We start from the raw sequence: 54,813 nt of genomic DNA on the forward strand, positions 1-54,813 counted from the left end.
GCGGCAATTGGCGGCAGGTTTTTGCCGCTGTGTCGGCAGCCGGTTGCCGCCTTGCGGGCCCTTGCCGGCGCCGCCCTCTCCGCCGCGCAATTGGCCCGGCTCTTGCACCCACACGGGCATGGATATGAATGTGCTTCCCGCGCTCGGGACCTTCCTCGATCCGCTCGCGCTCGCCATTGTCGGCGGGGGCGTGACGGCCGGCGCCGTGCTGCGCACCGCCTCGGGCGACCTCGTTCGCGGCGTCGCTGCGCTCGCCGTGCTGCCGCGCCGCCGCTTCGATGCCGAGCCGCTGCTCGCCCAGGCCGCCGCGCTGACCCGGATTGCGCGCCGTCACGGCGTGATCGCGCTCGATCGCTCGAAGATCGAGGATGTGGACCTTGCCGCCGCGGTCGCCGCGATCGTCGACGGCGCCAACCCCCGCGAAGTCGAGACCCTGCTCGAGCAGCGCCGCTGCACGCGTTTCGAGCGCCACCGCGGCGCCTGGGAGCTGTGGTCCGGCGCCGCCGAGCTCGCGCCGGCGATGGGCATGGTCGGCACGCTGATCGGGCTGGTCGGCATGTTCGCCGCGATGAAGGATCCGCAGGCGATCGGCGGCGCGATGGCCGTCGCGCTGCTCGCTACGCTCTATGGCGCGCTGCTCGCCAACCTCGTGCTGCTGCCGGTCGCCACCCGCCTCAAGCGCCGCGCCCGCCACGAGGCGCAGGAGCGCCTCCGCCTCCAGCCCGCGCTCGCCGCGCTGGCTGCGGTCGAGCCCGGCAATGGCCGCCTCCAGGAGGTCGCGGCGTGACGACATTCGACGAGGACGAACCGGCGCGTCCGGCCTGGCTGGTGACGCTCGCCGACCTGTCGCTGCTGCTCGTCGGCTTCTTCGTTTTCCTCCAGGCGACGCAGGTCGATCCGGGCAAGCTCGCCGCCGGCATCCGCGCGGGCTTCGGCGCCAGCGACGCCGCACCCGCGCCGATGCCGCTCGATCTCGCCACCGCAACCGGCTTCGCCGCCGGCTCGGCGCTGCCCGGCGACACCGCTTCCGCGCTCGAATGGGCGCACAGCGCCGCGCGCGATCCCCGCACGCGGCTGCGCATCACCGGTGAGGTCGATGGCTCCGCGGCGGACGTCGACTCCGCCACCGGCAGCGGCCCGATCCTCGCTGCCGACCGCGCCCGCGCGGTCGCGGCGCTGCTCATCCGCGCACGCGCGATCGATCCGTCTCGTATCGTCCTTTCCACCGGCCGCGGCCAGCGCCGCGCCGTCCTCACCCTCGGCTTCGAAGGAGACCGGCCATGATCCTCGCCCTCGCGCTCAGCCTCGCCGCACAGGACTTCCAGTCCACCCAGGCGCTCGACACCATCGTCGGCCAGTTCACCGGCAAGGAGATCGGCGAGCAGGGCGGGGCGATCGCGCCCGTCGATCGCCGGCTCAAGCTCGCCGCCTGCGCCGCGCCGCAGCTCGACTGGCGCAGCGAGGGGCATGACGCGGTCGTCGTCCGCTGCATGGCGCCGGCCTGGAAGATCTTCGTCCCCGTCGCGGCGGTACCGCGGCCCAGGGCGGCGGTCGAGGCGCCGATGCCCGCCAATGTCGTCGTCCGCCCGCCCGTGCCGGTGAAGGCCGAGCCGGTGATCAAGCGCGGAGACGCGGTCACGGTCGAGGCGGGATCGGACGGATTCTCGATCTCGCGCCAGGGCACGGCGATGAACGATGCGGCGCCTGGCGCCCGGATCAGCGTCAAGATCGACGACAAGGCGCCGCCGATCCAGGCGATCGCGATCGAGCCCGGCCGCGCCCGCCTGCCGGGGTACGGCGAGGGCAACTGAAATTTTCCTGTAAAACTTGCGCGCCGGCGGTCGTTTGAAGGACTGCAGGCACAGCAAGGATTGCAGGCAATGGTGGAATCAATCGGCACGAAGGCAGGCGCGGTCACCGACCGCCGCACTGTGCCCGTTGACGCCGCGGCCAAGGTCGCGGCGGTCCGGCCGGTGGCGAGCGACACGCCGGCGGTGCAGAGCGCCGCGGCGGAGATCGCCTCCACCCAGGCCGCCCAGCCCCCGGTCGATACCGAGCGGGTCGCGCGCATCCGCAAGGCCATCCAGGACAACAAGTTCCCGCTGTCGCCCTCGACGATCGCCGATCGTCTGCTGGCGCTCAAGCTCGATTGGAAGTCCCGTGACGCGTCGTGACGCCCTGATCCAGGTGATCGAATGCCTCCACGCCGAGATCGCGGCGCTCAAGGCGAACGACGTATCGGCGCTCGAGACGGCGACGTGCACCAAGCTCGCCGCGATCGACACGGTCGCGCTCTACGACGGCGAGGCCCCCGGCCCGGAGATCCGCGAGCTCGCCGCCGAGGCGCACAAGCTCAACGAGACCTGCCGCATCTATGTGAACCTGATGGCGGCAAATGTTCGCCGCCGCCTGCAACTTCTTTCCGGTCAGCAGGCGCCGTCGTACAAGCCGGGCGGCTACGCGCTGGCCTGAGTCCCGTGGCTAACGCTCATTAACCAGAACTGGCACGGTCCTTGCTCCGATAGCCCCGAATAAGGGCAATCCGGATCGGGACTAGATGAGCGTCACTTCGGTCAACTCAAAGGCAAGCGTCCAGACGGCGATCGCCGCGGCGAGCCGCAAGACCGGCATCGACTTCAACTATCTGCTCGGCCAGGCACAGGTCGAAAGCGGGTTGAAGGCCGATGCGCGCGCCGGCACCTCGTCGGCCACCGGCCTTTATCAATTCATCGAGCAGAGCTGGCTCGGCGTGCTCAAGCAGCACGGCGCCGAGCATGGCCTGTCCTGGGCCGCCGACAGCATCAAGCAGACCAGCTCGGGCCGCTATGTCGTGAGCGACCCCGCCGCGCGCACCGCGATCCTCGGTCTGCGCAGCGATCCGCAGACCGCCGCGCTGATGGCCGCCGAGCATGCGTCGGACAACAAGGCGTCGCTCGAGAACAGCCTCGGCCGCCCGGCGACCGGCACCGACCTCTACATGGCGCATTTCCTCGGCCTGGGCGGGGCGGACAAGTTCCTGAGCGCAATGGCCGACAGCCCGGACCGCACCGGCGCCGCGATGTTCCCGGCCGCCGCCCGCGCCAATCGCAGCGTGTTCTACGCGTCTAACGGCCAGCCGCGCACGCTTTCGGAAATCTATGGCCGCTTCGCCGGCAAGCTCGACCAGGGCGCCAGCGCCGGCGGCGCCACCGGAATCGCGTCGGACAGCCTCGACGGCAGCTTCGGTGCCACCGCCCCCGCCTGGAGCGACGGCGACAACGAAGTCGTGCTCGGCAATGGCGCGGTCGATAGCGATCGCCACTGGGTGCAGAACACGCTGGCCCAGCTCAACGTCTCGCGCCCCGACGGCGCCGCCGCGACCGATCCGCTCGGCCGCCGCATCGATCCGCTCCGGCCGACGCCGGAAAATGCCCGGCTTGCCTATCTCATGCTCGCGAATCTGGGAGCGTAACCCCTCGTGACCGCAATCTCGCTTCCCGCGGGCACCCTGCCCGCCATCAAGGGGTTCGCGCTGCCCGGCGCCATCCTGCTGCTCGTCGCGCTGATGGTGGTGCCGATCCCGGCCTTCCTGCTCGACGCCTTCTTCATCCTCAACATCATGATCAGCCTCGCGGTGCTGATGGTGGCGCTGAACGCGCAGAAGCCGCTCGACTTCTCCGCCTTCCCCACCGTGCTGCTGTTCGCCACGCTGTTCCGCCTCGGCCTCAACGTCGCCTCGACGCGCGTCGTGCTGGTGCACGGGCATGAGGGCGAGAGCGCCGCCGGCCATGTGATCGAGGCGTTCGGCACCTTCATGATCGGCGGCGACTATGTCGTCGGCCTGGTCGTGTTCGCGGTGATCGTGATCATCAACATGATCGTGGTGACCAAGGGTGCGGGCCGCGTCTCCGAAGTCAGTGCGCGCTTCACCCTCGATGCCTTGCCCGGCAAGCAGATGGCGATCGACGCCGACTTGAACGGCGGCCTGATCACGCCGGACGAGGCGCGCGCCAAGCGCATCGAAGTCTCGACCGAGGCCGATTTCTACGGCGCGATGGACGGTTCGTCCAAGTTCGTGAAGGGCGATGCCGTCGCCGGCCTGCTGATCCTCGCGATCAACGTGGTGGGCGGGCTGATCCTCGGCGTCACCAGCCACAAGATGGCGGTGGGCGAGGCGGCGTCGACCTATGTGCTGCTCGCCATCGGCGACGCGCTGGTCGCGCAGGTGCCGGCGCTGCTGCTCTCGATCGCCGCCGCCGCCATCGTCACCCGGGTCAAGTCGAGCGACGACCTTGCCGGCCAGATCGGCAGCCAGTTCGCCAGCCACAAGACCTGGACCCCGGTCGCGGTCATCCTCGGCCTGCTCGGCGTGTTCCCGGGCATGCCGCACTTCCTGATGCTGCCCGCGGCCGCCGGCGCGGGCTTCGCCGCCTGGCATCTGCGCAAGGCCGCCCGGCGTCCCAAGGTCGTCGCCGCGCCGCCGGCCGAGCCCGCCGATCTCTCGCGGATCAGCTGGGACGAAGTGACCGACAACATGCAGGTGATGCTCGACATCGGCTATGGCCTGGTGCCGCTGGTCGACGAGCGCCGCGGTGGGCCGCTGATGAGCCGCATCACCGGCGTGCGCCGCCAGCTTTCCAAGGAACTGGGCTTCGTCGTGCCGCAGGTGCGCGTGCGCGACGACATCAACCTGGCGCCCTTCACCTATCGGATCGTCATCGGCGGCGTCGTCGTCGCCGAGGACAATGTCTCGCCCGAGGAAATGCTCGCGATCGACACCGGCCAGGCCGCCGGCCGCCTGAACGGCAAGTCGGTCAAGGACCCGACCTTCGGCCTCGACGCGCAGTGGATCGCCCAGGGCGATGCCGATGCCGCGACCGGGCTGGGCTATCTCGTCGTCGATCCGGGCACCGTGGTCGCGACCCATCTCAACCAGTGCCTGATCCAGAATGCGACCGACCTGCTCGGCCCGGACGAGGTCCAGGCGCTGCTCGAGGGGCTCAAGGAGCGCTCGGCCCAGCTGGTCGCCGCGCTCTGCCCGGCGCCGCTGCCGCTCACCACGCTCACCCAGGTTCTGCGCGGCCTGCTCGCGGAGAATATCCCGCTCAAGGAATTCCGCCGCATCGCCGCCGCGATCGCCGTCGCTGCCCAGCGCACGCTCGACGCGGACGAGCTGATCGAGCTGATCCGTCCGGAGCTCGGCCCGCTGATCATCCAGAAGCTGTGCGGTGTGCGCGAGCCGCTGCGCGTGATGACGCTCGAAGGCCAGCTCGAGGCTTTGCTCGGCCAGGCGGTCCGCTCGGATCCGTCGAAGCGCCACACGATCGAGCCCGATCTCGGCCGCCGCATCGCCGATGCGCTGCAGCGCGCCGCCCAGCCGCTGATCGCCGAGGCCAAGCCCTTCGCGCTCGTCGTCCAGCCGTCGATCCGCGTCGCGATCCGCAAGCTGCTCAAGAACGTCCTGCCCGACACGCCGGTGATGAGCTTCTTCGAAGTGCCCGAGGACAAGGCCGTCGAAGTCATCGCCGTGATCGGCGCGCCGGAGGCGCTGCCCGCATGAACGCTTTCACCCCAGGGAAACTCGACGCCATGGCTTCACTGGCTCTCGATCCACCGCTGACCTACACGCCCACGCCGCCGCGGCGCGATCCCGAGGCACTGGTGCGCCGGCACCTGCCGCTGGTCCGGCGCATCGCCTGGCATATCCATGGCTCGATGAGCTCGATCGTCGAGGTCGAGGATCTGGTGCAGATCGGCCTGGTCGCGCTGATCGAGGCGGCGGCGAACTTCGAGGATCGCGGGCAGGTGACGTTCGAGCAATATCTCGCCACGCGGCTGCGCGGCGCGATGATCGACGAGTTGCGCCGCCAGGCGACCACCACTCGCGGCGCGATGCGCCGGCGCAAGGCCTATCAGGAGGCGATATCGGTGCTCACCCATGAACTGGGCCGCGCGCCCGATGACGAGCAGCTTGCCGCGAAGCTCGGCGTCACGGTCGAGAAGCTGCGCGCCGACTATGCCAATGCCGAGGCGGTGCGCTTCGATTCGATCGACGAGGCCTATTCGGACGAGAGCCCCTGGTTCATGTCTGACGAGCCCAACGCCTTCGAGCAGCTTGCCGAGAGCGACCAGCGCGAGGCGCTGATCGCCGCGATCACCGAGCTGCCGGAGCGCGAGCAGCAGGTGATCCAGCTCTATTATGTCGAGGAACTGAACCTCGAGGAGATCGGCCAGGTCCTCGGCGTCGGCGCCGCGCGCATCTGCCAGATCAAGGCGAGCGCGCATGCCCGGCTGAAAAAGGGGCTGGCGCGGCGGCTGGGGTAGGGCTCTTCGCTGTCCTTCCCTTCCGTTCCCGGCGAACGCCGGGGCTCAGGGTTTCTCTGCGGTGTCGCTTGTGATCCTGGGCCCCGGCGTTCGCCGGGGAACAGCACTGGTAATGTAGGATTTCGTCTGCAAGACTCCGCGCATGGCCTTCGCAGCGCCTTCCCCGGAAGCCCTCCCGAACCTGACTTCCCACGCGCGCGGGCGCGCGCACGCGCGTGTATGTAGTGACTTTTGTGACTTTCCGGCCCGCGCTCCGCTTGCGCGGCCCCGGTGCTTGCCCCACACATCGGCCCCGAACCATTTCGGGGGATTTCACGTGACCAAGCATCTCTTCCTGGCCGGCGCGATGGCGTGCGGGCTGCTGGCCTCGCCGGCCTTCGCGCAGGACAAGTGGACCGTCCGCCCCGAATGGGTGCGCGCGCATGAGAGCTTCCTGGCCAGCGATGCGCTGCAGGGCCGCGGCAGCGCGACGCGCGACGAGGCGATCGCTGCGGCATACGTGGCCGCCCAGTTCGAGGGCTTCGGGTTGAAGACCGCGCCGGGCATGCAGGGCTATCTCCAGCCGGCGACGATCGTGCGTGCCACCCTCAAGGGCGCGTCGCTCGTCTCGGGCAGCATCAATGTGCCCCAGATCGGCGTGCTGGTCGGCGCGGCGGAGGGGACGGGCGGCAAGTCGGTGGTCTTCGCCGGCACCGATCCCGCGGCGCTGCCGGCGGGCGAGGTCGTGCTCGCCTCGGGCGATCCCGACATCATGGCGATGTACCGCGCTGCCGGCCGCAAGGGCGTCAAGCTGCTCGTCCTGCGCCAGAGCGCCAAGACCGATGCGATGGTGAAGGCGATGGGTGGCCAGCCACGCATGCCGACCTTCCTCGACGGCGCGCCCAAGGAGCCGCGCACCGTTGTCGCGGTGGTTCCCGCGGCGCAGTTCGATGCGCTGGCGAGGACGCCGGGTGCAGACGTGCAGGTGAGGCTCGACGTCGCGCGCGAGACCAGCATCACCACCAATGCGATCGGCTGGCTGCCCGGCACTGATCCCAAGGCAGGGGTGATCCTGCTCACCGCGCATCTCGATCACCTCGGCGTGCGGTCGGACGGCGTGATCATGCACGGCGCCAATGACGATGCCTCGGGCACCACCGCGGTGCTCGAGCTGGCCCGCGCACTCGCCGCCGGCAAGCCGATGAAGCGCGGCGTGCTGTTCGTCGCGTATGGTGCGGAGGAGATTGGCGGGATGGGCTCGACCTGGTTCGGCATGCACCCGCCGGTGCCGCTCGCCGACATGGTCGCCAATATCGAGTTCGAGATGATCGGCGCGCAGGATCCCAAGCTCCCTGCCGGCCAGATGATGATGACCGGCTTCGAGCGGTCGAACCTGGGCGAGACGCTGAAGAGCCACGGCGCGCTGGTCGGGCCCGATCCCTATCCGGAGCAGCATTTCTTCGAGCGCTCGGACAACTACTCGCTCGCGCTGCAGGGCGTGGTCGCCCACACCATCTCGGGCTGGGCGGTGATCCCGACCTATCATACCCCGCAGGACGATCTCGCCAGCCTCGACATCGCGTTCATGACGCGGGCGATCCAGTCACTGGTCGAGCCGATCCGCTCGCTGGCGAACAGCGCGGACAAGCCGGAATGGAAGCCGGGCGGCAGGCCGGGTAGCCGCTGATATCACGGTGCCGGCCGGCGCCGCACTGAACAAGAACGGAAAAGCCCCGGTGATCACTCGGACCACCGGGGCTCCCCATGCGCCCCCTCCGGCAAGAAGGGGTGACCGGCCTTGGTGCCTGTCAGGGGGGTGACACCCCGACCGGCACGCGCTTACTGGAGAAGCTTGAGCACCGACTGCTGGCTCTGGTTCGCCTGAGCGAGCATCGCCGTCGAAGCCTGGGACAGGATCTGCGCCTTGGCGAGCGCCGCCGTCTCGGTCGAATAGTCGGTGTCCTCGATGCGGCTGCGTGCGTCGCTGAGGTTCGCCACGTTCGACTGGAGGTTGTTCACCACCGATTCGAGCTGGCTCTGGCCGGCGCCGAGGCTGGCGCGGGCGGTGTTCACCGTCTTGAGCGCGTCGTCGATCGTCTGCAGCGCGTCCGAAGCGTCGTCCTTGTCCGAGATATCGATGCCGACGGCGTCGTCGAGGTCGATCTCGCTGAAGTCGAGCGACACGGTGTCGGCCGCGGTCGAGCCGGTCTGGATGGTCACGCTGCCCGAGTCACCTGCCGTGCCGTCGAACAGGGCCACGCCGTTGAAGGTGGTGTTCGACAGGATGTTGGTGATCTGGGTGGTCAGCGCGGTGACTTCGGTCTGCAGGTTGCCGCGGTCGTCGTCTGAGTAGGTGCCCGAAGCCGACTGGACCGACAGCTCGCGGATGCGCTGCAGCATGTTGGTGACTTCCGAGAGCGCGCCTTCAGCGGTCTGCGCCATCGAGATGCCGTCATTGGCGTTGCGAACCGCCTGGTTCATGCCGCGGATCGAAGCGGTCATCGTCGAAGCGATCGCCAGGCCGGCGGCGTCGTCCTTCGCGCTGTTGATGCGCTTGCCGGTCGACAGGCGCTCCATCGAGGTGGCCAGCGCGCTGTTGGCGCCGGTCGAAGCGTTGGCGGCGCGCAGCGCCGCGGTGTTGGTTCCGATAACAGTCATGTTCGTTACTCCATGCTCGTCGGCTTCCCATCTACCCCCCTGAACGGGAGCTCGGAGCCGCCAAGGCAAGGAACGGCCGCTGCCGGCCCGGCTTAAGCAAAAAATTTCGGCGCTACGTGCGCACGCGTAGACGCGCCCGGACCAAGGTGGTGGCGGATTACGTAAATTTACGGTGCGTTAACCAACCTAGCCCCAGAAGGATGGTGTTCAGGGGGTTTACCAATGCGATCCATCGTTCCGTCCGCCGCCGTGCTGCGCCAGAAATACGCACTCGTTTCCTCTCTGCGGGCCCAGGGCTTCGCGGTCGGAACCTGCGAGGATGGCCGCCCGAGCGCGAACGACCTGTTCCTGGTCGCGGAGGGCGAAGTGCCCCCCGCCGCCGCGCGCACGCTGATCCTGGGCGACGAAGGCCGCCAGGCGATCGCGTTCGGTGACGGCAATCCGGCCCGCCTTTCCTACACCCCCGAGGATGCCGCGGTCGGTGCGGGCTTCGCCACCGCGCTGCTGCGTGGGCCGCAGGAGCCGGTTGCCGCGGATCCCGAGAGCCTGGCGCTGCTGGCGCTCGCCGAGCGCGTCGCCGCGTCCGACATCACCGTGCTGATCAACGGCCCGACCGGCACCGGCAAGGAAGTCCTCGCCCGCGCCATCCACAACAATTCCGCCCGCCGCGACGGGCCCTTCGTCGCGATCAACTGCGCCGCGCTGCCCGAGACGATGCTCGAGGCGATGCTGTTCGGCCACCAGAAGGGCGCCTTCACCGGCGCGTCCTCGGGCGGCCAGGGCTTCTTCCGCGCCGCGCATGGCGGCACGCTGCTGCTCGACGAGATCGCCGAGATGCCGCTCAACCTCCAGGCCAAGCTGCTCCGCGTGCTCCAGGAGCGCGAAGTGGTGCCGATCGGCGGCACCATGCCGGAGAAGATCGACGTCCGCGTCGTCGCCTGCGCCAATCGCGACCTGCAGGGCGAAGTCACCGCTGGCCGGTTCCGCGCCGATCTTTACTACCGCCTCTCGGTCTTCCCGCTGATGACCAAGGCGCTGGCCGAGCGTCCCGGCGACATCGCCGCGCTTTCGGCCGCGATGGTGGTCCGCCATGCCGGCGGCCGCGGCGCGATGCCGTGGCTCTCGAACGAGGCGCTCGAAGCGCTGCGCGACCATGACTGGCCGGGCAATGTCCGCGAGCTCGAGAATGTCATCCAGCGCGCGCTGCTGCTCTGCGGCGGCCGCACCATCGATCCCGAGCACCTGATCTTCGACCGCCCGGCCGCGCAGCGTGCCGACGTCGAAGCGTCGGGCACGCTCTCCAACATCGTTCAGATGCACGAGTTCGCCGCGATCCGCGAAGTGCTCGCCGAATGCGGCGGCAGCCGGATCGAGACCGCCAAGCGGCTCGGCATCTCGGAGCGCACGCTGCGCTATCGCCTCGCCAAGGCGCGCGAGCAGGGCGAGCAGATCGATAGCAAGGCGAGGGCTTCGGCATGAGCGGGGTGGACGGGATCGGCGGCGGCGCGATGAGCGTCGACCGGGTCATGGCGCTGCGCGCCCAGATCCTCGAGCGCAACGCCGCGCTCGCCAAGGCCAATGATACGCCCGCCGTCACCGGCACCGAGGGTGCCAAGGGCGCGAACTTCACCGCGTCGATGGAAGACGCCTTCAAGCAGGTCAACGCCGCCCAGAACCAGGCCGGTGCGCTGTCCGAAGCCTATGAGCGCGGCGAGACGGTCGACATCGCCAAGGTGATGCTCGCCCGCCAGCAGGCGTCGGTCGGCTTCGAAGCGACCCTCCAGGTCCGCAACAAACTCCTGTCCGCATACAAGGACATCATGAGCATGCCGGTGTAATCCATGAGCAACGCACTCACCGCCACCGAACCGCAAGGCCTCCCCTCGGGCCGCCTCGCCGGACCGCTCGCCCAGGCCCGCGGACTGCTCGCGCAGCCCGCGGTCAAGCGCGCGATGCCGCTCATCTTCCTGGTCTGCCTGGTCGCCGCCGGCTTCCTCGCCTGGTCGCTGGTCGCGACTTCGCCGCAGCGGATCCTGTTCGCCAACGTGACCGATGCCGACAAGGCCGCGATCAGCTCGGCGCTCGAGGGCGCCAGCATCAAGTCGAGCATCGACAGCTCGGGCTCGATCACGGTTGCCGAGGACGATTACCACAAGGCGCGGATGCTGCTCGCCAGCCAGAACCTGCCCAAGGCGGCACCGGGGGGCTACCAGATCCTCGACCAGCTGCCGATGGGCGTTTCGCGCGCCGTCGAAGGCGAGCGCCTGCGCCAGGCGCGTGAGACCGAGCTCGCCCGCTCGATCGAGGAGATCGATTCGGTCGCCGAGGCGCGCGTCCACCTCGCCACGCCAGAGGCCAGCGTGTTCGTTCGCGACAAGGCGGTGCCCACCGCCTCGGTGATCCTCAAGCTCCAGCCCGGCCGAGCGCTGGGCGAGGCGCAGACCCGCGCGATCGTCAATCTCGTCGCCTCGTCGGTTCCCGGCATGGCGGCCGAGAACGTCACCATCGTCGATCAGATGGGCGCGTTGCTCTCGAAGAAGGGCAACGAGGCCAATTCGGCCGGCGATGCCCGCATCGACTATCAGCGTCGCATCGAGGACAAGTATCGCGAGCAGCTGGTCCAGCTGCTGACCCCGCTCGTCGGCGCCGGCAACTTCACCGCCGAGGTGCAGGCCGATGTCGACCTCGACGAGAACCAGGCGACGCGCGAAAGCTATGACAAGGAAGGCGTGCTCGCCGCCGAGCAGGGCGCCTGGACCGGCAACAAGGACGGCCAGGCCCCGGGTGGTATCCCGGGCGCGCTCTCCAACACGCCGCCGCCGGCCAGCACGATCACCGCGCCCAATGCGCAGCCGACGCCCGGTGCGGCGCCTGCCGCGCCCGGCACCACGGTGGCCGCCGGCGCTGCCCAGGCGACGCCGCAGAAGCAGAGCGACAGCTTCACCCGCACCTATGAGACCGGCAAGCAGGTCTCGGTGACGCGCCAGGCCCCGGGGAGCATCAAGCGCCTGTCGGTTGCGGTGCTGCTGCGCGAGGAAGGCGGCAAGCCGCGCTCGCAGGTCGAGATCCAGCAGATCACCCAGCTCGTCCAGGCGGCGGTCGGCTATAACCAGGGCCGCACCGACCAGGTCACCGTGATCAGCCGCAAGTTCACCACCGCCGCCGATGCCGCCGAAAAGGGCCCGGCCTGGTACGAGGCCGAATGGGTGCCGCTCGCCGCGCGCAACGCCACCGCGCTGGTGATCGCGCTGCTCGTGCTGTTCCTCGGCGTCCGGCCGCTCACCAAGGCGCTGCTCAAGAAGCGCGAGGAGCCGGCCGCGGCCGCGGGCAATCGCCCGGCGCTTGCGATGAGCGGCGCGCCCGGCGAGGACGGCCAGGACCATGGCCATGCGCCGGTCTCGATCGACATGCTCGACAGCGCCGGAAACAGCTATGACGAGCGCGTCGGCCTGGTCCGCGGCTTCACCCGCGACAACCCCGCACGCGCCGCCCTGGCGGTGCGCGACATGATCAAGGCAGACGCCCAGTGAACGCGATCCGCAGCTTCAACGGCGTCGAGCGCGCCGCGGTCCTGATGATGCTCGTCGGCGAGGAGGAGGCCGCGGCCATCCTGCAGAAGCTCGATCCCGATGAAGTCCGCTCGCTCGGCAAGGCGATGTTCAACGTCGCCGATGTCAGCGAAGCTGAAGTCGACATCGTCCTCGACGATTTCGTGTTCAAGGCGCGCGAGCGGACCGGCGTGACCTTCGATCCGGCGCCGCGCATCGAGAGCATCATGAACAAGGCGCTCGGCCCCGAGCGCGCCTCGGGCGTGCTTGCCCGGGTGATGCCGGCCAGCCAGGCCGCCTCGATCGAATGGCTCGACTGGTTCGAGCCCGAGGAGATCGCCGGGATGATCGAGGCGGAGCATCCGCAGATCGCCGCGGTGCTGCTCGCCAATCTCGATCCCGATGTCGCCGCCAAGGTGTTCGAGCATCTGCCCGAAGCCGCGCAGCCGCAGATCCTGCGCCGTATCGCCAAGCTCGGCCCGATCCCGCCCGAGGCGATCGAGACGCTGAAGACCATGCTCCAGGGCCGTGTCGGCACCGGCTCGCGCAAGTCGTCGGGCGGCCTCCAGCTGGGCGGCACCCGCGAGGCGGCGAAGATCCTGTCGGGTGCCCGCAAGGTCACCGAGCAGCGCGTCATGCCCAAGCTCGCCAAGATCGACCGCGACGTGGCGCGCGCGATCGAAGAGGCGATGTTCGTCTTCGACAATCTGCTCGAGCTCGACGACAAGAACCTGTCGACCCTGATCCGCAACATCGACACGACCATCCTGGTCAAGTCGCTGAAGGGCGTCGAGGAAGAAGTTCGCGAGCGTTTCCTCGGCTGCATGTCGAGCCGTGCCGCCGACGGCATCCGCGACGAGATGGAATCGCTCGGACCGATGAAGATGGCCGATGTGCTCGATGCGCAGAAGGCGATGATCGCGATTGCCCGCGGCCTGGTGAAGGACGGCACGCTGCAGATGCCCTCGAAGGGCGGAGACGACGACTATGTCTGATTTCGCGCCGGGCTTTGCCGGGCGGATCAGCGCGGCCGGGACCGTCCTGGCCCGTGCGTTCGGGGACAGTGCGGACTTCGCTCCCTCCGAAGTCGACCGGATCGGCCGCCGGGTGTTCGAGGAAGCGCCGGCCCAGCCGCGCCACTTCGCGCCCGCCAATCCCGATGCCAACCCGACCGAGGGCTGGGATCCCTTTGCCGCCGACAAGCAGCACAATCACGATCACGGCCCGTTCGTCGATCCGATCGCGGCGGCGCATGAGGCGGGGTTCGCCGAAGGCCATGCCGCGGCGACCGTCGAGATCGAGGCGGCGCGGGCCCGCGAGGCGGCGCTGCTCGATCAGGTCTCGACCGCGCTCGCCACCGGCGCGCATTTCGATCGTGACCGCATGGCCGGCCAGCTGCGCCAGACCGTGCTCCACCTCGTCACCAAGCTGGTCGGCGAAGTCGGTGTCGCGCCCGATGTGCTTGCCCAGCGGATCAACGCGGCGGTCGACCTGCTTGCCGACAGCGCCGAATCCGCCCTGTTGCGCCTGCATCCGGAGGATGTCGCCTTCGTCCAGGGCAAGCTGCCCGCCACCGTCTTCCCGGTCGGCGATCCGCATATCGCGCGCGGCGGCTTCGTCATCGAAAGCGCCTCGACGATCATCGAGGACGGCCCCGACCTGTGGCTCGAGCAGCTCGCCCAGGCGATCGACCGCGTGCCGATTCCGCCCGCATGCTGAACCGTTTCCCCGAACATTATCTGGACGGCCTCGACCTGGGCAGTTTCGCGGCCCAGCCGCGGATCTCCGGCCGGCTCGCTTCCTATGACGGGCTGCTGATGGAGGCGGTCGGCCTCCAGCTGCCGGTCGGCACGGTCTGCGCGATCGGCGACGGCGAGAGCCGGGTCGAGGCCGAAGTGATCGGCTTCCGCTCCGGCCGCACGCTGCTCATGAATCTTGGCGGCCCTGCCGCGCTGCTGCCCAACGCGCCTGTCCGCCCGATCGGCCCTCCCGGAGAGGCCGAGGTCGGCGCGGCGATGCTCGGCCGCGTCGTCGATGGCTCGGGCCGCCCGATCGACGGGCTCGGCCCGATCCGCGGCGCGGGCAAATGGCCGCTTGCCGGCAAGCCCGCCTCGCCGCTGGACCGCGGAAGGGTGCTCGAGCCGCTCGACGTCGGCGTGCGCGCGATCAACGGGTTGCTGACGATCGGCCAGGGCCAGCGCGTCGGCATCATGGCCGGATCGGGCGTCGGCAAGTCGGTGCTGCTCGGCATGATGGTCCGCGCGGCGCAGGCCGAAGTGATCGTCATCGGGCTGATCGGCGAGCGCAGCCGCGAAGTCGCAGACTTCCTCGAAACCAAGGTGGCCGGGGAGGCGCGCGCGCGCTCCGTGGTCGTTGCGGTGCCCGCCAACCATTCGCCCGTGCTCCGCATCCGCGGCGCTCTGCGTGCCACCGCGATTGCCGAGGCGTTCCGCGCCGAGGGCAAGAAGGTGCTGCTGATCATGGATTCGCTCACCCGCGTCGCCCATGCCGGCCGCGAGATCGGGCTGGCGCTGGGCGAGCCGGCCTCGGCGCGCGGCTATCCGCCCTCGGCGATCGCGATGCTGCCGAGCCTGATCGAGCGCGCGGGCACCGACGTGCATACCGGCGGCTCGATCACCGCGATCTACACGGTGCTCGCCGATGGCGACGACGGCAACGATCCGGTGGTCGATTCGGCCCGCTCGATCCTCGACGGCCATATCGTGCTGAGCCGCGCGCTCGCCGAGCGGGGCGTCTATCCGGCGATCGATCTCGGCCCGTCGGTCAGCCGCGTGATGACCGACATCGCGCCCAAGGAGCATGTCGCCGCCGCGCGCGTGCTGCGCCGCCACCTCGCCACCTATGAAGAAAATCGCGACCTGGTGCTGATGGGCGCCTATCGCCCCGGCGCCGACCCCGAGATCGACGCGGCGATCGCCTGCCACCCGGCGGTGATGGAATATATCCGCCAGGGCGCCGACGATACCGTCTCGCTTCCCGACGCGGTGACCGAGCTGGTCGGCGTGTTCGGGCATGGCTAGGGATTCGAAGAAGCTCGGGCGCCTGCTGCGCGTCCGCACGCTCCAGCTCGATCTGGTCCGCGCCGACGAGGTTCGCGCGCGCGCCAAGGTCGATCAGGAAGCCAGGCTGCGCGATCGCATCGCCAATCTCGCCGCGAACATCGCGCCGGCGCCGAGCGCGTCGGAATCCGCCTCGAACCTGGCCGCCGCCGCGCATTTCCGCGATCGGCTCCACCAGTCCGCCTTCGCTGCCGACAAGCGCGTCGAAGTCGCCGAGCAGAGCCTTGAGATGGCGCGCGTCGCCACCCGCGAGGCGCGCCGCGACCAGAACGCGATCGAGAAGCTGATCACTCGCGCCGAGGCCGATGCGGCGCTCAAGGCGCTGCGCGAACTGGAGGAGCTTCCTCCCATGGGCAAAAATCGGCACGATATTTGCTGAGATCCCGGTGAACCTAGTGTCACGGGGACCTGAACTTGATCCAGCCTTCCACTGCGCTTCCCACGATGTCCGTGGGGCCCGTCAAGCCGAACGCCGCGATTTCCGCGGGCGCGAGCGGCTTTGCGCTGGCCCTGGGAGCGCTGATGCCCAAGATCGCCGTGCCTTCAGCCGCTCCACAGGGGGAAGCGGCGGGGGCGGCGGTCCTTCTGCCCGGCCGGCAAGAGGGTGCCGAAGCCGGCAAGGAATTGCCGGATGCCGTGCTCGGCCTCGACGGCAAGGGCGAGGATCAGCCGGACGCCGGCACCGATAGCGAGGACGACGACAAGGAGGGCGAAGACGCGCCCGCCTCGCCTTTTGCCTGGTTCGCCACGGCGCAGATGCCGGTCGCCCCGCCTGCCGCCAAGGCCGAGACAATCGATGCGCTGCCGGGCGTGAAGGCGGAAGCAGCCGGCAAGACGCGCGGCCGCCGCGAAGTCCAGCTGCCCGATGCCCCGGTCGCCCAGACGGAAGACGCGCCGGTGGTCGAAGCCGCGCCGGTGGCCCAAGCAGCGACCGTGCCTGTCGCCAAGGTCGCCGCGGCCGTGCCCGGCATTGTCGCGCCCGAGGTGAAGCTGCAGCCGGCGCCGCGCCGCGGCGAGGCGCGCCCGGCAAGGACCGATGCCGCCCCTGCAGCCCCGTCGCGCGCGGCCCTCGTCGATCCCGAGGTCGATGCCGCCGCCGCCCGGGCTGTTGCCAGCGCGACGACCACCGACGCCCCGGTGCCCAAGTCTCCCGCGCTCGCGTCTTCCGCGCCCAAGTCTCCCGCGCCCGCGTCTTTGGCGCCCGTTGCCCAGGCGCCGCACGAGCTGCGCCAGGCGGCTGCCGAGGCGCCCGTCGTGCGGATCGCGCTCGATCGCCCGGCGCCGCCGCGCCAGGTCTCGATCGCCGATGTCACGCAGGGCCAGCGCGAAGCGGTTGCGCCGCTCGGCGAGGCCGCCGCGCCGGCCGCCTTCGAGCTGCCCCAGCCGCGCACCGCCGCCAGCGATCCGCAGGTCGACCTGTCGACTCTCTCGGTGCCGACGACTGGCACCCAGACCGCGACCGCCGTTGCGGCGACCGCGCAGGGCCAGGGCGGCACGCTCGACACGCGCCACCAGGAATGGACCTCGCAGATGATCGACAAGATCGAGGCGCTGCGCGACGCCGCGCCGCTCCGCGAGACCAAGATCAGCCTGATGCCGGAGGGTCTGGGCAAGCTCGATATCGCGATTCGCCAGGACGATGCCGGCATGCACGTCGCGTTCAGCACCGACACCCAGGCCGCGCGGCAGCTGATCAGCGATGCCCAGCCCAAGCTGGCCGAGATCGCGCAGGAGCGCGGCATCCGCATCGTCTCGAGCAGCGTCGAATCGAACGCGACGGGGAACAATGGCGGGAGCGGTACCGGCAGCAGCGGCGCGAGCAATCCGCAGATGCACCAGGGCCAGCGCCAGGACGCCGCGCCCAATCGCCACCAGCCCTCGGCACCGCCCAGCGCGCGCCGCGGGGCCGAGACTTCCACCAACGAGGACGAACGGGTCGCCTGAGACCCCCGGAGATAGATGATGGCCGATACCAAGACCGAGGGCGCCGAAGCGCCGAAGAAAAAGGGCAAGGGCAAGCTTCTGCTGCTCGTGGGCCTGCCGGTGCTGCTGCTCGGCGGCGGCGGTGGCGCGGCATTCTACGGCATGCAGGCGGGCTGGTTCAGCGCCGCCGCGCATGCCGAGGAGAATGACGGGCCCAAGCTCGTCCCCAAGAGCGAGGAAAAGCGCGCCTCGATGAGCGGCGGCGGCGAGGATGGCCATGGCGGCGAGGGCGAGGGCGGCGGTGCGGCCCCCGGCCATGGCGGCATGCCGACCCCCAAGGGCGAGGGCGGCGATAAATATGCCTCCAGCTACTATCCGATGGAGAAGGAGTTCACCTCGAACCTCCAGGACAGCGTCCATTTCGTCCAGGTCGGCATCGCCGTCTCGACACCCTATGACGAGCGCGTCCTCGACAACATCAAGACGCACGAGATCGCGATTCGCTCGGCCGTGCTGATGGCGCTGGGCGAGACCACGGAGGACGAGGTCTTCACCGCAGAGGGCAAGCGCCACATCCAGGATCGCCTGGCCAAGGCAATCAATGGCGTTTTGAAGGAAAAGGAAGGCTTTGGCGGGGTTAGTAACGTCTACTTTACCAATTTCATTGTTCAGTGAACGGGCATGGTTAACAGCCCTTCACTAGACGCAGCCGAACGGCGAGAACGTCCCCGCGCCAACGCAGAGCATGCGCCGGTGCTGGGGACGGCCAATCTCAATCCGTTCGGCGATCTGGTCACGCTGCAGCACCTGAGTGCGCGGCTGGCGAAGTCGTTGAAGGGCGCCTTTGAAGGGCTTCTCCGCAAGGATTTGCGCGCCTGGGCCGAGCCGCTCTCGGTCCAGCGCTTTGCCGATTACAAGGCGGAGCGCGGCGGCGTGCTCTCGGCTTGGCAGCCCATGGCGATGGGCAATGCCCGCGCCCGCGCCCAGTTCGTGCTCGAAGCCGGGCTGGTGTTCGAGATGCTCGACGCGTTCTTCGGCGGCGACGGCGAAGCACCGCATCCGCTGCCCACCGAATTCACGCCGGCCGCCGAGGCGCTGGTCTGCCGGCTCGCGGCATCGGCGACCGGCCTGCTCGACAAGGCCTGGGAGCCGCTGGCGCGCATCGCCTTCCGCGCCGAAGCCACGCCGAACCTCGCCGCCGTTCCGGATCTCGGCAATGACGATCCCGTGGTCGTCACGCGTTTCGGCATCGCGCCGGGCGAGGGCAAGCCGCATTTCTTCGACATTCTCTATCCCGTCGCCGCCCTGAAGCCGCACGGCTCCGCGCTGATGGTCAAGGTGCATGGCAAGCAGGACGAGGTCGAGCCCGAATGGCGCTCGGGCCTCACCCGCGCAGTGATGGCGGTGACCCTGCCCGTGCGCTCGGTGCTCGCCGAGCCGACCCTGCCGCTCGGCCGCCTGCTCGAGCTCAAGGAAGGCGATGTCATCCCGATCGACTTCGGCCCCGAGGTTCCGGTGATGGTGGCCCGCCGCCGCCTCGGCACCGGCCTTGTCGGCACCGCCAACGGCCGCGCCGCGGTCCGCCTCACTTCGCTCGAACCGATCAACGCAGAGGACTTCCAATGAACGACATGACGGCCACCTTCCAGGCCGACACGGCGCTGGCGGCCAATTTCCGGCTGTTGCAGGACGTCGACGTCAAGCTGACCGTCGAGATCGGTTCGACCCGCCTCACTCTGCGCGAGCTGCTCGCGCTCGGCGAGGAGAGCGTGATCGAGCTCGACCGCGAGGCCAATGAGCTGCTCGACGTGTTCGTCAACGGCACGCTGATCGGCCGCGGCGAGGTCGTCACGGTCGGCGAGAAGTTCGGCGTGCGGATGACCGAGCTGGTCAGCCCCGACAAGCGCGCGGTGCGCTGACCCCATGACGATGTACATCATCAAGCTGATCGTGCTGCTGCCGCTCGTCTGCGGCCTGATGGTCGGTTGCCTCTATGCCTGGCGCAAGCTCGAGACGCGGCTGCCCAAGAACCAGACGACCCGGATGGTGCAGCTCAAGGAAACGATGATGCTCGGGCCGGGCCTGCGCCTCGCCGTGATCGAGTTCGAGGGGCAGAAGCTGCTCGTCTCGGTCACCCGCAGCGGCGTCACCCTGGTGGACAAGCCGCAGTGACGCGCGCGATCGTCTCGGCGCCGCGCACGGTGGGCGGCCGCGCCGCGCTGTTCATCGGGCTGCTGGCCTTCTTCGTCCTCTTCGCCATGCCGGCGCTCGCCCAGGCGGCTGCGCCCGCCGTGCCCGCGCCGGTCGCGACGCCGGGCGTGGGCGAAGCCGTGGACCGCGCGCTGGGCGATCTTGGCGGCGGCAACGCCCCGCTCAGCCTGTCGCTCCAGGTCCTCATCATCATGGGCCTGCTCTCGGTGCTGCCGGGCATCCTGCTGATGATGACCAGCTTCACCCGGATCATCATCGTGCTATCGCTGCTCCGCCAGGCGCTGGGCCTCCAGCAGACCCCGCCCAACCAGGTGCTGATCGGGCTGTCGCTGTTCCTCAGCTTCTTCGTGATGGCGCCGACGCTCAACACGATGAACGTCAACGCGATCCAGCCCTATTCGGCCGGCAAGATCGGCGCGAGCGAGATGATCGCCAAGTCGGGCGAGGCGCTGCACGGCTTCATGATCAAGCAGACCCGCACCAAGGACGTCACCCTGTTCGCCGGCCTCGCCAAGAGCGGCCCCTATGCCAAGCCGGAAGACGTGCCCTTCTCGGTGCTGCTCCCCGCCTATGTCACCAGCGAGCTCAAGACCGCCTTCCAGATCGGCTTCCTGATCTTCCTGCCCTTCCTGGTGATCGACATGGTCGTCGCCACGGTGCTGATGGCGCTGGGCATGATGATGCTGTCGCCGACGATCATATCGCTGCCCTTCAAGCTGCTGCTCTTCGTCCTGGTCGACGGATGGGCGCTGACGATGGGTTCGCTCGCCTCCAGCTTTGTGAGCTAGCCCCGATGGACGCCGATTACTTCCTCACCGTCGGCCGCGAGGCGATGTGGGTGCTGGCGCTCGCCGCCACGCCGATCCTGGTGCCGGCGCTGCTTGCCGGCCTGGTGCTCGGCATGGTCCAGGCCGCGACGTCGATCCAGGAGCAGACGCTCACCTTCGTCCCCAAGCTGATCGTGGTCGGGCTGAGCCTGGTCATCTTCGGCTCGATGATCCTCGGCCTGCTCGGCGACTTCATGGTGAGCATCTTCGAGCGCATTCCGGACCTGGTGAAGTAAGCCGATGCTGATGGGCTTCGGCCTCTCGATCGAGCCCCAGCTCTGGGCGCTGCTGTTCGCGATGGTGCGGATCGGCGCGGCGTTCGTCGCGGCGCCGGTGTTCAGCGCGATGGCGATCCCGCTGCCCGCGCGCATCGCGCTCACCGGCGCGATCGGCGTGCTGGTGATCAACGTCGCGCACATCACCCCGCCCGCGCAGATCTTCTCGCTCACCACCTTCCTCGCCGTCGCCGCCGAGGCGCTGACCGGCCTGGCGATGGGCTTCGTGCTCCAGATCGCCTTCGCCGCGCCGATGGTGGCGAGCGAAGTGATCTCGATGTCGATGGGCCTCGGCTTCACCAATGCCGTCGACCCGACCAGCGGCCACTCGACGCCGGCGATCGGCACCTTCCTGTCGCTGATGCTGACGCTGGTCTTCCTCGCGGTCGACGGGCATCTTGTCCTCGTCGACCTCGTCGTGCGCAGCTATGCCGTCATGCCCCCCGGCGCCTGGATCGCGCCCGAGCGCCTGCTCGGCATCGCGATGTTCGGCGGCTACACCTTCCTCGCCGGGCTGCTGCTGTCGCTGCCGATCGGCTTCTTGCTGCTCTGCCTCAACCTGATCGTCGGCATGCTCAGCCGCGCCGCGCCGGCGCTCAACCTGTTCGCGATCGGCCTGCCCGCCAGCCTGCTGTTCGGCGTCGTTGCGCTCACGCTCGCGCTGCCGGCGATGGGCGATTATCTCGTCGTCATCGTGCGTGAATCGCTCACGATGATGCCGCAGCTGGTGCTCGGCTGATGTCGGAGTCCGGCGGCGAAAAGACGGAAGCCCCAACCGCCAAGCGGAAACGCAAGGCGGAAGAAGACGGACAAATACTCAGCTCGAAGGACTTCGGCACGGCGCTGATCGTCCTTCTGGGCTGCGCCTGGATGACGATGCTCGGGCCGTCGCTGATCCGCGCCTGCAAGGAAGTGATGGTCGGCAGCTTCAGCTTCGGCCGTGCGGACATCGAGGATTTCGAGCCCTGGCGCCCGCTCGCCGAGGCGGGATGGAAGCTCGCCATGCCGATGGGAGGCCTGCTGCTCGTCGCGGTGGTCGGCGCGGTGCTCAGCCATGCCGGGCTCGCCGGGCTGCGCTGGAATTCCAAGCTGTTCGCGCCCAAGGCCTCGCGCGTAAATCCGGCGTCGGGCCTCGCCCGGATGTTCGGCCCCAATGGATGGATCGAGCTGGGCAAGGCGCTGCTCAAGGTAGCGCTGCTCGGCAGCATTGGCGCCTGGCTGCTCTGGTCGCTCACCCGGCGCTCGCTCGGGCTGGTCGAGGCCGACCTGCACGGCGCGATCGGCGCGATGGGCAGCGAATTCCTCTATCTGCTCTTCGTCATGGCCGGTGGGCTGCTGCTGATCGCCGGCGTCGACCTGCCGATCCAGATCCTCCGCCACATGAGCCGGCTGCGCATGACCAAGCAGGAAGTGCGCGACGAGCACAAGGAGAGCGAAGGCTCGCCCGAGGCCAAGGCCGCGCAGCGCCAGCGCCAGCGCCAGATTCTCAAGGGCAGCTTCCGCAAGGCCGTGGCGACGGCCAATGTCGTGATTACCAACCCGACCCATTTCGCCGTGGCGCTGCGCTACGAGCAGGGCCGCGACCAGGTGCCGGTGCTCGTCGCCAAGGGCCGCGGTGCGACCGCGCTGGCGATCCGCGAGCTCGCCGGCGAGCTCGACGTGCCGGTCCTCGAGATCCCGCCGCTCGCTCGCGCGGTCTACTATACCAGCAAGGAAAACCAGGAGATCCGCGACGATCTCTACATGGCGGTGGCGACGGTGCTCGCCTTCGTCTTCCAGCTCAGCAAGCGCGCCAATGCGGTCATGCCCGCGGTCAGCGTGCCCGAGACCGCGCTTTTCGACGAAAACGGCCGGAAACAGGCGCGTGCCCACTAAAAAACGCGGGCGCCCGGCCGTTTATCGGGGGGACAGGGGGAAGCAATGGCCGTCGAATCGATCGCAAAGACGCTGGGCACCGGATCCGGGATCGACACCAATGCGCTGGTCGAGTCGCTGGTCGAGAACGCGTTTGCCAACAAGAACCAGCTGATCACCACGCAGAGCGACACGCTCACCACCCAGATCTCGACGGTCAGCACGCTCAAGAGCAACATCAGCGACTTCGCCTCTGCGCTCGCCTCGCTCACCGGCTCGGGCTCGCTCGCCACCCAGCCGACCAGCTCGAACAGCGGCATCCTCACCGTCACGCGGCTCCCGGGCGCCGATCTCGCCGGCCTCAACGCGACGATGGAAGTGCGCCAGCTCGCCCAGGGCCAGGTCACCAGCTCGCAGTCGTTCAGCGGCGGCAGCGCCAGCGTCGTCGGCACCGGCACGTTCACGCTCACCTTCGGCTCCGCGACGGTCGCGAACGGCGCGATGACCGATTTCACCGCGGGGCCGGCCACGCCGATCACGATCGACATCACCTCTTCGAACAACACGCTGAAGGGCATCGCCGACGCGATCAACGCCAAGAAGGCGGGCATCACCGCCTCGATCCTCAGCGACAGCAACGGCGCGCGCCTGGTCCTCAAAAGCTCGACCGGCTCTTCGCAGGCCTTCACGCTCAGCGGCACCGGCGATCTCTCGCAGCTCGATGTCGGCAAGGACGCGGCCAATTCGACGATCAACGCGACCGCGCAGGATGCCCGGGTCGCGCTCGACGGCGTCGAGGCCAAATATCCGACGAACAGCATCTCGGGCATGATCCCGGGCGCGCGGATCGATCTGGTCGCGGCATCGGTGGGCACCAAGGTCGCGATCGGCGCCAGCGCGCCCACCTCGGCGATCAGCGACGCGGTGAGCAACTTCGTCGCGACCTACAACGAAGTGTACAAGGCCGTGCAGGCGGCGGTCGATCCGATCACCGGCCCGCTGCGCACCGATGCCGCCGCCAAGGACCTGCTGCGCCAGCTCAAGAGCCTGACGCTGACCGATCTCGTGCCCGGCGCCTCGAGCGACGTGCCGTCCAAGCTCGCGGACATCGGCGTGAAGACCAATCGCGACGGCTCGCTGAGCGTGGACACCAGTCGCCTCTCGACCGTGCTTTCCACCTATCCCAACGATATCGAGAAGATCTTCGCGAGCGGCGCGGCGCTCTCCAAGGCGCTGTCGACGATCGCGACCAACGCGGCGAGCACCACCACGGGACTCGGTGCCAGCGCCGACAATTATACCAAGCAGCAGAGCAAGCTCGCGGACCAGAAGGACAAGGTCGCCACCGACACCGCGGCGATGAAGGACCGCATGACGCAGCAGTTCGCCGCGATGGATGCCAAGGTCGCCGCCTACAAGTCGACCCAGGCCTTCCTTACGCAGCAGATCGCTGCCTGGAACGCGTCGAGCAACTGATGCGCTACGCCTCGGCGCTCGCCGCCAATCCCGCCAGCACCTATCGCCAGATCGATCTGGTCGGCCGTTCGGCCGGCGGCGATCCGCACGCGCTGGTCGGCCTGCTCTATGACGAGGCGGTCGCTGCGCTGCGCACCGCGGCCTGGGCGGTCGAGCGGGGCAATTATGCGGTTCGCGGCGAGCGCGTCGCGCGCGCCACCGCGGTGCTCTTCGCGCTCGAGGCGGGGCTGGATTTCGACAAGGGCGGCCAGGTCTCGCGCACGCTCGCCACTTTCTATCACGGCCTGCGCGGCGACATCCTCCAGGCCGCGCCGGGCATCGATCCGGCGCCGTTCCGTGCCGCCGCCGACAGTCTCGAGGAAATCGCCAAGGCTTGGAGCAGCCTCAAGTCCAGCGGCTGAGGATCGCGTCCACCGTTTCATCGATAGCCGGCAGCGCCTGTGCGGGCGTCTCCGAAAAGCGCGGCGCCGGCATTGGCTGCATGACGCCGCGCTGCACCGCAAAGACGTTGCGCGCCCGGCTGTGCGGGTGGAGCGGCGCCTCGGCGAGCGAAAGCACCGGCGTCACGCACGCCTCGCTGCCTTCGAACAACCCGGCCCATTCGTCGCGCCCGCGCGATGCGAAGGCCGATGCCAGCACTTCGGCGATCGCCGGCCAGCAGGCGCGATCATAGGGATCGTAGCGCTCTGCCGGGATGCCCAGCGCGGCGCAGAGCGCGCGGAACGCCGGCGGTTCGATCGCGCCTACCGCGACATGCCGGCCATCGGCGCAGGCGTAGCAGCGATAATAGGGCGCGCCGCCATCGACCATGTTCGCCGTGCGCGCGTCGACCCAGCGCCCGGCGCCGTGCAGCGCGTAGTAGAGCGTCATCATCGATGCCGTCCCGTCGAGCTGTGCCGCCTCGATCACCTGGCCCCGGCCCGTCGCCTGTGCCCCCAGCAATGCCGAGACCAGTCCCAGCGCCAGGTAGAGCGCGCCGCCGGCGGTGTCGCCGATCAGGCCGAGCGGCGGCACCGGCGCGGCGGCAGGGCCGATCGCGTGGAGCGCGCCGGAGAGCGCGAGATGGTTGATGTCGGTGCCGGGCGTGCCGGCCAGCGGCCCCTCGCGGCCCCAGCCGCTGGTGCGGGCATAGACGAGCCGTGGATTGAGCGCGAGGCAGCGCGCCGGGTCGAGGCCGACCTGCTCGGCGGTGCCCGGGCGATAGCCTTCGATCACGCCGTCCGCCTCGGCGATCAGTGCCAGCGCCTGCTCGCGGTCTGCCGTCTGGGTAAGGTCTAGCGTGACCTGCGAGCGCCCGCGGTGGAGCAGCGCGGCGACGGCGCTCTCTTCCTGGCGCGGGCGCCGGATCCGCACCACGTCGCAGCCGAGATCGGCAAGCAGCATGCCGGCGAACTGCACGGCGCCGGGCATGTCGAACTCGATGATGCGCACGCCCGCCAGGGGCCCGTGCGTAGTTGCGACCATTGCGACCCCCGTGGCGATTCTGCCGACCCATAGCCGCTGCACGCATCCCAGGTCCACGGACTGGCGCTCGCTCCGGCTTTGGGTTAGCGGAGGGGCATGTCGGCACCTCACATCGTCGCGCTGGGCGGCACCCTGCGCGCGGAATCCGCCACCGGACGGCTGCTTGCCGCAACGCTCCAAAAGGCCGAGGCGCGCGGCGCCCGCACCACCCTGCTCACCGGCGAGGCGATCGCCTTCCCGCATTACGAGCCGGGCAATGTCGAGGGGAACCCGGCAGTGCTGCGCTATCTCGAGGCGCTGCGTAGCGCCGATGCGGTGATCGTCGGGTCGCCCGGCTATCACGGCACGCTTTCCGGGCTGGTCAAGACCGCGCTCGACTATGTCGAGACGCTGAGCAAGGACGAGCGCCCCTATTTCGACGGGCTGCCGGTGGGCCTGATCGCCACCGCGGCGGGCTGGCAGGCGGCGGTGTCGACGCTGCAGGCGCTGCGCACGATCACCCACGCGCTGCGCGGCTGGCCGACGCCGATGGGCCTGGCGATCAATACCGCCGAACCGGGCGATCCGATCGACAAGTGCAGCGGCCCGATGGACGTGATGGTGGGACAGATCTTCAACTTCCTGGCACGCTGATCCAAGCGCGGTTGCGCAGCGCTTAACGGTTTCGTGATTGTTGCCGGCGTAGGATGCCGGCCATGGACGAAGCTTCGGCACAGGAAGGGATCGGCAGTCGCCGCCGGGCCACGCGCACCATCCTGGCAGTCGATGACAGCCGGACCAATTTGCACGTGCTCGCGCACCGCCTCGGCCAGCTCGGCTATCTCGTCGTCCTTGCGGATCGCGGATCGCAGGCGCTCGAGCTGATCTCGGCGCGCGGCTTCGACATGGTGCTGATCGACCGGGTGATGCCCGAGGTTTCGGGGCTCCACGTCCTCCAGGAGATTCGCGGCGCCCGCGACACGTCGGACCTGCCGGTGATCATGGTGAGCAACCATGACGATGCCGGTGCCGCGGTCGAGGCGCTGCAGGCCGGCGCCGACGACTATCTCTGCGGCACCTATGCGTTCGAGGAGCTCGCCGCGCGGATCGACCGGATCCTGGCGCGCGCCGACCGGATGGAAGAGCTCAAGCGTTCCAACCTCGCCCTCGATGCGCGCATCGCGGCGCGGGCGATGGAGCTGGGCGAAGTCCGCAGCGATCTCGCTACGGCGCGGGCCGAGCTGGAGCGCTGCCGCCGCGGCTGAGCCGCGCCTAGCGCTCGAACCAGTGCCGGCCGATGAAATAGCCGGCGATTCCCAGTGCCATCACCACGCAGACCCCGACCACGCCGGCGAACGCCCAGGGTTCGTGCGCATAAGGGATGCCCGCCACGTTCATGCCGAGCAGGCCGGTGAGGAAGGTCAGCGGCAGGAACACCATCGCCACCACCGCGATCGTCAGCGAGCGCTGGTCGATCAGCTCGGCGCGCAGGTCGGTGAGCGTCTCGTGGGTAAGCGCGGCGCGCTCGCGGATGCTCTCCAGCTCCTCCGCCATGCGCGCGGCGCGATCGGCGGCGGCGGAAAGATGGAGCCGGTCGTCATCGGCCAGCCACTCGACCGGCAGCCCGGCGAGCTTCTCCAGCGCGGCGCGCTGCGGATAGAGGAAGCGCCGCAGCCCGATCGCCTTCACCCGCGTCGCATTGACCAGCCGGCGCAAGTCGAACGCGCGGTGGCGCGAGATCTGCTCCTCGCAATCGTCGAGCGAATCGCCGAGCTCGGCGACCATCGGGTCGAGCTCCTCGGTGATCGCCTGGGCGATCGCCGCGATCAGGTCGCCGGGATCGAGGATCTTGCCCTCCTCGACCTGCTTGCGCACCGGCGCGACGGCGTTGAGCGGCTTGCGCGTCACCGAGAAGACGCAGCCGCCATGCGCGTACATGCGGATCGAGGCGAGCTGGTCGGACGTGTCGACATCCTCCGACGACATGCCGCGCAGATTGACCAGCGCCGCCGGGCCGAACAGCTCGCAGCGCGGGCGCGTCTCCATCGCGGTCAGCGCATCGATCACCGGCTGGGCAAGCTTGGCCTCGCCGCTCAGCCAGAGCTGGGCGCGCTCGTCATTGGTGTTGAGGTGGATCCAGCTGAGCCCCGCCTGCTTGTCGAGCGCCTCCTTAAGGATCGGCTGCTCGACCTTGCCGTCATGGACGATGTACGCGAAGCCGCTCATTGCATCTCCAGCCAGATCGAGAGGCCCGGGCCCGGCAGTTCGGGCGGGGCGGCGCAGGCGATGCGCGGCGCATCGGCCCGGGCGCGGTTGAGGATGGCGATCGGCACGCCGGGAAAATGGTACACCCGCTCGGCCTGCGCAAGCGCGCGCGCCTGGCGCAGCGTCAGCTCGTCGGGATCGGTCGAGGCGAGGGCGATGCGCAGCAGCGTCGCCGCCGGTGGCGTGCCGATCCGCGCGACCACGTCGCCGCCCAGACCCTCGGCCAGCGCCGCGCCGATCGCGCGCCGGCGATCCGCGATGTCGGGGAAGCGCGCGCGCAATTCGGGGCGTGCCGCGTGCAGCGCCCTTGCCGTCTCGCCGAGGTCGGCGGGCAGCTCGGCCTCCAGCTTCTGCCGGATCGCCGCCGCCAGCCCGGCGGAGACCCCGCCGGTGCCCACCGCGACCAGCACCGGATCGCGCTCGATTATGGCGGGCAGGGTGAAGTCGCACAGGTCTGCGCGGTCGACGGTGTTCACGAGCATCCCGCGAGAACGCAATCGTGTCACGATTGGTTCGGGATCGGTGTGCGCGACGATCGCAATGATTGCCGCAGCCTCCTCGCCGACGATCACCGCGCCCGCCCGCTCGAGCAGTCGGCGCTTGGCTTCCGCCGCCTCGCCGCTGCCCACCAGCATCACCGGCCGCCCTGCCAGCCTCAGAAAGATCGGCAGGGCGGTCAGCGTCATGCCTCGAGCCAGTCCGGGATCTGCTCTTCGCCCATGATCGTCTCGGCGGTGATCCGCCCGGCGACGATCTGGAAGCGGTCGCCCGACACCAGCACCTCGGGCACCAGCGCGCGGCTGTTGTACGTGCTCGCCATCGTCGCGCCATAGGCGCCGGCGCTCTGCAGCACCGCCAGGTCGCCGCCCTTCAGCGCGTCAATCTCGCGGTTCTTGAGGAACACGTCGCTGCTCTCGCATACCGGGCCGCAGACATTGGCGACCATCGTCTCGCCGGAGGGCGTCACCGAGGCGAAGCCGTGATAGGCGTCATAGAGCGCGACACGTGCCAGGTCGTTCATCGCCGCGTCGACCACGACCCAGGGATTGGTCACGCCCGGCTTCACCCACAGCACTTCGGTGACCAGCACGCCGGCATCGGCCGAGATGTGGCGGCCGGGCTCGAACATCAGCTCGACGTCCCAGTCCTTGGTCACCCGCGCGACCATCTCGCCGAACGCTTCGGACGTCGGCGGCACGTCGCCCGGCTTGTAGGCGACGCCCAGGCCGCCGCCGAGATCGACATGGGTGATCACGTGGCCCGCAGCGCGCAGCTCGGCGACCAGCTTGCCGACGCGCTCGAACGCGGCTTCCAGCGGGGCGAGGCTGAGCAGCTGGCTGCCGATATGCACCGCGACGCCGCGCAGGTTGATCCCTTCCAGCGGCGCAATCCGGTCGAAGATCGCCTTGGCCTGGTCGATCGGCAGGCCGAACTTGTTCTCGGCCTTGCCGGTCGAGATCTTCTCGTGCGTGCCGGCATCGACGTCGGGGTTGACGCGCAGCGCCGCCGGGGCGGTCATGCCCTTCGCGCGCGCGATCTCGGCGAGGACGACGCCTTCTTCCTCGAGCTCGAGGTTGAACTGGCCGATCCCGGCATCGAGCGCCTGGGCGAGCTCCTTGCGCGTCTTGCCGACGCCGGAGAACACCACGTCCTTTGCCGGGATGCCCGCCGCCAGCGCGCGCGCCAGCTCGCCGCCCGAGACGACATCGGCGCCGAAGCCTTCGTTTGCCAGCAGGCGCAGCACCGCCAGGTTCGGATTGGCCTTCACCGCGAAGGCGACATGATGCTTGCCGACCGGCTCCAGCCCGTTGCGAAAGGCGCGGGCGGCGTCGCGGAACGCCTCGGTCGAATAGACATAGACGGGCGTGCCAACGTCAGCGGCAATGCGCGCGAGCGGGACATTCTCGGCGTGCAGTTCGCCGCCGATCATTTCGAAATGAGACACTGAAGAACTTCCTGTGGATTTTACCGCGGCGGCAGGTCGAACGTGTCGCTTCGCCGCTGGTTGGTGCTTTCGATCAGGTCGTCGCTGCGTGCCGGGCGCGTCTGGACGGGTGGCTTGAGAAGGTCGGTCGGCGACGGCGTCGCTTTCGCACCCGCGGGCGCTACCGGCAGCGATGCCGTCGCCTTGGGTTTGAGCTCCGCGCGGTTGCCGCAGCTCGCAAGCGCGAGGCTGCCCAGGAGCGCGAGTGCCAGAATTGCCGGTCGCTTCATCGCCCTTCCTCCTCGCGGCCCTGCTTCGCCGCTGCGATTGCCTCGCGCACCCGCATTGGGGAAGTGCCCCCGAAGCTGGTGCGGCTCGATACCGAGGCATCGACGCTGAGAACGCCATATACGCGTTCGTCGATCCGCGCGTCGATTTCCTTGAGTTGGGTGATCGATAGCTGATCGAGCCGGATTCCGGCGCTTTCCGCCGCCGCAACCGCGCGCCCGGTGATGTGGTGCGCCTCGCGGAACGGGATGCCGCCCTCGCGCACCAGCCAGTCGGCAAGATCGGTCGCGGTCGAGAAGCCGGCCTCGGCGGCGGCGCGCATGCGCTCCAGCCGGAAGCTCGCGCTCTCCACCATGCCCGTCATCGCCGCGATGCTGAGCCCGAGCAGGTCATGCGCCTCGAACACCGGCGGCTTGTCGTCCTGCATGTCCTTCGAATAGGCGAGCGGCAGGCCCTTCATCGTGATCATCAGCGATACGAGCGCGCCGGTGATCCGCCCGCTATGTCCGCGCACCAGTTCGGCGGCATCGGGGTTGCGCTTCTGCGGCATGATCGAGCTGCCGGTCGACCATTGGTCGCTCAGCGACACGAAGCCGAAGGGCTGGCTCGCCCAGATCACGAATTCCTCGGCCAGCCGGCTGAGATGCAGCGCGGTCTGCGCGGCCGCGGTGAGATACTCGATCGCGAAGTCGCGGTCGGAGACCGAATCGAGCGAGTTGCGCGTCGGCCCGTCAAAGCCGAGTGCCTTCGCCGTCGCTTCGCGGTCGAGGTTGAAGCCGGTGCCGGCCAGCGCCGCCGATCCGAGCGGGCAGAGGTTGAGGCGCGCGCGGGCATCGCGGAGCCGCGAACGATCGCGCGCGAACATCTCGAAATAGGCCATCAGATGATGCCCCAGCGTCACCGGCTGCGCGACCTGAAGGTGCGTGAAGCCCGGCATCACGCTGTCGGCATGTTCCTCGGCGCGCGCCAGCAGCGCGTCCTGCAGCGCGCCCAGCGCCGCCTCGGCCTGGTCCACGGCGTCGCGCACCCACAGGCGGAAGTCGGTCGCGACCTGGTCGTTGCGCGAGCGGGCGGTGTGCAGGCGCCCCGCGGTCGGGCCGATCTTTTGCGCCAGCCGCGATTCGGCGAGCATGTGGATGTCTTCGAGCGCCAGGTCCTCGGGCACGCCCTTGGCCTCGAAATCGGCCGCGACGTCGCCCAGCCCGGCATGGATCGCCGCTGCATCTTCCGCCCCGATGATGCCCTGCGCGCCCAGCATCGTGACATGCGCCTGCGATCCGCGCAGATCCTGTCGCCACATCCGCTTGTCGAAGGGGATGGATGCGTTAATCTCGCGCATCACCGCAGACGGGCCTTCGGCGAAGCGCCCACCCCACATTGCATTGGAGCTGTCCTTGCGCTCGGCTATCTCACTTCTCCTGCTCGGCACCCTCATGATCGCGGGGTGCGATAAGCGCTCCGGGCCCGGAAGCCAAGCAAACGAAACTATCCCGGCGGCCAATGCTGCGTCCGGCGCGGCGACTGCCGGCGCCACTGCCGACAAGGGCACGCTCGATCGCAGCCACAAGGGCGAGGCGGCCCCCGACTTCCCCTTCGCCGATCCGGAGGGCAAGACGGTCACGCTCGCCGCCTTCGCCGGCAAGCCGGTGCTGCTCAATCTCTGGGCGACCTGGTGCATCCCGTGCCGCGCCGAAATGCCGACGCTGGACGCGCTCGCCGGACAGAAGGGCGACGCCCTGCCGGTGATCACGCTCAGCCAGGACGGCAAGGGCCGCGCCGAGGTCGATCCCTATTTCGCCAAGGCCGGCTTCAAGCATCTCAAGCCCTGGACCGACAAGGACACCGCCTTCAGCCTGGGCCTGAACGTCAATCTGCCGACCACGATCCTCTATGATTCGGCAGGCAAGGAAGTGTGGCGCGTCTCGGGCGAGATGGACTGGGCGGGGGCCAGGGCCGCAGCACTGCTGGCGGAGGCCCACTAAACGCCGCAGCGCTGCTGGCGGAGGCCAGCTAAGGCGCTTGCGCTGAGGGTTCTTCTGGGGAACACTCGCGCAAATGACAGGCGAACCTACCGTCGGCCGCGACCTCGAAGGTCCGCGGGTCGTTACGCTTCCCGCCCGGCCCGAGCCGATCCGCGTGCTTGCCGACGAGACCGCGATCGTCGTGATCGACATGCAGAATGCCTATGCCTCGCCCGGCGGCTATGTCGACCAGGCGGGGTTCGACATTTCGGGGTCGGCAGGCACGATTCACAAGATCGCCGCGGTGCTCGACACCGCCCGGTCGGCGGGTATGCCGGTGATCTATCTCCAGAATGGCTGGGACGCCGACTATGTCGAGGCCGGCGGCCCCGGCTCGCCCAACTGGCACAAGTCCAATGCGCTCAAGACGATGCGCGCCCGGCCCGAGCTCAGCGGTACGCTGCTCGCCCGCGGCACTTGGGATTACGAGCTGGTCGATGCGCTGGCGCCCAGGCCCGGCGACATCCGGCTCCACAAGACCCGCTACAGCGCCTTCTTCAACTCGCAGCTCGATTCGACGCTGCGGTCGCGCGGCATCCGCAACATCGTCTTCGTCGGCATCGCCACGAACGTGTGCGTCGAATCGACGCTGCGCGACGGCTTCCACCTCGAATATTTCGGGGTGATGCTCGAGGATGCGACGCATCATCTCGGGCCGCCGATGATGCAGGAAGCCACCGTCTACAATGTCGAGAAGTTCTTCGGCTGGGTCTCCACCACCGCCGACTTCTGCGGCAGCTTCGGCCAATTGCCCAAGGAGTAAGCGATGCCGTTCGAGCCGATCAACCCGCCCCAGTTCCCCACCCCGATCGCGCCCTATTCGGCCGGCGCCAGGGCGGGCAACACGGTCTATGTCTCGGGCGTACTGGCGCTGGGCGAGGGCGGCATCGTCCTCCATGTCGGTGATGCCGCCGGCCAGACGCGGCATATCCTCGAAGTGATCAAGACCACGCTCGAGGCAGCCGGGGCGACCCTCGAGGATGTGGCGATGAACCATATCTTCCTCAAGGATTTTGCCGACTATCCCGTCTTCAACCAGATCTATGCCGAGTATTTCCCCGGCGCCAAGCCGGCGCGCTATTGCATCAAGGCCGATCTGGTGAAGCCCGATTGCCTGGTCGAGATCGCCTCGGTGGCGCATATCGGCTGATGCCCGAGGCGGCGGGGCTCTATTATGAGGATCATGGCAGCGGCCCCCCGCTGATCCTTTCCGCCGGCATGGGCGGATCGGGCAAGTACTGGCGGCCCAATCTGGCCGCGCTCGCCGAGCGCCACCGCCTCATCCTCTACGATCATCGCGGCACCGCCCGCTCGGACCGCACCGTCACCCCACGCCTCGAAAGCATCGGCGACGATATCCGCCTGCTGATGGACGCGCTGGAGATCGAGCGCGCCTCGATCCTCGGCCACGCGATCGGTGGCATGGGCGGGCTGAGCCTCGCGCTCGACACCCCCGAGCGTGTGGACCGGCTGGTGGTGGTCAATGGCTGGGGCCGGCTCGATCCCTATACGAGGCGCTGCTTCGATGCCCGGCTGGCGCTGCTGCGTGCCTATGGCCCGGGCAAATATGTCGATGCCCAGCCGATCTTCCTCTTCCCGCCGCAGTGGATATCCGAGAACAGCGAGCGGCTGGACGAAGAGGCGAAGCATCATGTCGCCGGCTTCCCCACCGAGATGGTCGAGGCGCGCATCCTCGAAGCGCTGAGGTTCGACCTGATCGACCGGCTGGAGGCATACCCGCTCGCCACCCCCGTGCTGCTGCTTGCCAGCGAGGACGACGCACTCGTCCCGCCCGGCTGCTCGGCCCGGCTTGCGCAAGCCATTCCGCAGGCGCAACTTGTTCGGATGCCTTGGGGAGGGCACGCCTGCAACGTCACCGATCCGGCGGGCTTCGAGGCCCGTGTTCTGGCATTTCTGGGGAGCTAATCACATGGAAGTCGGCGTCTTCGTTCCCATCAACAACAATGGCTGGCTGATCAGCGAGAACGCGCCGCAGTACATGCCGAGCTTCGACATGAACAAGGCGATCGCGCTGAAGGCCGAGGAGCATGGCCTCGATTTCCTCCTGTCGATGATCAAGCTGCGCGGCTTCGGCGGCAAGACCGAGTTCTGGGAATATGGACTGGAAAGCTTCACGCTGATGGCCGGCCTCGCCGCGGTCACCAGCAAGATCAAGATCTACGCCACCTGCCCGACGCTGATCATCCCGCCGGCCTTTGCCGCGCGCATGTGCAACACGATCGATTCGATCAGCCATGGCCGTTTCGGGCTCAACCTGATCACCGGCTGGCAGCGCCCCGAATACAGCCAGATGGGCCTGTGGCCGGGCGACGAGCATTTCCGCAACCGCTACCAGATGCTCGACGAGTACGCCCAGATCCTGCGCGAGCTGTGGGAGACCGGGCGCAGCGACCTCAAGGGCGAATATTACCAGATGGACGATTGCCGCGTCCGCCCGACGCCCGAGGGCGAGATGAAGATCATCTGCGCCGGCTCGTCGGACGAGGGCCTCGCCTTCTCGGCGAAATGGGCGGACTATGCCTTCTGCCTCGGCAAGGGCGTCAACACGCCGACCGCCTTCGCTTTCAACAACGAGCGTCTCGCCGAGGCGACCGCCAGGACCGGGCGCGACGTGAAGGTGTTCGTGCTGATCATGGTGATCGCCGACGAGACCGACGAGGCGGCGATGGCCAAGTGGCAATCCTATCGCGACGGCCTCGATATCGACGCGGTGCGCTGGCTGATCGACCAGGGCGCTGCCGACAAGAACAACCCGACCACCAATGTCCGCCAGCTCGCCGCCCCGGAGGGCGCGGTCAACATCAACATGGGCACGCTGGTCGGCAGCTACGAGAGCGTCGCCCGCATGCTCGACGAGATGGCCGAGGTGCCCAATACCGGCGGCGTGCTGCTTACCTTCGACGACTTCCTCGCGGGCGTCGATAATTTCGGCACGCGCATCCAGCCGCTGATGAAGAGCCGCAACAAGGGCTGAGCGGCAGCCTTTCGCGCGCCCGGTCGTTCGGTGACGGGCACCACTCCACCAGTCGGAGAGAAAGCATGAAGAAGCTGACGTCGATCGCGATGATGGCGATCCTCCTCGCGCCGGCGCTCGCCGAAGCGCAGCAGCACCGCCCGGGCGATCGCCCCAGCCAGTCGGGCCAGCGCCCGCCCTCGGGTGGGCCTGGTGGGCCTCAGCGTCCGCCCCAGCCGCAGCCGGGCCCTCGCCCGCCGGCGCCCGGCCCTTCGCACCCCGGCGGCCCCGGCATGCGACCGCCCGCGCCGCGCCCGCCCGTTGCGCGGCCGCCTGCGCCGCGCCCGCCGGTCGCGCGCCCGCCGCACCGCCCCGGCGCCGGCCGCCCGCCGAACTTCCGCCCGATCCACCGCCCGCCCTTCCAATATCCGCGCGGCTACAGCTATCGCCGCTGGTCGATCGGCGGGCTGCTGCCGGTGCTCTTCCTGTCGAGCAGCTATTATTATGACGACTGGTACGGCCTCGGCGTCGGCGCGCCGCCTCCCGGCTATCGCTGGGTGCGCTACGGGCCGGACCTGCTGCTGGTCAGCCTGCGCACGCGCCGCGTCGTCGATGTGATCTACGGCGCCTTCTACTGATCCAGGCGGGGCGCGGTCCGAATCCGGATCGCGCCCCTTTTTTGCGCACAGCGATTCGCCGGCGAAAGGCGCGCGTCGTCGCGTCTGCGTCGAACCGTCGATGTAGGAGGGAGAAGTGGATGCCCCGTGAGCCCTATACTCCTCGTCTCAGGAAAGCCCAGGATGGCTCTTAGCCTTTAAGAAACAAAGATATTTTGCAAAGCTGATCCTCAAGCTTTCCCAATATGCGTCATCGCATCCAACGCGCAGCGTGGGAACAAACGAGGGAACAGAAATGGGCAGCTTGACCGCCATCGGCGTTAGAAACGCCAAGCCTGGCCGCCATGGGGATGGTAACGGGCTATATCTGCTCGTGAAGAACTCTGGAAGCAGATCATGGCTGCTGCGCGTCCAGCGCGATGGTAAGCGCAGGGACATCGGCCTCGGCTCGATCGCCGCTCTGAACTTAGCGGAAGCTCGTGAGAAAGCAGCAGAGCTTCGCAAGTATGTGTTGAATGGACGAGACCCGATCGCGGAGCGGGATCGCGACCGCCGGCCTATTCCCACGTTCAAGGACGCCGCGAAGGCTGCACACAACGATCTGAAATCAGGCTGGGCACCGAAGCATGCCGCAGCATTTCTTTCATCGCTAGAGGAGCACGCTTTTGGGCCGATCGGGAACCGGAGGGTCGATACGATCGATGCTGCCGTCATACGCGACATGCTGACGCCAATCTGGACCAGAATACCGTCCATGGCACGTAAGGTTCGCCAGCGGGTTGGCACCGTCCTCAACTATTCACAGTCCAAAGGCTGGAGAACGAATGAGGCGCCGTTGAAGGCGGTTACTCTGGGGCTCGCTCGGCAGGCTAGCGGCAACAACTTCGCTGCCATGCCGTATACCGAAGTTCCGGGCCTCGTAGCGGATCTGATGGATCGACCCCAAACCACCGGCCGAGATGCATTGATGTTCCTGCTGTTTACCGCGGCGAGGTCTGGCGAGGTTCGATCTGCTCGATGGTCCCACATCGATTTTGATGCAGGAAACTGGAACCGCCCGGCCGACCTGATGAAAAACCGGCTGGCACATACTGTCACGCTCAACCAGCCAGCGATCGATCTACTGCGCCGGCGCCTCGATGAGATTTCACCTAAGCCGCAAGATCTAATTTTTCCGGCCCTGAGAGGCGGGCAGCTTTCCGACATGACGATCACCAAGGTTCTCAGGGGCGCCAAGGTGCCCTTCACTGCACACGGTTTTCGCAGTTCATTCCGGGATTGGGCAGCCGAAATGATGCCGACAATTCCCGACCCCGTTGCTGAAGCGGCACTTGCACACGTGGTGCCAGACAAGGTGATCGCCGCATATAAACGCACGTCATTTTTGGCTCTGAGGAGAGAACTCCTCGCGGCTTGGGGTGCCGCTATCATGACTTCATGTCTACCGGTGTAGGCTGAACGCACCAGCAGAATAACCGTTCTGCCAGCGTACGGCGTTCACGGGTTCGAGACCGGCCGGGCAGCGCAGTCTTCAAAATAAATTTAGACATCTATTTGTTCGCGCGCATACAGATAATTTTACATGCAGCTTACGAATATTATTGCAGGCCTTTTTTGAAATCAGCTTATTGATTTTAGCTATGCGACCTTGCGACCAATAGAAGTCCGATCCAAAAAATAAGAAATGATAATATTTTAAAAAACCCCAATTGTAAATGCATTTGATTTTCAAAGAAGGAAATTAATCCATAAGAAATAAGAAATAACATAATAGATAGAAATATCGCCGCAAATCCTTCCCAGCTATTAGGAAGGTAAGACCAAGCAATTCTTCTAAACCAAATTTTGTTCTTCATCAGCAGCCACTTTTTTGTTGCGCAACAATGGTTGTATTAGTCTGATATGTGCTAGCATCAAATGAAAATCCCAGAGAAAGCCCCGCATTAACCGAAAAAATCCCGTTTTCTCCAAAAGATGCGCTCACGGAGACTACTCCTACATTAGCATTATAAGTCTGAGCTACCCCCGCCAACTGCCCCGGACTCGTCGCATTCGTTGCGGATATCCCTCCCCCTGCGCCGAGCGAGAATCCCGCCACAATGCCGCCAGCAGTGCTGTATAGCCCGCTTGCTGAACTCGGATAACTAGCGCCCCAACCTGGACCACCGGCATACGCTCCGGTCGTCTTGAAAACAGCAGTCTCTCCATTGGTAAAACTCATTGCCGACAATGAGCCCTGCCCCGCCGCACCGATGGCAGCAGCTCCGAGCTCCCCGGATCCTCCAATGTATCCGCCACCCGAAACTGTCGTTGGAATGCAGGGGCGATCGTCGGGTGTCGGAGGATAGGGAGAGTACCCTCCGCCCCCCCCAACAGAATCGGTTATAGAGCTAATGCTTCCTACAGATCCTCGAATTATTCCCCACAAAAGACTACCGCTGAAGGCTCCGTACCCCGCTCCCCCATTGGACAATTCATTACTGAATCCTCCATGGCCATCACAAGCATCATCACCTGTTGTAGTTGAGGGGATTGAAGTTCCGTCATTGCACTTAATGTCATGTCCAGAAGGATCATTAAAATTAATTGGATCTCCCATCGTATAATTATATAGGTTCATTCCAGCGATATAGCTTATTGAGTCTGCCTGCATGAAGCGCCCAAGCGTCGGCGAATACATACGAGCCTTATAATAATACATGCCGAACTCAGGCATCCAAGCCTGCCCCGTATACTGGAACCGCCCGATATTTCCCCCTGAGGGAATTCCATATTCATCGTAGCTATTCACGCCGATGACGTTGCCTGAGCCGTCGCTCACTGCGACCACCGAACCGCGCTCGTCGGCGTGCAGCCAGCGCCGATCACTTGTGCCCGCGCCTTCGTACCACACAATCGGCTCGTCGGCGCTGGGCCCTGGCACATAGCGCTTGGCAATCGCCCAACTCGAGCCGGTGTAGGTGAGCTCACTAATGAGCTGTCCGCCGGAATAAGCGAAGCGTGTGTCCTGCCCGCTCAAATTCTCGTGGAGCTGTAGCAACTGGCCGCCACCCGGCTCATAGGCCAGGGTATAACCTGGTGCCGTCGCGAGGCGATTCTCGCTGGTGTAATCATAGCTCAGACTCCCTGAACTGGTCAGATTGCCTCGACCATCATAGCCCAGCGCAGTCGAGCCAGCCGCAGCGAGCTGGTTCAGGCCGTTGACTGTATAAGGGCGATCGACATTGTAGTACCCGTTCCAAGCATAGGCGTCGTTCGAGCGCGTGAGCGATGCGATCTGGCTGGCGGGATTATAGCTGAGGCTGTGGGTAAAATCGTAGCTGCTTCCAGCGAGATTCTGCGCAATCGATGATAGGCGCGAAACGCCGTCATAGCTGTAGCTCGTCGTCGTGCCGTTGCCGCGCGTGATGCTCGTCCGGCGCCCCAGATCGTCATATCCATAGCTCGCGAGCACGCCTGCACCGGAGGTCGCGCCGTTCTCGCGGATCGCGATCGTCTCCCCGGTGACGTTGTAATCATAGTCGACGTAAAAGCCGTCGCTCCAGGTCAGCCGCGTCTGCCGTCCAGCCAGATCATAACTGTGATAGGTGGCCGCGCCATAATTATTCTCATTGGTCAGCCGTCCCAGCGCGTCATAGACGAAGGTATCATCCACAGCGCCGTTGCCGACTACGCTCGTAGCCTGACCGATCAAGTTATAGCCATAGGCCACGTCCCAATCGAAATTGGCAATATTTGGCGTGACCTTGCTGATGACGCGATTGAGATAGTCATATCCGTAGGTAATCGTTGTGCCATCACGCAGGCGACGGCTGGTGACGTTGCTCGCCGCGTCATAGCCGAACTGTTCATAGTCGCTGCCCGAACTGCTCGCGGTACCCTGGGTGCTCACCGGGTAATAGGTCTTGGCCGGGCGATCAAACCCGTCATATTCGTAGCTGGTCTTATTGACCTCGCCATCGGTGACGCTCGCGAGTTCACCATTATCGGTATAGGTCGTGGTTACCTCGTCGGACTGGTCGGCGGTGCCATAGGCGGTCTGCACCTTGGACCGGCGGCCAACGGCATCGTAGCTGGCCCTTACGATACGATCGGGGCCGGCGCTGCCGGCAGTCGCCGCCGTGCATGCAGCAAGCGCTGAGCCCCAGGCAGCGCTGTTCATCCGCGTCGCCATGCAGTCTGGCCGCCCCAGCGTGTCATAGCTATATTCGCTGACGCCATAAGTGGAGCCGCCCGCGGTCAGGACCTCGCGTGTCTTGCGGGCATTCGTGTCATAGCCGTCGGTAAGCTGCTCCGACGATACGAAGGCCGACCAATCGGTATCTGTCGTGCCATCCACGGTTCCCACCTCGGTCACGCTAGGCTGACCGTCGCTGGTGTAGCTTGTTTTCAGCGCTCGGCGCTTGCGGGAGCCAGCACCGTCCGGATCTGATGAGATCGCGCCGACCCGCAACCGATCCGCATCGTAGCGATAGGTGACCGTATCGCCGCTACCCGAAAGCGGCCCATCGACAGTCAGCAGATTGCCCGCGGCATCATAGGTCGCCGTTGTGGTTGCGCTCAGCGAACCGTCGCCTGCGGCGGTGGTCACGCTGGTTACGTTGAGCGCGGCGTCATAGGCCACCGTCGCCTTCACTTCGTCAGCGGTCCCGACACAGCCAGGTGCCACGCCGGTCCGACATTGCGATATGCCGGTGAGCTGCGCGACGCCGGCGGCATTGGTGGTGTAGCTGTAGCGCGTCTGCGGCCGGTTCGAGCCACTCGTCGCGGCGGGTCGCGTCACGCTGGTAACGAGACCGGTTCCGCTATCATAGGCGAAGTCGGTCTGGTTGCCGAGCGCGTCCTTCGTCCAGTTCGGGCTGTTGCAAGTCAGCGGGTTGGAGCAGCTGCTGTCATAGCCCGCCGTGGTGACGATATCCGACAGACCCGATCCAGGCTTGGCCTTCAGCCGCGTCTCGGCGGTGTTGCCGCGACCGTCATAGGTATATTGGACCTTGTTTCCCTCTGGATAGCTGATCTCGGTCGGCCGACCCAAACTGTCATAGGTGTAGCCCGTCACCTTGCCATTCGCGTCCGTTACCGAGGTCGGGCGATGCTTAGTCAGGTCGGAGACGATCGTCGTCGTGTGCGACTGCGCATCGGTAACCACCATGGTCGCCGTCGTGCCCGACACGGAATAATTGTAGTTGGTCGTCACGCCGTCGTGCGTGACGTTACTTCCGGAGCGAACCAGCGTATCGCTACTTGCGCCCGGCCGGCGGAGCGCGTTCGCACCGGTGAAGCGCCAAGTCCGGCCACCGGGCGTGGTAATCGTAGTAACGCCAGTTGAGGGCCTGGCATAGGTAACGGTGCCCGTAGTGCCGCCGCTGGCACCGCCGCCAGAAAGCACGGCCGTCGTTCTCTGGTACCATGTAGGCCCGGGATTAGCACGGATGCCAACGGAGTTGCTGGCGTAGGTGAAATCAATTTCCGAACCGGCGTTATTGTAAACGCGGGCGAGGCGCCAGCTGAACGTGCAGTCTGGCGCATCGATCGAAAGCGAGCAGTTCTGGTGGACGTCCCACTCGAGATGCACCGTCTTGCCGCCCTTGTCGGTGATACTCTCGGGCAGCAAATAGCAGTTGGTAGTGTTGTTGTAGTCGCACAGATTCGACAGCCCACCGAGCGTCCCGACCGGGTTGGTGAACGTGATGACCGAGCCGTCGAGTGCGCGATAGGTCGCGGTGTCGGTCGCATCGGTCAGCACCGCGCCCGAGCCCACAGTCGATAGCTGACTCGCCTGGGTGAAATGGTCGTATTTAAGCCCCAGCGGGATAGTATAGTGCGTGGTGCTGCCCGATGTCGTCTTCTGAAACTGGATGGCGTTCCAATTGTCGAAATCACCGGAGATCGCGGTAAGGGGAAGTTCGGCGTCCCCCGAGCCAACCGAAGCGATCTTCACGTTAATCGCGAAGCTGCCATCGGTCAGGTCCATGCCGTTCGCGTCGAGATTGGGGTGCGGCGAGATCGCCTGGCCCATCGCTGGGGCGGCAACGCCGGTGGCGAGAATCGTGGCGAGCAGCAGGTACGCGCGGCGTCCCGTCCGACCGCGCGGGCGGCCGAAGTTCATCCGTTCCATCAGATTTCCTCTTTTGAAATTTTTAACCGGAAGCCGATGTCAGCCGCTCAGCTGGGCGCGCCCGTGACCTGCACTCGCTTGCGATTGTTCGCCTTGTCGTGGGTATATTCGGTTTTCACGCCATTGTTCACGGCACCCGAATGCTCAACCTTCACCAGCCGCCCCTTGGCGTCATAGGTGTATGTCACAGTCTCCGAAGCGCTTGCCACGCTTGAGATTGTACCTGCGGCGATCGTCAGTCCGACAAGAAGAGCGAGTCGCATCCATCCCCCTTTTGATTAAGCAAAAAGAAGATACACATTCGAAATGAGATGCCTAGCTAGGGAGCCTACAGACTTTCCGAGAATGCACCGGATCGGTCCGGCTTTTGGAGGTTTGTGGACGCGCTGAGGACGTTTTGCCTTCTCTGCAGCGCCATCTCTCGCCTATCCCGAAGGCCCTGGCCCGTTCGTCGCGTCCATTCGCTGGATCGATGCAGTGGCGCTCGGCACGATTGGCGCCGCGATCACCGTCGCAAGCTCCGGCCCGTTGATGTGGCCTGCGTTATATCTCAGAAAGGGGGCGCCCAGCTCAGCCGTGACCTCCTATGTGCGCAGCACGGTGGACGTCTATGTCCAGCTCGCCCGCTTCGGCGGCAAGCGCCAGGTCGCTGAGGTGGTGCTGGCATGAGCGGCCTCGCATTTGCCTTCGCTCTCGCCCCGTCGCTCGCCGAACCCGACGGATCGAGCCCATTCGTAGCTGCGGCGCTTTGGATCGAAGGCGTCGCACTCGGATCGATCGCTACCAGCATCGCCGTGATCGCCGTCGCCAGCGTCGGTTTTCTGATGCTGGGCGGCCGGCTGCCGGTCCGTCGCGGCATAACGGTAGCTGGCGGCTGCTTCATTCTCTTCGGCGCGCCCGTGATCGCCTCGGGCATCATCAATTTCGCCACCGACGGCACGAGAGACCCATCCCCGCCGCCTCCGGTCTCGGTCCAGCATTCGCGCCTGGTAGTACCGACACCGCAGCCGACACGAGGATACGACCCCTATGCCGGGGCGGCCGTTCCTCAGCGTTGAGTTTCCACGACGATGTGACCCCGCTTCGCAGCGCGCCGGCGTTGCCATGGCTGCTCGCTCATGGTGAGAGTTTGTCGGGCGCCTCCCTGACCGGACGGGTGCTAACGACTCGCTTCGTAGAACATCGGATTTTTTAGCCAGGCGTTGATCGCGGACTCGTGCCAGCCGGCGCAGCGCGTACTGATCTGGACGTTCCGGGGAAAGGTACCGTTCTGCATCTTGCGGTACATGGTCGAGCGGCTGAGACCGGTGCGCTCGAGGACGGTCTTGATCCGGAGGATGCGGTCGGGGGTATCGGTCTGCATTGGTATCACCTTGCACTTGGTGCCGTTGAGTGGTGCGCCCCGGGGTAAGTTGGGCAGGAATCCACGCAGGTGAAAAGGGCCTCTAGGGTGTCAGAAGGTGCCTTTGCGGCCACAGCGTGCACAAACGTAGGATAGCGTAGGGCACTGGAATCCGGATGCTTGTGTCAGGGCGTCCCACGCTGCGAGTGGCCGCGCTCTACGCCGCTTGCGCGGCCCCGACGCTGCGCGTCTCGGCCCATCCGGGTGACGATCGCATGACGTGAACCGGCGATGCCGTTCAGCGGAACGCGATGTCCGATGGGCGTTCTCTGACGAGTTGCTGCGCAGCCGCCAGGGTCCGCGGCGCATCTTGTTCTCCGCGTGGCACACTCAATCCGGCCGGAAGGCACAGCGGCGGCTGGCGCACAGTTGCGCGCGCACGCCGCCACGACGGTCGGCCGGCTTCGAGAGTGCATGTTTGCCTCGCGCCTGCGGCGCCGGGCGCTGCGCTGCTCAAGATCTGTGGACGGCGCGGCGCGCCGGCGTTGCCTGCCGGCCGCGGCCAAAGGGGTGTGGGCGTCGCTCCCTCTAGTCCCGTCGCGGCGTGCCGCAACCCGCTGCGCGTGCCCTCCACTCTGTTTCGGCCCTGCGGGTGCTGCCCGCCGCTCAAGCGGGACTGCCGGTCTGCTCCTTGCCGCCCACCCCCCTTTTCCGGGGCCGGTGCGGTGTTTGAAGAGGAGTAGGACCAATGGAATTCAAGCATATCGATGTCGCCCAACTCTGCATCTCCGCTGTGAACATGCGGGCCAGGGGCAAGGCCGACCTGTCGCACATCCTGCCGTCGATCCGGGCGCGGGGCGTGCTGGTGCCGCTGATCGTGCGGCCGACCGAGGAAGCCGAGCGCTTCGAGATCGTTGCGGGCAAGCGGCGCTATCATGCGGCGCTGGCGGTCGCGCAGGAGAGCGGCGAGGCCGAGCCCCTGCCCTGCGCGATCATGGCGCCGGGCGACGATGCGGCGGCGCTGGAAGCCTCGCTGATCGAGAATGTCGCGCGGCTGGACCCGGACGAAGTGACCTTGTGGGAGAGCTTCACGCGGCTGGTGCGCGAGAGACGTTCGCCCGAGGACATCGGCCTTACCTTCGGGCTGACCGAGCTGCAGGTGAAGCGGACTCTGGCGCTGGGCAATCTGCTGCCCCGTATCCGTGCGCTGTATCGCAAGGGCGACATCGATGCGGCGACGGTGCGGCATCTGACCCTCGCCTCCAAGGCGCGGCAGCGCGACTGGCTGGCACTGCTGGACGATCCCGAGGCGCATTGCCCGACGGGGCATCAGCTCAAGGCATGGCTGTTCGGCGGTGCGTCGGTGCCGGTGGGTGCGGCGCTGTTCGATCTGGCCGACTATTCCGGCGAAGTGGTGTCGGACCTGTTCGGCGAGGAGCGCTTCTTCGCCGACACGGTCAGTTTCTGGGCGGCGCAGACGCCTGCCATCGAGGCCAAGGCCGAGGGCTATCGCGAGGCCGGGTGGCCGGAGGTGGTGATCCTGCCGACGGGCGAGACTTTCCATAGCTGGGAGCATGAGCGTTGTCCCAAGCGCAAGGGCGGCAAGGTCTTTCTCGCGGTCAGTGCGCGCGGCGAGGTCACCGTCCATGAGGGCTATATCTCAACGAAGGAGGCGCGGCGGCGCGAACGGGGCGAGGTCAGCCAGAACGAGAAGCCGGTGCGGCCCGAGGTGAGCGCGCCGATCCAGAACTATGTCGATCTGCACCGGCATGCCGCTGTGCGTGCCGACCTGATCAGCCAGCCTTCGGTCGCGCTGCGGTTGATGGTGGCGCATGCCATTGTCGGGTCGCCGCTCTGGAATGTCCGGATCGAGGACCAGCGGGCATCCAGCGATGCGATTGCCGAGAGCGTCGGGAACTGCACCTCGGAAGCGCGGTTCGACGAGAAGCGGCGGGCGGTGCTGGCGCTTCTCGGCTTCGATCCCGAGGCCCCGACCATGACGCGCGGCTATGAGGGCGAGCATGGTCTTGCCGGGCTGTTCGTCCGGCTGTTGCAGCTTCCCGATCCTGCACTGTTCGACGTGGCGGCGATCGTCATGGGCGAGACGCTGGAAGCCGGGAGTGCGCTGATCGAGGTGCTGGGGCCGTTGCTCGGGACCGACATGGCCAAGGTCTGGCAGGCCGACGACGCCTTGCTCGATCTGATCCGTGACCGGGAGGTGATCGGCTGCGTGCTGGCCGATGTGGCGGGCGATGCCACCGCAAGCGCCAACGAAAGTGCGACCGGCAAGGTGAAGCGCGGGATCATCCGCGATTGCCTGACCGGCGCGAACGGGCGGGCCAAGGCCGAAGGCTGGGTGCCGAAATGGATGGCCTTCCCGCCTGCCGCCTACACCGCGCGCGGCGGCGTGCCGACCGTCGCCCGAGCCGACAAGATGGCGGGCCTCGCCATCACCCCCGAACCGCAGCCGCTGCGTGCAGCCGCATGACCGATGCTGGCGGTCGCAAGGCCGCCAGCTTCCTCACAAGAGGGAGACTTGTCATGATCGACACCCCCGATCCCCGCACGCTGCGGCGACTACGTCGAGCGATCCGCAGACTGCCGCGTGACCAGCATGCCGTGTTCTGCGCCGTCCGGTACGAAGACCTGGATTACGAGCAGGTCGCCGCGCGCACCGGGCTCACCGTCCGTGAAGTCGAACACCTGCTGGCGCAGGCGCTGTTCGCGATCATGCGTGACATGGACAACAGACCGCGCCGCCGGTTGTGGCGCCTCTGGTGACCGACAACTGCCGCGCGGGGCAACCCGCGCGGTTGTTCTTTTCTGCCACGCTCGGATAGGATCGTTTCACCATGCGTACCGACCTCGACCATCTGCCTCCGGCCAAGCAGCGCGAACTGGAACGCGTCGTCCAGATCCTCTTCGAGGAGTTTGGCGATGCGACCGCCATTGCGAACTCGGAGTGGAAGAAGAACGCGCGCATCCTCAAGGTCATTCTGTACGGCAGCTATGCGCGCGGCGGCTGGGTCGATGAGCCGCACACCGCCAAGGGCTATCAGTCCGACTTCGATCTGCTGGTGATCGTCAACAACGAGAAGCTCACCGACAGGGTCGAATATTGGGTGAAAGCCGAGGACCGGCTGAACCGCGAACTGGCGATCACCAAGACGCTGCGCACCCCGGTCAACTTCATCGTGCACACCATGCACGAGGTGAACGACGGGCTGGCGCATGGGCGCTATTTCTTCATGGATGTCGCGCGGGATGGGATCGCGCTTTACCAGAGCGAGGACACCGAGTTTCACGAGCCAAAGCCGAAGACGCCGCAGCAGGCGCTCGCGATGGCGCGGGAGTATTTCGAGGAGTGGTATCCGAGCGCTATGCGCGCCCATATCAACTTCGGCGATGACCTAGAGCGCGGCTGGCTGAAAGAGGCGGCGTTCATGCTCCATCAGTCCACCGAACGCCTCTATCATTGCGTGTTGCTGGTCTGCACCTTCTACACGCCGCACGTTCACAATCTCGGCTTTTTGCGCACCCAGGCGGAGCGGATCGACCCGCGCCTGATCGATGCGTGGCCGCGCGACAATCGGTCGGATCGCTCACGCTTCGAGAAGCTCAAGGAAGCCTATGTGAAGGCGCGCTACTCGAAGCACTACCGTATCACCGAAGAGGAACTTGCGTGGCTTGGCGAACGTGTGGAAGCACTCGGCCAAGCGGTCCAAGTGATATGCGAAGAACGTATGGCAGCGCTTGAAAAGAGCGCTGCCGCATAGGCCACATATGAAAGCGGGCCGAGACACATTGCGCAACATTGCATCGTTATGAATGCGTAACCCCGGTGTTGTCTGGCCGGGGTAAGGCCGTAGCTGAAACCAGTTCCGCCAGATTGCGCTGCCTCTTGACGGCCGGTCGGCTTTTTATATCTCAGCGAAGAGAGCTCCGGGGGCACATGGAGCAAGGGATGACTAAGGACAAGGATATCGAATATATCAGCCGCCGCGTGGAGGAAGAGCGGGAAAAGGCTGAGCGCGCCGACGATCCGGCTAGCTATCGTATCCACACGGAGTTTGCCCGCGAGTACGAGCGCAAATTGCAGGCATTGATCGCGAGCGGGTCAAGCTCTCAGTCCTCAAACCGCCATGCCGCGCATTGATCGCCGCCAGCGAAAGCGCGAGCGGTCGGATGAGATGCAGATTGCGGAAACCCTGCGCTGGATTCGTGACCGGAACGAGCAACGGCGCGTGATTCAGACGAAGGGCTCCCGGCTGAAGCGATTGCTTCAAAATCTGACACACTAGTTGAGGTCGTGACGCCAGCGTTCAATCCTCGTTGAGTCGCCGGAGGCGGCCTGCTCAGCTTTTAGCCTCGCCTGGCTCGTGCAGCGCACTCGCAATCATCGCGGTAAGGGCTTCCTCGGCGCGCGCCCTCGTCGCGGGATCCTTCGACGCTAGTTCCTGGCGGACCCACTCTGGCGCGCGCGCAATGACGGCGGCGATTGCCGGCTGAAGACTGTCACTCATCCGCTCGGTATGGCGGCGAACCTTGATCAGCGGCAAGCGCGAAGGCGCGCTTGCCGCGCCGTCGCCAAAACGCAAGCGCCTGATCGCCGGTTTCGCTACGCAGCGTTGCCGCGGCTTCGACCAGTAATCCGAAAATTGCCGCCCGATCGTCATCGGTCAGTTCAACCAAGCCCGCTTTCGCAACCAAGCCGCCGAGCTCGATCAACTGCCGCGTGCGCTCGCGGCGCCTCACGAGCCAGGCCCGCTTGTCATCACGCGCGATCTTCGCTTGCAGCCGGTGCCGGGCTGCCTGCGCCCGGCGCAGTGCGAAGGTCGCTCTTGTCAGCGCCTCGAGCACCGCGCGGCGCTGTCTGAAAGAAGGCCACGCCGCGCTTGCGCCAGCTCTCCTTGATCGCCGCATCCCTGGTGTCGATCGCGCTAAGCAGCGCGCCCGCAAGCTGCTCGATCGGAAGTGCGTCAGCTCCGATCACGACGACCAGCTCGCCGAGCTGGCGCAGCTTCTGCTCGCGCAGCTGCCTGGCCTTGTCGTTCAGCGCCTTCAGCTCGGCATCATAGTCACGGGGTTTGCGCATCGGGCGATCCTCATTTGCGTGATGAGGACCGACCAGTTATCGCTGTCTTCGATCAGCGACAACGCCCTGAAATATCTTGGGATTACGCAATCCCGAGAAAGATGAATTCTTTCGAGGGCGCGCTTATACGTCGTGCCGACGTCGCTTGTTAGGTGTAGTTGGTATGGTCGCCATGGCGATCTACCATTTCTCCGCGAAGGTCATCTCCCGCGCCAACGGATCATCGGCGCTGGCGGCTGCGGCCTATCGCTCCGCTTCGCGCCTCTATGACCAGCGCCTCGATCGCCATCGCGACTTCTCGAACAAGGCCGGTGTCGTTCATTCCGAAGTGATGCTGCCCGACGGCGCGCCCGAACGCCTGCGCGACCGCGAAACCCTGTGGAACGAGGTCGAAGCCGTCGAGCTGCGCAAGGACGCGCAGCTTGCCCGCGAGATCGAGTTCGCGATTCCGCGTGAGCTATCCCCAGAAAGGGGGATTGCGCTCGCGCGCGATTTCGTTCGCGCCGAATTTGTCGACTCCGGCATGGTCGCCGATCTCAATGTGCATTGGGATGTCGGCGCCGATGGCGAGGCCAAGCCGCACGCGCATGTGATGTTGGCCCTGCGCGATGTCGATGAAGACGGGTTCGGCAAGAAGAACCGCGACTGGAACCGTACCGACTTGCTGGAGAAATGGCGCGAGCGCTGGGCTGAGCACGTCAACACGCGACTCGCCGAACTCGATATCGATGCGCGGGTCGATCACCGGTCGCTCGAAGCGCAGGGCATCGACCTGGAGCCGCAGAACAAGATCGGTCCGGCCGCATCGCGAATGGCCGCGCAGGGCCTCGATCCTGAGCGGGTCGACGAGCACCGCGAGATCGCGCGCTCGAACGGCGCGAAGATCATCGCCGATCCACGCATCGCGCTCGACGCGATCACGCACAACCAGGCGACCTTCACTAAGCGCGACCTCGCCATGTTCGTGCATCGGCATAGCGAGGGGAAGGAGCAGTTCGATCATGTGATGGCCGCCGTGCGCGGCTCGCCTGACCTGATCGCGCTCGGCAAGGATGGGCGCGACGAAGACCGCTTCACTAGTCGCGCGATGATCGAGACCGAACAGCGGCTGGAGCGCGCGACCGTTCGGCTTGAGGCCAGCCGGCGGCATGGTGTCGCCGAACCGCATCGCGAGCGTGCGCTCGTCGCAGCCGTGAAGCGTGGTTTGGTGCTGTCGAGCGAGCAGCATTCGGCGTTCGAGCACGTCACCGGCGCAAAAGGGATCAGCGTTGTGGTCGGCTATGCCGGCACCGGCAAATCCGCGATGCTTGGCGTCGCACGCGAAGCCTGGGAGCGCGCCGGCTATCAGGTGCAAGGCCTCGCGCTATCCGGCATCGCCGCGGAAAATCTGGAAAGCGGTTCGGGCATCGCCTCTCGCACCATCGCCAGCATCGAGCATCAATGGTCGCAGGATCGCGAGTTGCTGACCCGCGATCATGTGCTGGTGATCGACGAAGCCGGGATGATCGGCTCGCGGCAGATGGAGCGCGTGATTGCCGAAGCCGAGAAGCGCGGCGCCAAAGTCGTGCTGGTCGGCGATCCCGAACAGCTCCAGGCGATTGAGGCCGGCGCCGCATTCCGCTCGATCGCCGAGCGCCACGGCAGCGTTGAGATCACCGACATTCGCCGCCAACGCGAGGATTGGCAGCGCGACGCGACCCGGCAGCTTGCCACTGACCGCACCGGTGAGGCGCTGCAGGCCTATACTGAGCATGATCGCGTCCATGCCGCCGACACGCGCGAACAGGCACGCACCGATCTGATTGATCGCTGGGATCGCGATCGTCAGGTGATGCCGGCTGCGACCCGCATCATCCTTACCCACACCAATGACGAAGTGCAGGCACTCAACCAGGCCGCGCGCGACCGGCTGCGTAGTGCCGGGCAGCTCGGCGAGGATGTCGCGCTGCGCACTGAGCGCGGGCCGCGGACCTTCGCCTCGGGCGATCGGGTCATGTTCCTCAAGAACGAGCGCAGCATGGGCGTGAAGAACGGCTCGCTCGGCATCGTCCAGAGCGTGACCGCCGCGCGCATGGCGGTCACGCTCGATGATGGTCGCATGGTCGCGTTCGACCTCAAGGATTATGCGCATATCGATCACGGCTACGCCGCCACGATCCACAAGGCGCAGGGCGTGACGGTCGATCGCGCGCATGTGCTGGCAACGCCCGGACTCGATCGCCACGCCGCCTATGTCGCGCTGTCGCGTCACCGCGACGTCATGGACCTGCATTATGGTCGCGACGACTTTGCCGAACCTTCGAAGCTCGTTCGCGCATTGTCGCGAGATCGGGCCAAAGACATGGCCTCGGATTACACGCGCGACTTCGCCGATCGCCGGCAGATTCAATTGCCCGAGCCGGTGGTGGTGAAGGCGAAGTCTGCGCCGGTGCGCGATCCGTTCGCCGGCCTGGACCTGCGGCCCATGTCGCCACCGCCGACGCGCGGTATGTTCGATGAGGTACGAATTGCTGCACCTCAGCCGGTGCGTGCGCCCCCATCGATCGGCTTGGAAACCGCCGTGCAGCGCTTCGCTCGGGCGGCCGCCGACGTCCTGCGGATGCGCAATGATGGCTACGCCGAATTGCCGCATCAGCGGATCGCCTATGACAAGGCGCGCGAGGCGCTGGACACGGCGCGGCCGGAAGCGTCGCGCGATCTGCGCGCCGCCTTCGCGCGCGACCCCAACATGATCAGCGAAGCCGCGCAGGGCCGCACCAGCGCCGCCATGCGCGCAATGGTGCTGGAAGCGGAATTGCGCGCCAATCCTGAAAAGCGCGCAGATCGGTTGGTCGAGGACTGGCAGAAGCTGGCCAAGGCGCATCGCGCGTTCCGCCATGCCGGCGATGACGCGGGCGTACGTGCCATCGGCCAGGAAATGAGTGCCTGGGGCAAGAGCCTCGAACGCGATGCCCAGGCCGAGTCGCTGGTCAAAAAGCGGCTGCCGGAACTGGGAATGAGGGCCAGGGAAGGCGCTTCGATATCCCACAACGTGCAGGAATGGCTCGGCCTCTCGCGTAGCCGCGGGCTTGAGCGATAGACCTGCGCGAATGGATCAGGAAACCACCCGCGAAGTCGATACCAGCCTTGCCGCCCATGCGTTTGGCGAGCTGCGTGCAGAGATCAGCCTGCTGCGTCGCGCAGTCGAGCGGCTGACCGACGAGCGCACATCGCAGCCTGATTATGCGCCCAGCCTTGAGGAAATCTCTAAGCGGATGGAGAAGGTTGCGGCTTGGGCAGGGCGTATCGCCGAGCATCCCGCCATGCAGCTGACGCCTGAGAGTGTGGGCGGCAGGATCGCTGAGGCTGCGGCGGCCAGCCGGGAGCGTGACCAGCAGATGCTCCAGCGCGCTGCTGCTGGCATGGATGCGGCCACGGGCCGCATCGACGTGATGATCGCGCGGTCACGAGCGACGGCCGAGCAGAAACGGGAATTGTTGCACAACCGTATCGCATTTGCCGTCGCGGGCATGGTGACATTTGCGATTCTACCAGGGGCGATTGCACGGTCGCTCCCGGTTAGTTGGGCCGTGCCCGAGCGCATCGCTGCCCGCATGCTTGGAACCAATATGTGGAGCGCTGGTCAGAATATGATGGCCAAAGCCGATCCTGAACGTTGGGAGCAGATCGTCGCCCGCCAGCGCCAAAGCGCAGAATTACGACACGAAGAATGACGGCCTGATGCGCCAATTCTCGCCAGCCATTTAAAAGTTCTGGAAGTGTCGCGTGAGCAGTGTGAGAGATAGGGCATTCGGGTCATAAACCTCGCGCCTGTGGCGCGGTCGCGCTCTGCAGCTGTATCGCGGAGCGCGTTGGGCTCGACCTGACGGCCATGATCGCTGGCATGGAAAATCGAGTTCAGACAATCGTTCGAGAGATCATCTGATCCAGCAACGCGCCCCGCTGGAGTTGTTGACCGCGGAAAAACACGCTTCCGAATACTTCATCAATGAAACATTCGCTGCCGCGACTGAGCCTGACATGCACGCCGCGTTTTTGTGGTCGCTTCGCTGTCCACACCACGGCTGGTAACGTGGCGTGAATCTCAATCTCGACCTCTTCGAAATCGTCGATGTTGAGGGTTCCCACGGCATCTATAAATTGTGAAGCATAGACATTTTTATCGTAGAGTGGCTTCAGAGGGGTCGAAGCTATGGGGCCGCGGCTCCAAGTGTTGTCCCGACCACAGTTGCTACAGAGATGCTTTGTGTGTGGCGTTCTCCCAAACTCACCAATATCAAGATGTGGATATCCGCAATCTCGACAATTGATGCAGTCCATTTCCAGGCCGGTCTCTAGACCCATAATAAAATCGAAGGCGGTAGGCGGAGTGATATAAATCTTGTTGGATTCGGATCTCGAAAATAGATCATCAACCGGATCGTACATGACCGCCAAAGCGTCAACTATAGAGTCGATTGCTTCGGAATGTTCGGCAGATGACGAGGCCTTAACATGAAGCCTAGGCCGAAGGCTTTCTTTATGATCAGCGCTCGATACGGCCGCTGGAAGTAAACAATGAATCTCAACCTCGCGGTAATCTTCCAAGCAGAAACTAATAGGATTGACGACATAAGACATCGCTTGCGTGTGGTTCGAGCAATGAATAATCCCTGTGTTCCTGGCATTCGCAATGTCAGCTTTCGTGCCCCAGTGGTGTTGATGTGTACGGCACCACCAGCGCTTGGCGCCATTTCGCATTTTCCCCGCTTCGACTATGTCACAAGCCAGAATCTCATCTTCGCCCAGATCATTGGAAAGGCGTTGAAGGATCTCATCGGCAAATACGGCTACATTCCCGAGCGTGCGGCCGAGGGACCAGCAGATAGCTTCGCGGATTAAACCAGGTTGTCCAGTTGAGGGGCGTACCGACTGCTCGTAGCCCAGAAATTGGCGATTCGTCTTCGCGGGCGGTTCTGTGCCCATGCCCCATTCAAATGCCCAAAGCGCAACTCGACCGTCAGGTTCGGGAATCCGTTCTATGTCCATGATCAATTTACTTTTCAGGAGCGCTATTGGCTGGGTGTCTGACGTTCGCTCAGAAGCATGACGCCGCAGCGGCTATAACCTGCAACGTCCACCCACGAGTCTAGATGGTCCGGCGTTTGAACCAGGCGCGCCACCTTGGTTACGATCATACCGAGAATCTCTCGGATCTGCGCATCCGGGCACTCGTCGACGATGCTACGCATGGTTGAAATCCGGCGATAGGTGTCTTGCGGATCACCATAGACGTCACGACGGTCGGAAGTCACGTTTGCGTAAGCGGCGTCGAACTGCTCGAGCAGCGTTTGGGGTTGGGCCGAATCACCCATATTCCGCCTCCATCGGTAGAAAAGCCGCCTTTTGCAGGAGGGTGATCGCCACAATCAACGCATTCCGCATTCTGTCCCAGGCTAACCCGTCTGCCGAACCCGGCTTCAGCCACCTCGACAGAAAAAGGATTGTGGCGTGTCCGGCAGAAAGCCGCCCTGTTCGCGCATTGTGCGCAGCAGGCGCTTTGCCTCCCCACACTCAATTTTTCGTTGCTCAACGCACCATCGAAGCACCCGAATAGTGCCAAAGACTCGATGGGTACCTATGAGGCTGCTGGCGGCTGTCCGCGCTCTGCGGTCATCACAGCAAATATGATAATCGTCCCCTGCGGCAACCGCCATGCATTCGGTCTCACCCGCGCCTAGACGATGCGCGTCCAAGAGTTCCAGAAAGCGTTCCGCGTTCACGGAATCGTCGTCGAGGAAGTTGAGCAATCCCCGCTGCTGCAACTCAAGAGTTATGGCTGCGCAGGTCGGGCCCGACTCATCAACAACCACAGGCGGGAGCCACCATTCGATTCCCTCAAGCGAACAAATTAGCTCTAGGGCGCCCGCATGCGCCAAATTGATTACAGAGCAAGAGTCGAGGAGCGCCCTCAAGGCTCAACTGGCCTAACATTGGCAGCCAGTATTTCCCCGATCGTTACGCCGAGCCTATCGGCTGCCCAACCAATCGAGATCTCACCGAGGTTGATCTTGCTCGACAGATGTTCGGCCAGGTTTGCTGAAATCGGCGGGAACGATACTTCTGGACGAGCGGGAAGGCCTAACGATTCGGCTCGCTTCTCGGGCGAACCGAATTCCTTGCTCAACGTAGTCGCAAGGCTGTGCCCGACGCCGGCCGGGAGAAGGCGCAGATCCTCGCAACGTCGTGCTGCCACTTCGAAGCTGACTCCATAAAAACGAGCCAAGAGGAGTATTTCCATGTCGGTCAGATTGTTGGACTCAATCCCGAAATGGTCTCGAAATAGCTTCAGGGATTTTCCAACGCCCACATCCGGGAGCAGCAAGCACGAGGAAAATGCGTCGACGAACGACTCCTCTTGCGAGTGGCGACCAAACGAGCCGATGTCTGATGGCTCCTCAAACAACGCTCTATCGCCATTCTGATGATGAGCGACGATATGTCCCAACTCATGCCCAACTGTGAAAAGCATACGGCCAGCAAAGCGAGGTGAAACAAAAATGAAGCAATAGTTGCCGGCAACGAGAGAGACGCCCTCATAACGGGAATAATC

59 protein-coding genes (1 of these 59 cut by a window edge) are annotated in these 54,813 nt (G+C 66.1%); 43 read left to right on the plus strand and 16 right to left on the minus strand.

The annotated features are described in order from the left end of the window. Positions 1–124 precede the first annotated feature (124 nt). From ABLE38_RS09590 to ABLE38_RS09630, 9 genes are all read left to right on the plus strand, one after another. Positions 125–787 carry a MotA/TolQ/ExbB proton channel family protein gene (locus tag ABLE38_RS09590; RefSeq protein WP_348973923.1) on the plus strand — a complete coding sequence of 221 codons (663 nt, stop codon included), beginning with the start codon at positions 125–127 and terminating at the stop codon, positions 785–787. Beyond that, on the plus strand, positions 784–1,284 hold the full coding sequence (locus tag ABLE38_RS09595; RefSeq protein ID WP_348973924.1) for a flagellar motor protein MotB: 501 nt from the start codon (positions 784–786) through the stop codon (positions 1,282–1,284). Before ABLE38_RS09590 ends, ABLE38_RS09595 begins: the two co-directional genes overlap by 4 nt. After that, on the plus strand, positions 1,281–1,811 hold the full coding sequence (locus ABLE38_RS09600; protein WP_348973925.1) for a flagella basal body P-ring formation protein FlgA: 531 nt from the start codon (positions 1,281–1,283) through the stop codon (positions 1,809–1,811). Before ABLE38_RS09595 ends, ABLE38_RS09600 begins: the two co-directional genes overlap by 4 nt. Before the next feature lie 69 nt (positions 1,812–1,880). Then, positions 1,881–2,174 (plus strand): flagellar biosynthesis anti-sigma factor FlgM, encoded by a 294-nt coding sequence (gene flgM, locus ABLE38_RS09605; RefSeq protein ID WP_348973926.1) that lies wholly within the window; start codon positions 1,881–1,883, stop codon positions 2,172–2,174. Beyond that, entirely contained in the window at positions 2,161–2,472 is a 312-nt protein-coding gene (locus tag ABLE38_RS09610; protein ID WP_348973927.1) for a flagellar protein FlgN, read from the plus strand. Before flgM ends, ABLE38_RS09610 begins: the two co-directional genes overlap by 14 nt. An 85-nt stretch (positions 2,473–2,557) precedes the next feature. Continuing rightward, positions 2,558–3,451, plus strand: a complete 894-nt coding sequence (locus tag ABLE38_RS09615; RefSeq protein WP_348973928.1) for a lytic transglycosylase domain-containing protein — start codon at positions 2,558–2,560, stop codon at positions 3,449–3,451. Between the two features lie 36 nt (positions 3,452–3,487). Then, positions 3,488–5,539 (plus strand): flagellar biosynthesis protein FlhA, encoded by a 2,052-nt coding sequence (gene flhA / locus ABLE38_RS09620; protein WP_348974480.1) that lies wholly within the window; start codon positions 3,488–3,490, stop codon positions 5,537–5,539. A gap of 29 nt (positions 5,540–5,568) precedes the next feature. Beyond that, positions 5,569–6,303 (plus strand): FliA/WhiG family RNA polymerase sigma factor, encoded by a 735-nt coding sequence (locus ABLE38_RS09625; protein ID WP_348973929.1) that lies wholly within the window; start codon positions 5,569–5,571, stop codon positions 6,301–6,303. 316 nt (positions 6,304–6,619) lie between these two features. Beyond that, the gene (locus tag ABLE38_RS09630; RefSeq protein ID WP_348973930.1) at positions 6,620–7,969 is read left to right on the plus strand and encodes a M28 family peptidase; all 1,350 of its coding nucleotides are present in this window, start codon (positions 6,620–6,622) and stop codon (positions 7,967–7,969) included. Positions 7,970–8,121: 152 nt separating this feature from the next. On the opposite strand, the gene ABLE38_RS09635 is transcribed toward ABLE38_RS09630, so the two are convergent. Beyond that, positions 8,122–8,940 carry a flagellin gene (locus ABLE38_RS09635; protein WP_348973931.1) on the minus strand — a complete coding sequence of 273 codons (819 nt, stop codon included), beginning with the start codon at positions 8,938–8,940 and terminating at the stop codon, positions 8,122–8,124. 222 nt (positions 8,941–9,162) lie between these two features. On the opposite strand from ABLE38_RS09635, the gene ABLE38_RS09640 reads away from it, so the two are divergent. From ABLE38_RS09640 to ABLE38_RS09725, 18 genes are all read left to right on the plus strand, one after another. Then, on the plus strand, positions 9,163–10,419 hold the full coding sequence (locus ABLE38_RS09640) for a sigma 54-interacting transcriptional regulator (protein WP_348973932.1): 1,257 nt from the start codon (positions 9,163–9,165) through the stop codon (positions 10,417–10,419). Next, positions 10,416–10,778: a flagellar hook-basal body complex protein FliE gene (gene fliE / locus ABLE38_RS09645; protein ID WP_348973933.1), complete on the plus strand. Its 363-nt coding sequence runs from the start codon at positions 10,416–10,418 to the stop codon at positions 10,776–10,778. The genes ABLE38_RS09640 and fliE overlap by 4 nt, the downstream gene beginning before the upstream one ends. A 3-nt stretch (positions 10,779–10,781) precedes the next feature. Continuing rightward, positions 10,782–12,470 carry a flagellar basal-body MS-ring/collar protein FliF gene (fliF, locus tag ABLE38_RS09650; RefSeq protein ID WP_348973934.1) on the plus strand — a complete coding sequence of 563 codons (1,689 nt, stop codon included), beginning with the start codon at positions 10,782–10,784 and terminating at the stop codon, positions 12,468–12,470. After that, the gene (gene fliG / locus ABLE38_RS09655; protein WP_348973935.1) at positions 12,467–13,483 is read left to right on the plus strand and encodes a flagellar motor switch protein FliG; all 1,017 of its coding nucleotides are present in this window, start codon (positions 12,467–12,469) and stop codon (positions 13,481–13,483) included. The genes fliF and fliG overlap by 4 nt, the downstream gene beginning before the upstream one ends. Continuing rightward, on the plus strand, positions 13,476–14,207 hold the full coding sequence (locus ABLE38_RS09660; RefSeq protein ID WP_348973936.1) for a FliH/SctL family protein: 732 nt from the start codon (positions 13,476–13,478) through the stop codon (positions 14,205–14,207). Before fliG ends, ABLE38_RS09660 begins: the two co-directional genes overlap by 8 nt. Then, positions 14,201–15,529, plus strand: coding sequence for a FliI/YscN family ATPase (locus ABLE38_RS09665; RefSeq protein ID WP_348973937.1), 1,329 nt, complete (start codon positions 14,201–14,203; stop codon positions 15,527–15,529). The genes ABLE38_RS09660 and ABLE38_RS09665 overlap by 7 nt, the downstream gene beginning before the upstream one ends. Continuing rightward, positions 15,522–15,947, plus strand: a complete 426-nt coding sequence (locus tag ABLE38_RS09670; RefSeq protein ID WP_348973938.1) for a hypothetical protein — start codon at positions 15,522–15,524, stop codon at positions 15,945–15,947. The genes ABLE38_RS09665 and ABLE38_RS09670 overlap by 8 nt, the downstream gene beginning before the upstream one ends. Positions 15,948–16,090: 143 nt before the next feature. After that, on the plus strand, positions 16,091–17,512 hold the full coding sequence (locus ABLE38_RS09675) for a flagellar hook-length control protein FliK (RefSeq protein WP_348973939.1): 1,422 nt from the start codon (positions 16,091–16,093) through the stop codon (positions 17,510–17,512). An 18-nt stretch (positions 17,513–17,530) separates the two neighbouring features. Continuing rightward, entirely contained in the window at positions 17,531–18,166 is a 636-nt protein-coding gene (locus tag ABLE38_RS09680) for a flagellar basal body-associated FliL family protein (protein ID WP_348973940.1), read from the plus strand. Positions 18,167–18,244: 78 nt separating this feature from the next. Further along, entirely contained in the window at positions 18,245–19,117 is an 873-nt protein-coding gene (locus tag ABLE38_RS09685) for a flagellar motor switch protein FliM (protein WP_348973941.1), read from the plus strand. Further along, positions 19,114–19,410 carry a flagellar motor switch protein FliN gene (gene fliN, locus ABLE38_RS09690; protein ID WP_348973942.1) on the plus strand — a complete coding sequence of 99 codons (297 nt, stop codon included), beginning with the start codon at positions 19,114–19,116 and terminating at the stop codon, positions 19,408–19,410. Before ABLE38_RS09685 ends, fliN begins: the two co-directional genes overlap by 4 nt. A 4-nt stretch (positions 19,411–19,414) precedes the next feature. Continuing rightward, positions 19,415–19,663, plus strand: coding sequence for a flagellar biosynthetic protein FliO (locus ABLE38_RS09695; protein WP_348973943.1), 249 nt, complete (start codon positions 19,415–19,417; stop codon positions 19,661–19,663). 29 nt (positions 19,664–19,692) lie between these two features. Beyond that, positions 19,693–20,490 carry a flagellar type III secretion system pore protein FliP gene (gene fliP, locus ABLE38_RS09700; RefSeq protein ID WP_348974481.1) on the plus strand — a complete coding sequence of 266 codons (798 nt, stop codon included), beginning with the start codon at positions 19,693–19,695 and terminating at the stop codon, positions 20,488–20,490. 5 nt (positions 20,491–20,495) lie between these two features. Further along, positions 20,496–20,765, plus strand: coding sequence for a flagellar biosynthesis protein FliQ (gene fliQ / locus ABLE38_RS09705; RefSeq protein WP_348973944.1), 270 nt, complete (start codon positions 20,496–20,498; stop codon positions 20,763–20,765). 4 nt (positions 20,766–20,769) lie between these two features. Continuing rightward, positions 20,770–21,543 (plus strand): flagellar biosynthetic protein FliR, encoded by a 774-nt coding sequence (gene fliR, locus ABLE38_RS09710; protein ID WP_348973945.1) that lies wholly within the window; start codon positions 20,770–20,772, stop codon positions 21,541–21,543. Beyond that, positions 21,543–22,679, plus strand: a complete 1,137-nt coding sequence (locus ABLE38_RS09715) for a flagellar type III secretion system protein FlhB (protein WP_348973946.1) — start codon at positions 21,543–21,545, stop codon at positions 22,677–22,679. The genes fliR and ABLE38_RS09715 overlap by 1 nt, the downstream gene beginning before the upstream one ends. A gap of 45 nt (positions 22,680–22,724) precedes the next feature. Then, positions 22,725–24,134: a flagellar filament capping protein FliD gene (gene fliD / locus ABLE38_RS09720; protein ID WP_348973947.1), complete on the plus strand. Its 1,410-nt coding sequence runs from the start codon at positions 22,725–22,727 to the stop codon at positions 24,132–24,134. Further along, positions 24,134–24,535, plus strand: coding sequence for a flagellar protein FliS (locus ABLE38_RS09725; protein WP_348973948.1), 402 nt, complete (start codon positions 24,134–24,136; stop codon positions 24,533–24,535). Before fliD ends, ABLE38_RS09725 begins: the two co-directional genes overlap by 1 nt. On the opposite strand, the gene ABLE38_RS09730 is transcribed toward ABLE38_RS09725, so the two are convergent. Beyond that, entirely contained in the window at positions 24,519–25,598 is a 1,080-nt protein-coding gene (locus ABLE38_RS09730; RefSeq protein WP_348973949.1) for a CaiB/BaiF CoA-transferase family protein, read from the minus strand. The genes ABLE38_RS09725 and ABLE38_RS09730 overlap by 17 nt on opposite strands. A gap of 96 nt (positions 25,599–25,694) precedes the next feature. Here ABLE38_RS09730 and ABLE38_RS09735 point away from each other — a divergent pair, with 96 nt between their 5' ends. Beyond that, on the plus strand, positions 25,695–26,231 hold the full coding sequence (locus ABLE38_RS09735; RefSeq protein ID WP_348973950.1) for an NADPH-dependent FMN reductase: 537 nt from the start codon (positions 25,695–25,697) through the stop codon (positions 26,229–26,231). A 62-nt stretch (positions 26,232–26,293) separates the two neighbouring features. Then, positions 26,294–26,842: a response regulator gene (locus ABLE38_RS09740; protein WP_348973951.1), complete on the plus strand. Its 549-nt coding sequence runs from the start codon at positions 26,294–26,296 to the stop codon at positions 26,840–26,842. 7 nt (positions 26,843–26,849) lie between these two features. Here ABLE38_RS09740 and ABLE38_RS09745 read toward each other — a convergent pair whose 3' ends face one another. From ABLE38_RS09745 to argH, 5 genes are read right to left on the minus strand one after another with little or no spacing between them, the layout of a single operon-like run. Continuing rightward, positions 26,850–27,803: a CorA family divalent cation transporter gene (locus ABLE38_RS09745; RefSeq protein ID WP_348973952.1), complete on the minus strand. Its 954-nt coding sequence runs from the start codon at positions 27,801–27,803 to the stop codon at positions 26,850–26,852. Then, complete coding sequence (locus ABLE38_RS09750) at positions 27,800–28,528, minus strand: siroheme synthase (protein WP_348973953.1); 729 nt, start codon at positions 28,526–28,528, stop codon at positions 27,800–27,802. The genes ABLE38_RS09745 and ABLE38_RS09750 overlap by 4 nt, the downstream gene beginning before the upstream one ends. After that, complete coding sequence (lysA, locus tag ABLE38_RS09755; protein ID WP_348973954.1) at positions 28,525–29,787, minus strand: diaminopimelate decarboxylase; 1,263 nt, start codon at positions 29,785–29,787, stop codon at positions 28,525–28,527. The genes ABLE38_RS09750 and lysA overlap by 4 nt, the downstream gene beginning before the upstream one ends. A 20-nt stretch (positions 29,788–29,807) precedes the next feature. Beyond that, entirely contained in the window at positions 29,808–30,056 is a 249-nt protein-coding gene (locus ABLE38_RS09760; protein WP_348973955.1) for a hypothetical protein, read from the minus strand. Further along, a complete protein-coding gene (gene argH, locus ABLE38_RS09765) occupies positions 30,053–31,432 on the minus strand; it encodes an argininosuccinate lyase (RefSeq protein ID WP_348973956.1) in 1,380 nt (459 codons plus the stop codon). Before argH ends, ABLE38_RS09760 begins: the two co-directional genes overlap by 4 nt. 55 nt (positions 31,433–31,487) lie before the next feature. Here argH and ABLE38_RS09770 point away from each other — a divergent pair, with 55 nt between their 5' ends. The 7 genes from ABLE38_RS09770 to ABLE38_RS09800 all read left to right on the plus strand — a co-directional run bounded on the left by ABLE38_RS09770 (position 31,488) and on the right by ABLE38_RS09800 (position 37,119). Next, complete coding sequence (locus ABLE38_RS09770; RefSeq protein WP_348973957.1) at positions 31,488–32,036, plus strand: TlpA disulfide reductase family protein; 549 nt, start codon at positions 31,488–31,490, stop codon at positions 32,034–32,036. Between the two features lie 73 nt (positions 32,037–32,109). After that, entirely contained in the window at positions 32,110–32,838 is a 729-nt protein-coding gene (gene rutB / locus ABLE38_RS09775; protein WP_348973958.1) for a pyrimidine utilization protein B, read from the plus strand. 3 nt (positions 32,839–32,841) lie between these two features. Then, on the plus strand, positions 32,842–33,225 hold the full coding sequence (rutC, locus tag ABLE38_RS09780) for a pyrimidine utilization protein C (RefSeq protein WP_348973959.1): 384 nt from the start codon (positions 32,842–32,844) through the stop codon (positions 33,223–33,225). Beyond that, a complete protein-coding gene (rutD, locus tag ABLE38_RS09785; RefSeq protein WP_348973960.1) occupies positions 33,225–34,001 on the plus strand; it encodes a pyrimidine utilization protein D in 777 nt (258 codons plus the stop codon). The genes rutC and rutD overlap by 1 nt, the downstream gene beginning before the upstream one ends. A gap of 4 nt (positions 34,002–34,005) precedes the next feature. Further along, complete coding sequence (gene rutA / locus ABLE38_RS09790; RefSeq protein ID WP_348973961.1) at positions 34,006–35,070, plus strand: pyrimidine utilization protein A; 1,065 nt, start codon at positions 34,006–34,008, stop codon at positions 35,068–35,070. 65 nt (positions 35,071–35,135) lie between these two features. Next, positions 35,136–35,687: an RcnB family protein gene (locus tag ABLE38_RS09795; protein ID WP_348973962.1), complete on the plus strand. Its 552-nt coding sequence runs from the start codon at positions 35,136–35,138 to the stop codon at positions 35,685–35,687. A gap of 274 nt (positions 35,688–35,961) precedes the next feature. Continuing rightward, positions 35,962–37,119 (plus strand): integrase arm-type DNA-binding domain-containing protein, encoded by a 1,158-nt coding sequence (locus tag ABLE38_RS09800; protein ID WP_348973963.1) that lies wholly within the window; start codon positions 35,962–35,964, stop codon positions 37,117–37,119. Between the two features lie 402 nt (positions 37,120–37,521). Here the strand turns inward: ABLE38_RS09800 and ABLE38_RS09805 are convergent, their stop codons facing one another. Together ABLE38_RS09805 and ABLE38_RS09810 are read right to left on the minus strand one after the other, a co-directional pair. Beyond that, positions 37,522–41,784: an RHS repeat-associated core domain-containing protein gene (locus tag ABLE38_RS09805; RefSeq protein ID WP_348973964.1), complete on the minus strand. Its 4,263-nt coding sequence runs from the start codon at positions 41,782–41,784 to the stop codon at positions 37,522–37,524. 47 nt (positions 41,785–41,831) lie between these two features. Beyond that, the gene (locus tag ABLE38_RS09810; protein WP_348973965.1) at positions 41,832–42,047 is read right to left on the minus strand and encodes a hypothetical protein; all 216 of its coding nucleotides are present in this window, start codon (positions 42,045–42,047) and stop codon (positions 41,832–41,834) included. Positions 42,048–42,449: 402 nt separating this feature from the next. Between ABLE38_RS09810 and ABLE38_RS09815 the strand changes: the two genes are divergently transcribed. Next, positions 42,450–42,842, plus strand: coding sequence for a TrbC/VirB2 family protein (locus tag ABLE38_RS09815; protein WP_348973966.1), 393 nt, complete (start codon positions 42,450–42,452; stop codon positions 42,840–42,842). Between the two features lie 101 nt (positions 42,843–42,943). Here ABLE38_RS09815 and ABLE38_RS09820 read toward each other — a convergent pair whose 3' ends face one another. After that, the gene (locus ABLE38_RS09820; protein WP_348973967.1) at positions 42,944–43,147 is read right to left on the minus strand and encodes an AlpA family phage regulatory protein; all 204 of its coding nucleotides are present in this window, start codon (positions 43,145–43,147) and stop codon (positions 42,944–42,946) included. Between the two features lie 727 nt (positions 43,148–43,874). On the opposite strand from ABLE38_RS09820, the gene ABLE38_RS09825 reads away from it, so the two are divergent. From ABLE38_RS09825 to ABLE38_RS09840, 4 genes are all read left to right on the plus strand, one after another. Further along, on the plus strand, positions 43,875–45,614 hold the full coding sequence (locus ABLE38_RS09825; RefSeq protein ID WP_348973968.1) for a ParB N-terminal domain-containing protein: 1,740 nt from the start codon (positions 43,875–43,877) through the stop codon (positions 45,612–45,614). A gap of 53 nt (positions 45,615–45,667) precedes the next feature. Then, positions 45,668–45,907, plus strand: coding sequence for a sigma factor-like helix-turn-helix DNA-binding protein (locus tag ABLE38_RS09830; RefSeq protein ID WP_348973969.1), 240 nt, complete (start codon positions 45,668–45,670; stop codon positions 45,905–45,907). Between the two features lie 71 nt (positions 45,908–45,978). Then, a complete protein-coding gene (locus ABLE38_RS09835) occupies positions 45,979–46,902 on the plus strand; it encodes a HEPN domain-containing protein (protein ID WP_348973970.1) in 924 nt (307 codons plus the stop codon). Positions 46,903–47,090: 188 nt separating this feature from the next. Continuing rightward, positions 47,091–47,282, plus strand: a complete 192-nt coding sequence (locus ABLE38_RS09840; protein WP_348973971.1) for a hypothetical protein — start codon at positions 47,091–47,093, stop codon at positions 47,280–47,282. A 199-nt stretch (positions 47,283–47,481) separates the two neighbouring features. Here ABLE38_RS09840 and ABLE38_RS09845 read toward each other — a convergent pair whose 3' ends face one another. Genes ABLE38_RS09845 through ABLE38_RS09855 form a run of 3 tightly spaced genes read right to left on the minus strand, consistent with a single transcriptional unit; the run spans position 47,482 to position 48,221 of the window. Beyond that, positions 47,482–47,649, minus strand: a complete 168-nt coding sequence (locus ABLE38_RS09845; RefSeq protein ID WP_348973972.1) for a DUF6771 family protein — start codon at positions 47,647–47,649, stop codon at positions 47,482–47,484. Next, positions 47,642–47,881 carry a conjugal transfer protein TraD gene (locus ABLE38_RS09850; protein ID WP_348974482.1) on the minus strand — a complete coding sequence of 80 codons (240 nt, stop codon included), beginning with the start codon at positions 47,879–47,881 and terminating at the stop codon, positions 47,642–47,644. Before ABLE38_RS09850 ends, ABLE38_RS09845 begins: the two co-directional genes overlap by 8 nt. A gap of 19 nt (positions 47,882–47,900) precedes the next feature. Next, positions 47,901–48,221: a conjugal transfer protein TraD gene (locus ABLE38_RS09855; RefSeq protein WP_348973973.1), complete on the minus strand. Its 321-nt coding sequence runs from the start codon at positions 48,219–48,221 to the stop codon at positions 47,901–47,903. Positions 48,222–48,393: 172 nt separating this feature from the next. Here ABLE38_RS09855 and traA point away from each other — a divergent pair, with 172 nt between their 5' ends. Together traA and ABLE38_RS09865 are read left to right on the plus strand one after the other, a co-directional pair. Beyond that, positions 48,394–51,300 (plus strand): Ti-type conjugative transfer relaxase TraA, encoded by a 2,907-nt coding sequence (gene traA / locus ABLE38_RS09860; protein WP_348973974.1) that lies wholly within the window; start codon positions 48,394–48,396, stop codon positions 51,298–51,300. Between the two features lie 10 nt (positions 51,301–51,310). After that, on the plus strand, positions 51,311–51,934 hold the full coding sequence (locus tag ABLE38_RS09865; RefSeq protein WP_348973975.1) for a DUF6118 family protein: 624 nt from the start codon (positions 51,311–51,313) through the stop codon (positions 51,932–51,934). Between the two features lie 184 nt (positions 51,935–52,118). Here ABLE38_RS09865 and ABLE38_RS09870 read toward each other — a convergent pair whose 3' ends face one another. The 3 genes from ABLE38_RS09870 to ABLE38_RS09880 all read right to left on the minus strand — a co-directional run. Beyond that, complete coding sequence (locus tag ABLE38_RS09870; RefSeq protein ID WP_348973976.1) at positions 52,119–53,249, minus strand: hypothetical protein; 1,131 nt, start codon at positions 53,247–53,249, stop codon at positions 52,119–52,121. Between the two features lie 23 nt (positions 53,250–53,272). After that, positions 53,273–53,575: a DUF6378 domain-containing protein gene (locus ABLE38_RS09875; protein ID WP_348973977.1), complete on the minus strand. Its 303-nt coding sequence runs from the start codon at positions 53,573–53,575 to the stop codon at positions 53,273–53,275. Between the two features lie 596 nt (positions 53,576–54,171). Next, positions 54,172–54,813, minus strand: partial view of an ImmA/IrrE family metallo-endopeptidase gene (locus ABLE38_RS09880; protein ID WP_348973978.1) — the 3' portion only. It continues 486 nt past the right edge of the window; the window shows 642 of its 1,128 coding nt (coding positions 487–1,128); its start codon lies off the right edge, out of view; the stop codon is at positions 54,172–54,174.

This window comes from Sphingomonas sp. KR3-1, from assembly GCF_040049295.1.
Classification (GTDB): Bacteria; Pseudomonadota; Alphaproteobacteria; order Sphingomonadales; family Sphingomonadaceae; genus Sphingomonas.

What these genes read in the sequence shown, in the direction of transcription:
- fliQ (WP_348973944.1), top strand. Translation starts at nt 20,496, where the DNA reads ATGGACGCCGATTACTTCCTCACCGTCGGCCGCGAGGCGATGTGGGTG.
- rutB (WP_348973958.1), top strand. Translation starts at nt 32,110, where the DNA reads ATGACAGGCGAACCTACCGTCGGCCGCGACCTCGAAGGTCCGCGGGTC.
- ABLE38_RS09635 (WP_348973931.1), bottom strand. Translation starts at nt 8,940, where the DNA reads ATGACTGTTATCGGAACCAACACCGCGGCGCTGCGCGCCGCCAACGCT.
- ABLE38_RS09875 (WP_348973977.1), bottom strand. Translation starts at nt 53,575, where the DNA reads ATGGGTGATTCGGCCCAACCCCAAACGCTGCTCGAGCAGTTCGACGCC.
- fliR (WP_348973945.1), top strand. Translation starts at nt 20,770, where the DNA reads ATGCTGATGGGCTTCGGCCTCTCGATCGAGCCCCAGCTCTGGGCGCTG.
- ABLE38_RS09725 (WP_348973948.1), top strand. Translation starts at nt 24,134, where the DNA reads ATGCGCTACGCCTCGGCGCTCGCCGCCAATCCCGCCAGCACCTATCGC.
- ABLE38_RS09745 (WP_348973952.1), bottom strand. Translation starts at nt 27,803, where the DNA reads ATGAGCGGCTTCGCGTACATCGTCCATGACGGCAAGGTCGAGCAGCCG.
- ABLE38_RS09590 (WP_348973923.1), top strand. Translation starts at nt 125, where the DNA reads ATGAATGTGCTTCCCGCGCTCGGGACCTTCCTCGATCCGCTCGCGCTC.
- rutC (WP_348973959.1), top strand. Translation starts at nt 32,842, where the DNA reads ATGCCGTTCGAGCCGATCAACCCGCCCCAGTTCCCCACCCCGATCGCG.
- ABLE38_RS09670 (WP_348973938.1), top strand. Translation starts at nt 15,522, where the DNA reads ATGGCTAGGGATTCGAAGAAGCTCGGGCGCCTGCTGCGCGTCCGCACG.
- rutD (WP_348973960.1), top strand. Translation starts at nt 33,225, where the DNA reads ATGCCCGAGGCGGCGGGGCTCTATTATGAGGATCATGGCAGCGGCCCC.
- ABLE38_RS09600 (WP_348973925.1), top strand. Translation starts at nt 1,281, where the DNA reads ATGATCCTCGCCCTCGCGCTCAGCCTCGCCGCACAGGACTTCCAGTCC.
- fliD (WP_348973947.1), top strand. Translation starts at nt 22,725, where the DNA reads ATGGCCGTCGAATCGATCGCAAAGACGCTGGGCACCGGATCCGGGATC.
- ABLE38_RS09800 (WP_348973963.1), top strand. Translation starts at nt 35,962, where the DNA reads ATGGGCAGCTTGACCGCCATCGGCGTTAGAAACGCCAAGCCTGGCCGC.
- ABLE38_RS09680 (WP_348973940.1), top strand. Translation starts at nt 17,531, where the DNA reads ATGGCCGATACCAAGACCGAGGGCGCCGAAGCGCCGAAGAAAAAGGGC.
- ABLE38_RS09615 (WP_348973928.1), top strand. Translation starts at nt 2,558, where the DNA reads ATGAGCGTCACTTCGGTCAACTCAAAGGCAAGCGTCCAGACGGCGATC.
- rutA (WP_348973961.1), top strand. Translation starts at nt 34,006, where the DNA reads ATGGAAGTCGGCGTCTTCGTTCCCATCAACAACAATGGCTGGCTGATC.
- ABLE38_RS09855 (WP_348973973.1), bottom strand. Translation starts at nt 48,221, where the DNA reads ATGCGCAAACCCCGTGACTATGATGCCGAGCTGAAGGCGCTGAACGAC.
- ABLE38_RS09640 (WP_348973932.1), top strand. Translation starts at nt 9,163, where the DNA reads ATGCGATCCATCGTTCCGTCCGCCGCCGTGCTGCGCCAGAAATACGCA.
- ABLE38_RS09870 (WP_348973976.1), bottom strand. Translation starts at nt 53,249, where the DNA reads ATGGACATAGAACGGATTCCCGAACCTGACGGTCGAGTTGCGCTTTGG.
- ABLE38_RS09695 (WP_348973943.1), top strand. Translation starts at nt 19,415, where the DNA reads ATGACGATGTACATCATCAAGCTGATCGTGCTGCTGCCGCTCGTCTGC.
- ABLE38_RS09830 (WP_348973969.1), top strand. Translation starts at nt 45,668, where the DNA reads ATGATCGACACCCCCGATCCCCGCACGCTGCGGCGACTACGTCGAGCG.
- ABLE38_RS09795 (WP_348973962.1), top strand. Translation starts at nt 35,136, where the DNA reads ATGAAGAAGCTGACGTCGATCGCGATGATGGCGATCCTCCTCGCGCCG.
- ABLE38_RS09805 (WP_348973964.1), bottom strand. Translation starts at nt 41,784, where the DNA reads ATGGAACGGATGAACTTCGGCCGCCCGCGCGGTCGGACGGGACGCCGC.
- ABLE38_RS09660 (WP_348973936.1), top strand. Translation starts at nt 13,476, where the DNA reads ATGTCTGATTTCGCGCCGGGCTTTGCCGGGCGGATCAGCGCGGCCGGG.
- ABLE38_RS09825 (WP_348973968.1), top strand. Translation starts at nt 43,875, where the DNA reads ATGGAATTCAAGCATATCGATGTCGCCCAACTCTGCATCTCCGCTGTG.
- traA (WP_348973974.1), top strand. Translation starts at nt 48,394, where the DNA reads ATGGCGATCTACCATTTCTCCGCGAAGGTCATCTCCCGCGCCAACGGA.
- ABLE38_RS09760 (WP_348973955.1), bottom strand. Translation starts at nt 30,056, where the DNA reads ATGAAGCGACCGGCAATTCTGGCACTCGCGCTCCTGGGCAGCCTCGCG.
- fliF (WP_348973934.1), top strand. Translation starts at nt 10,782, where the DNA reads ATGAGCAACGCACTCACCGCCACCGAACCGCAAGGCCTCCCCTCGGGC.
- argH (WP_348973956.1), bottom strand. Translation starts at nt 31,432, where the DNA reads ATGTGGGGTGGGCGCTTCGCCGAAGGCCCGTCTGCGGTGATGCGCGAG.
- ABLE38_RS09750 (WP_348973953.1), bottom strand. Translation starts at nt 28,528, where the DNA reads ATGACGCTGACCGCCCTGCCGATCTTTCTGAGGCTGGCAGGGCGGCCG.
- fliE (WP_348973933.1), top strand. Translation starts at nt 10,416, where the DNA reads ATGAGCGGGGTGGACGGGATCGGCGGCGGCGCGATGAGCGTCGACCGG.
- ABLE38_RS09625 (WP_348973929.1), top strand. Translation starts at nt 5,569, where the DNA reads ATGGCTTCACTGGCTCTCGATCCACCGCTGACCTACACGCCCACGCCG.
- ABLE38_RS09740 (WP_348973951.1), top strand. Translation starts at nt 26,294, where the DNA reads ATGGACGAAGCTTCGGCACAGGAAGGGATCGGCAGTCGCCGCCGGGCC.
- fliN (WP_348973942.1), top strand. Translation starts at nt 19,114, where the DNA reads ATGAACGACATGACGGCCACCTTCCAGGCCGACACGGCGCTGGCGGCC.
- ABLE38_RS09810 (WP_348973965.1), bottom strand. Translation starts at nt 42,047, where the DNA reads ATGCGACTCGCTCTTCTTGTCGGACTGACGATCGCCGCAGGTACAATC.
- ABLE38_RS09840 (WP_348973971.1), top strand. Translation starts at nt 47,091, where the DNA reads ATGACTAAGGACAAGGATATCGAATATATCAGCCGCCGCGTGGAGGAA.
- ABLE38_RS09815 (WP_348973966.1), top strand. Translation starts at nt 42,450, where the DNA reads ATGAGCGGCCTCGCATTTGCCTTCGCTCTCGCCCCGTCGCTCGCCGAA.
- ABLE38_RS09675 (WP_348973939.1), top strand. Translation starts at nt 16,091, where the DNA reads ATGCCCAAGATCGCCGTGCCTTCAGCCGCTCCACAGGGGGAAGCGGCG.
- ABLE38_RS09835 (WP_348973970.1), top strand. Translation starts at nt 45,979, where the DNA reads ATGCGTACCGACCTCGACCATCTGCCTCCGGCCAAGCAGCGCGAACTG.
- ABLE38_RS09735 (WP_348973950.1), top strand. Translation starts at nt 25,695, where the DNA reads ATGTCGGCACCTCACATCGTCGCGCTGGGCGGCACCCTGCGCGCGGAA.
- ABLE38_RS09865 (WP_348973975.1), top strand. Translation starts at nt 51,311, where the DNA reads ATGGATCAGGAAACCACCCGCGAAGTCGATACCAGCCTTGCCGCCCAT.
- flgM (WP_348973926.1), top strand. Translation starts at nt 1,881, where the DNA reads ATGGTGGAATCAATCGGCACGAAGGCAGGCGCGGTCACCGACCGCCGC.
- ABLE38_RS09770 (WP_348973957.1), top strand. Translation starts at nt 31,488, where the DNA reads ATGATCGCGGGGTGCGATAAGCGCTCCGGGCCCGGAAGCCAAGCAAAC.
- ABLE38_RS09715 (WP_348973946.1), top strand. Translation starts at nt 21,543, where the DNA reads ATGTCGGAGTCCGGCGGCGAAAAGACGGAAGCCCCAACCGCCAAGCGG.
- ABLE38_RS09665 (WP_348973937.1), top strand. Translation starts at nt 14,201, where the DNA reads ATGCTGAACCGTTTCCCCGAACATTATCTGGACGGCCTCGACCTGGGC.
- ABLE38_RS09730 (WP_348973949.1), bottom strand. Translation starts at nt 25,598, where the DNA reads ATGGTCGCAACTACGCACGGGCCCCTGGCGGGCGTGCGCATCATCGAG.
- ABLE38_RS09845 (WP_348973972.1), bottom strand. Translation starts at nt 47,649, where the DNA reads ATGAGTGACAGTCTTCAGCCGGCAATCGCCGCCGTCATTGCGCGCGCG.
- ABLE38_RS09820 (WP_348973967.1), bottom strand. Translation starts at nt 43,147, where the DNA reads ATGCAGACCGATACCCCCGACCGCATCCTCCGGATCAAGACCGTCCTC.